Genomic DNA, 56,376 nt, shown 5'->3' with positions numbered 1-56,376 from the left:
CGATCCGCGTACCGGCTAGCCGGTCGTGCAGGAATTGCCGTTGTGCGCCGAACAGCCCGCTCGCCGCCCAGACGACGAACCACACGCCGGCGATCATCAAGGTTTGCGGCAGCTTGAGCCCGAGCAGCGGATGCAGCGCGAGCGGCGGCAGGAACCACAGCCACGCGAGTGCGTAGCGTATGACCGCACGCAATGCGGACAGCTGCGCACCTGTTGCATCGACGACGCGCAGGCGCCAGGTTTTCATCGGTAGCGTCTGGCCGCCGTGGGTCCAGAACCAGACGAAATACGCGCCGACGACAAACCCGATCCATGCAGCGAGCAGGTTGTGATGCGTGAGGCCGTTGCGCTGCTGCGTCAGCGTGCTGAACAGGTAGCCCGCGATAAACACGATGCCGAACAGGATCACACCTTCATAGGCCATCGTGGCGAGCCGGCGCCGCACGGTCGGCGCGATCAGGAGGGTGTCGGGCAAGGCGGAGACAGCGGTGGAAGAGTCGGTCACGAGCGGGAGCGGGGGGAGCAGATCAGGAACCGTTGAAAATGGACGGCGCCTCGGATGGAGAAACCGGAATCGGCGTTGCAGGCACGGCACTTCCCGCATTCGGGATGGCCGCAGCGCCCGGTAGCAGCGCGCCGGCTCCCGACGCGCCGTTAGCCGGCAGCACGCCGCTTGCACCGTGTTGCTTCGCGTTGATCAGACGATCGAGATCCGTGACTTCGCTCTTGCCGGAGGGCGGCGCACTGACGACGCTCGGCCGCCGTTTATGCTCGCTGGCGGCGAGCCGCTCCTTCTGTTCTTCCGGTAATTGCTGGTAAGCCTTCCACGCCTTCTGGCGCGCTTCGCGCGGCAGTTCTTTGGAGACCTGGTAATTTTCGCGGGCGACGCGCCGCTGCTCCGGGGTCATCCGGGCCCATTCCGCCATGCGGTCATGCAGCTCCTTTTGCGCGTCCGGCGACAGCTTCGAATAGCGCGACGCGATTTTCAGCCACTTGCGGCGGCGCGCGTCGCTGAAGGTGTCCCACTGGCCCGCAAACGGCGCGAGCGCGAGGTGTTCGGCATCGCTCAGGCGCGACCACGCGAGCGGGTTGTTGTTGCTCGGTAGACGGGGGAGTTCGACGGATAGTGATGGCGCGCCCGGTTTCACGGGCGGCACGCCTCGCGAGGCCGCTGGCGGCGAGCTTGGGTAGAAGCGCGGAAAGGTGGCGGCGAACGCCACCAGGGCAGCGATTGCGCATCCGAAGACAACGGCGAGGCCGCGCTTGTAACTCACCCGTAGAGTCTCCCGCTCAGCGCGCGCGCGAAAGATACGCGTTGAAACCGTGATCGAGATATGCGTTGAGCGGCAGGTCGTCGCTCAGCATGGCTGCATCGATGTCCGCGAGTTCCGCGGTGCGTTGCTGGTCTTCCCAGTAGCCGATCGCCACGAGGCCGACCACCAGTGCGACGAGCGGCCACGCAAGCGCGAAGCGGCGCAGGCGCGACGGCCGGCGTTGCGGGTCCGATACGGGACCTGCCGATGGGACACCGGCGAAAGCGGGCACGAACACAGGTGCGGCGATCGGTTCCGGTTTTCTGCGAGCGAGTGCGGTGCGACGCGCGAGAGCGAGTCGGTCGACAGTGGCGGGCGAGATGCTGGCGGCGCTTTCGTCAAGCGCACGACGCACCTGCCGCGCAAACTCGAGTTCTTTGGTTTCGAGAGCGGAGCTCATAGCGTAATTCCTTTGGCCTTGAGCGCGTGCGCCAGCGTGTGAGTGGCCCGGGAGCAGTGTGTTTTCACACTGCCTTCGGAGCAGCCCATTGCAGCGGCAGTCTCGGCGACATCCATATCCTCCCAGTAACGCATCAGAAACGCCTCCCGTTGACGTGCCGGTAACTTTTGGATCTCGTCGTCGATCAACTGCAGGATCTGTTCGCGTTCGATTTTCTGCTCGCCGCTCTCGGCGCCAACCGAACCATCCTGGGATTCGAACGTTTCGAGGAGGTCGAATTCGTCATCGTCGGCGCTGCCGAGCGACGAAAACAGACTGACCCACGTGTTGCGCACCTTCTGGCGACGGAAATAGTCATGCGTCGCATTCTGGAGAATACGCTGAAACAGCAGCGGCAACTCGGCGGCAGGGCGATCGGCGTATTTTTCGGCGAGCTTGATCATCGCATCCTGCACGATATCGAGCGCGGCGTCGTCGTCCCGCACGGCGTAGACCGTTTGCTTGAACGCGCGCCTTTCGACGCCCGCCAGAAAGTCGGCGAGTTCCTTGTCTGATGCCATCCGTTGGGGATTAGCGCAGCGATCGTGCGCGTAAACGTTCGAAAAATGTCGTAAAACCCGCGGATGCTAGCAAATTTTCGCGGTGCCGGGTTGGAACACCGCACCAACGGCCTCTGTTGGTGGGCGTAACGAAAGAAAAACGAAAGCGTACGGTAAATCACGCGGTTCCGCTGAGGCCACCTGTAACACGTCGTCCAGTCCGCCAGAGCACGCGCCGAGCGCGCTTCTTACCGGCTTTCGCGCGCTTTACGCCGCGCTGCCGCAAAAAACGGCAACAATGACTTGACCGCGACACGGGCAGCAGATATCGTCGCTGGTTCGCAATATAAGTGACTGTCTCAATTGAGGTGTAGCCCAAGAAGCTCGCCTGTCAACTGGACGCGCCGCTTGAACCCGAGCCACAAGCCCGGCAGAGAGCACCCGATCAATTTTTTGCCGAAAATTCGAAAGGTGAACAATGAATATGCCCAGCGCGGAATTCTCCACGTCGGATACCACTCCCTCCCACGAATCTGAATCCATCGGCGCCACCGTGCTCATGAAGGCACTGGCCGACGAAGGCGTTGAATTCGTCTGGGGTTATCCCGGCGGCTCGGTACTCTACATCTACGACGAGCTGTACAAGCAGGACAAATTCCAGCACATCCTCGTGCGCCACGAGCAGGGTGCCGTCCATGCGGCGGATGCCTATGCGCGCTCGACCGGCAAGGTCGGCGTGTGCCTCGTGACTTCCGGCCCCGGTGTTACCAATGCGGTGACCGGTATCGCCACCGCCTACATGGATTCGATTCCGATTGTCGTGATCAGCGGCCAGGTGCCGACGGCCGCGATCGGTCAGGATGCGTTCCAGGAGTGCGATACGGTTGGTATCACGCGGCCCTGCGTGAAGCACAACTTCCTCGTGAAGGACGTGCGCGATCTCGCGGCAACGGTCAAGAAGGCGTTCTTCATCGCACGTACCGGCCGGCCCGGCCCCGTGCTGATCGACATTCCGAAGGATGTGTCGAAGACGCCGTGCCGCTATGAGCCGCTCAAGACCGTCTCGCTGCGCTCGTACAACCCCGTCACCAAAGGCCACTCCGGCCAGATCCGCAAGGCCGTCGCACTGCTGCTGACGGCAAAGCGTCCGTATATCTATACCGGCGGCGGGATTATCCTGGCCGACGCATCGCGCGAGCTGAACCAGTTCGCCGATCTGCTCGGCTACCCGGTCACGAATACGCTGATGGGACTTGGCGGCTATCGCGCGTCGGACAAGAAGTTTCTCGGCATGCTCGGCATGCACGGTACGTACGAAGCCAACATGGCGATGCAGCACTGCGACGTGCTGATCGCGATCGGTGCGCGCTTCGACGACCGCGTGATCGGCGATCCGGCGCACTTCGCGTCGCGGCCGCGCAAGATCATTCACATCGATATCGATCCCTCGTCGATTTCCAAGCGCGTGAAGGTCGACATTCCGATCGTCGGCGACGTGAAGGAAGTGCTGAAGGAGCTGATCGAACAGTTGCAGGTCGCCGAACATGGACCGGACACCGCGGCGCTCGCCGACTGGTGGAAGGACATCGAAGCCTGGCGTGCCAAAGACTGCCTCAAGTTCGACCGCAAGAGCGAGATCATCAAGCCGCAGTACGTGGTGGAAAAGGCGTGGGAGCTGACTGACGGCAACGCGTTCGTGTGTTCCGACGTCGGCCAGCATCAGATGTGGGCCGCGCAGTTCTATCGCTTCAACAAGCCGCGCCGCTGGATCAACTCCGGTGGTCTCGGCACGATGGGCTTCGGCCTGCCGGCGGCGATGGGCGTGAAGATGGCGCACCCTGACGACGACGTGCTCTGTATCACCGGCGAAGGCTCGATCCAGATGTGCATTCAGGAGCTCTCGACCTGCAAGCAGTACGAGACGCCCGTGAAGATCATTTCGTTGAACAACCGCTACCTGGGCATGGTGCGCCAGTGGCAGCAGATCGAATACAGCAAGCGCTATTCTCATTCGTACATGGATGCGCTGCCCGATTTCGTGAAGCTCGCCGAAGCGTACGGCCACGTCGGCATGCGCATCGAAAAGACGTCCGATGTGGAGCCGGCGCTCAAGGAAGCGCTGCGTCTGAAGGATCGCACAGTGTTTCTCGATTTCCAGACCGATCCAACCGAAAACGTCTGGCCGATGGTTCAGGCCGGCAAGGGCATCACGGAGATGCTGCTCGGTTCGGAAGACCTGTAACGCGGCGTGCCGCGCGAAGCCCCGTGTCCGCGTCTTCATAAAAGACGCGCTCACACGAAGGCGGCGCGGAGCGTGTGCAACAGGTTGCTCATCGACTCTGGATTAATCGGAACATTCGCGAGAACGCACTATGAGACACATTATTTCCGTGCTGCTGGAAAACGAACCGGGCGCGCTGTCGCGCGTGGTCGGTCTTTTTTCCGCACGCGGCTACAACATCGAAACCTTGACGGTGGCCCCGACCGAAGACCATTCGCTGTCGCGCATGACCATCGTTTCCATTGGCTCGGACGACGTGATCGAACAGATCACGAAGCATCTGAACCGCCTGATCGAGGTGGTGAAAGTGGTCGACCTGACTGAGGGCGCCCACATCGAGCGTGAGCTGATGTTGATCAAGGTAAGGGCGGTCGGCAAGGAGCGTGAGGAGATGAAGCGGATGGCGGATATTTTCCGCGGCCGCATCATCGACGTCACCGAAAAGACCTATACGATCGAACTGACGGGCGCGAGCGACAAGCTCGACGCGTTCCTCGAAGGACTCGACGCTACTGCGATTCTCGAAACTGTCCGCACCGGCGGCTCGGGTATCGGGCGCGGCGAGCGCATCCTGAAGGTGTGACGTCGTATCGATCGGGGCCGGGGTGCGTATCTGAAGTATCCGCAGTATCTGCAACCCCGGCCGTGCAGCACCCAACGCAGCATTCCGCAGTATTCGAATTTCACTGATTTTGTATATCGCCAAGGAACAGACATGAAAGTTTTCTACGACAAGGACGCCGACCTCTCCCTCATCAAAGGCAAGCAGGTCACGATCATCGGTTACGGCTCGCAAGGCCACGCGCACGCGCTGAACCTGAAGGACAGCGGCGTCAACGTGACGGTCGGCCTGCGTAAGGGCGGTGCTTCGTGGAGCAAGGCCGAGAACGCCGGCCTCACGGTCAAGGAAGTCGCAGAAGCAGTGAAGGGCGCGGACGTCGTGATGATGCTCCTGCCCGACGAGCAGATCGCCGACGTGTACAGCAAGGAAGTGCACGCCAACGCGAAGCAGGGCGCGGCCCTCGCGTTCGCGCACGGCTTTAACGTCCACTACGGCCAGGTGATCCCGCGTGCTGACCTTGACGTCATCATGATCGCGCCGAAAGCGCCGGGTCATACGGTGCGCGGTACGTACACGCAAGGTGGCGGCGTGCCGCACCTGATCGCGGTGGCACAGGACAAGTCGGGCGCGGCTCGCGACATCGCGCTGTCGTACGCCGTGGCAAACGGTGGCGGCCGTGCCGGCATCATCGAAACCAACTTCCGCGAAGAAACCGAAACCGATCTGTTCGGCGAACAGGCCGTGCTGTGCGGCGGTACCGTCGACCTGATCAAGGCTGGCTTCGAAACGCTGGTGGAAGCGGGCTATGCGCCGGAAATGGCGTACTTCGAGTGCCTGCACGAACTGAAGCTGATCGTCGACCTGATCTACGAAGGCGGCATCGCGAACATGAACTACTCGATCTCGAACAACGCCGAATACGGCGAATACGTGACGGGTCCGCGCATCATCACCGAAGAAACTAAGAAGGTGATGAAGGACGTCCTGAAGGACATCCAGACCGGCGAGTACGCGAAGAGCTTCATCATCGAGAACCGCGCCGGTGCGCCGACGCTGCAATCGCGCCGTCGCCTGACGTCCGAGCACCAGATCGAACAGGTCGGTGCAAAGCTGCGCGCGATGATGCCGTGGATCGCGAAGAACAAGCTGGTCGACCAGTCGAAGAACTAAGGCTGCATGTCGTTCCGGGCCGGTGCGCGAGACGTTTTGCGTACCGGTTCGCGTAAAAAGCCGTCCAGGCGTGCTGAACCCTGGACGGCTTTTGCTATCCTACGGTTTTACAAAAATACAGAAGCCAATCATGAATTACCCTCATCCGATCATTGCGCGCGAAGGCTGGCCGTTTATCGCTATCGCGGCCGTTGCGGCGCTGCTGATCCATGCCGTCGCGGGGTTTGGCTTCGCATGGATCTTCTGGCTGCTGCTGATTTTCGTCGTGCAGTTCTTCCGCGATCCGGCGCGACCCATTCCCACCCAGGCGAATGCGGTGCTGTGCCCGGCCGACGGCCGTATCGTCGCGGTCGAAACCACACGTGACCCGTACGCCAATCGTGACGCGCTGAAGATCAGCGTGTTTATGAACGTGTTCAATGTTCACTCGCAACGCTCGCCGGTAGATGGCGCGATCTCGAAGGTCGAGTATTTTCCGGGCGCCTATCTGAACGCAGCCGTCGACAAAGCCTCGCTCGAAAACGAACGCAATGCGGTCGTCATCAATACGGCCAGCGGCCACACGGTCACGTCGGTGCAGATCGCCGGTCTGATCGCGCGCCGCATCCTCTGCTACGTGCGGGCGGGCGAACCGCTCACGCGTGGCCAGCGTTACGGTTTCATCCGCTTCGGTTCGCGCGTCGACGTGTACCTGCCGGTCGGCAGCCGTCCGCGCGTCTCGATCGGCGAAAAGGTCTCTGCCTCGTCGACGATCCTCGCCGAACTATAAGTCGGCATAAGGAGCTTTCGATGGCCGCATTCAAACCGCGCCGGCCCCGTCGCAGCAGCGCTCCGCTGCCGCGACCGTTCCGCCGCAACAAGCCGGTCGGACAGGAGCCGGTGGTTTCGGAGAGCCGCCGGGCCGCGCGCCAGCAGTTCCTGCGCAAGCGCGGCATCTACCTGCTACCCAATGCGTTCACGACCGCTGCGCTTTTTTGCGGCTTCTTCGCCGTCGTGCAGGCGATGAACGTGCGCTTCGATGTCGCGGCGATCGCGATTTTCGTCGCGATGGTGCTCGACGGTATGGATGGCCGCGTCGCACGCATGACGCACACGCAAAGCGCATTCGGCGAGCAGTTCGACAGCCTGTCGGACATGGTGTCGTTTGGCGTCGCGCCCGCGCTCGTGATGTACGAGTGGATCCTGAAGGACCTTGGGCGCTGGGGCTGGCTGGCGGCGTTCGTCTACTGCGCCGGTGCGGCGCTGCGGCTCGCGCGTTTCAACGCGAACATCGGCGTCGTCGACAAGCGCTTCTTCCAGGGGATGCCGAGCCCGGCTGCAGCGGCCTTGATCGCCGGTTTCGTCTGGCTGGCTACCGACAACCGCGTCCCGCTCCAGCTCTTCTGGTTGCCGTGGGTCGCGTTCGCGCTGACGGTCTACGCCGGTGTGACGATGGTGTCGAATGCGCCGTTCTACAGCGGCAAGGCGCTCGATGTCCGGCATCGCGTGCCGTTCGCGGCCATCCTGCTCGTCGTGGCCGCGTTCGTGCTGGTGTCGTCCGACCCACCGTTGATGCTGTTCGGCCTGTTCGTGCTGTACGGTCTGTCGGGTTATGTGTTCTGGGGTTGGCAGGTCGCGCGCGGCCGCTTGAATCCGGCCCGCTCGTCGCAGCGCGAGCACTGAACGGCGCGCCTGCGGCGGCGTGAACACCCGAATTCCATCTTTTACTATTATTCCTAGACGATCCCCCACGGAGCCGAGACATGGCAGACAAGCTCATCATTTTCGACACGACGTTGCGCGACGGCGAACAGTCGCCCGGTGCGTCGATGACGAAGGAAGAAAAAATCCGTATCGCGAAGCAGCTCGAACGGATGAAGGTCGACGTGATCGAAGCCGGCTTCGCGGCCAGTTCGAACGGCGACTTCGATTCGATCCACACGATCGCATCGATGATCAAGGACAGCACGGTGTGCTCGCTGGCCCGCGCGAACGACAAGGACATCCAGCGCGCGGCCGATGCGTTGCAGCCCGCCGATCACTTCCGCATCCATACGTTTATCGCAACGTCGCCGTTGCATATGGAAAAGAAGCTGCGCATGACACCGGACCAGGTGTTCGAGCAGGCAAAGCTAGCTGTGCGCTTCGCACGCAAATTCACCGACGATGTCGAGTTCTCGCCTGAGGATGGCAGCCGCTCCGATCTCGACTTTCTGTGCCGCGTGCTGGAAGCGGTGATCGCCGAAGGCGCGACGACCATCAATATCGCCGACACGGTCGGCTACGGCGTGCCGGAACTGTACGGCAATCTCGTGAAGACACTGCGCGAACGCATTCCGAATTCGGACAAGGCGGTGTTCTCCGTGCACTGCCATAACGATCTTGGAATGGCGGTGGCGAATTCGCTGGCGGGCGTGCAGATCGGTGGCGCGAGGCAGGTGGAATGCACGATCAACGGGCTGGGCGAGCGCGCGGGCAATACGTCGCTCGAAGAAATCGTCATGGCCGTGCGTACGCGCAAGGACTACTTCGGCCTCGAACTCGGCATCGATACGACGCAGATCGTGCCGGCTTCGAAACTCGTCTCGCAGATCACCGGTTTTGTCGTGCAACCGAACAAGGCCGTGGTCGGGGCCAACGCATTTGCGCACGCGTCCGGGATTCACCAGGACGGCGTGCTGAAGGCGCGCGATACCTACGAAATCATGCGTGCCGAAGACGTGGGCTGGAGTGCGAACAAGATCGTGCTCGGCAAGCTGTCGGGCCGCAATGCATTCAAGCAGCGCTTACAGGAACTGGGTATCTCGCTCGACAGCGAAGGCGAGCTGAATGCGGCGTTCGCGCGCTTCAAGGAACTCGCGGACCGCAAGGCCGAGATCTTCGACGAGGACATCATCGCGATCGTCACCGAAGAGTCCGCCGAAGCGCAGGAAAGAGAGCACTACAAGTTCGTGTCGCTGTCGCAGCATTCGGAAACCGGCGAACAGCCGCAGGCGCGGATCGTGTTTTCGGTCGACGGCAAGGAAGTGGCCGGCGACGCGAAGGGCAACGGTCCGGTCGACGCGACGCTGAATGCGATTGAATCGGAAGTGGGCAGCGGTTCCGAGTTGCTGCTGTACTCGGTGAACGCGATCACGACTGGCACTCAGGCGCAGGGCGAAGTAACGGTGCGGCTGTCGAAGGGCGGCCGTATCGTGAACGGCGTCGGTACCGATCCGGATATTGTTGCGGCATCGGCGAAGGCGTATATCTCCGCGCTCAACAAGCTGTACTCGAACGTGGACAAGCTGAACCCGCAGCGTTCGTAATCGGTGGGGCGGCGATTGCCCCTGACGATTGAATCAACCCCGCGTGTCGTGGAACGACGAACGCGGGGTTTTTCACATCTGCGGTGTGCGCGTGCGTGATTAGCGCGCGTTACTCCGCCGCTTCACGGCGCCACATCCATTCGCGTCCGGTGCGACGCGCAGCACGTACGGGTTGCCGCACATCGACGGCGATCGCGCGACGTGGTGCATCGGCGACAAACCGCTCGATCAACTCGCGCACGTCGTGATCGACGAAATCGGCACGCATTGCATCGACGATTAGCGTTGCGCCGTCGGGAATCTGCTGCAAATAACGCTTGAGCGATACCTTGCCGAGAAACGACACGTCCTTGCGGAACGACAGCAGATAGTGGTCGTCGTGCTGCGCGAGCGTGATCGGTCGCTGCAGGTTCGCGTGGAGCGCGAGCAGGACGCTGCAGAGCATGCCGAGCACGATGCCGATCAGCAGGTCGGTCGCGAACACGCCGACGAGCGTCACGATGAACGGCGCAAACGCCGCGAAGCCCTGTTTGGCGATTGCGGCGAACAGCGACGGCTTCGCAAGCTTGATGCCGGTGAAGATCAGGATCGCGGCAAGACAGGCCAGCGGGATCAGATTGATGACGCTCGTCAGTGCAAACACGCTGACGAGCAGCAATACGCCGTGGATGACCGCCGACAGCCGGCTCTGCGCGCCCGCATGGACGTTCGCGGAACTGCGTACGATCACCGACGTAATCGGCAATCCACCGATTGCGCCTGCTATCAGATTGCCCACACCCTGTGCTTTCAGCTCGCGATCCGGCGGCGCGGCGCGACGCTTCGGATCGATCTGCTCGACGGCTTCGAGACTTAGCAGCGTCTCGAGGCTGGCAACGATGGCGAGCGTCATCGCGACACGCCACACATCGGGATTGGCGAGTTGAGCGAGATTCGGACCGAAATCGGCGAGCGCGAGTGCCGAACGCAACGCCGCGAACGACTCGAGCACCGGCAACGCGACGCGATGCTCGGCCGGTAGTGCGAATGCCGGGGCAACGGCGCCGAGGATGAGCGTTGCGGCAATTCCGAGTAGCACGACAGCGAGCGGCGCGGGCATCGCGCGCACCAGCGCGAAGCGGCGCAGTGCCGGGGTTTCCCAAGCCGCGAGCAATGCAAGCGACAGCACCGCAAGCGCACAGGCCGCGAGCGACAACGCACCGAACGGCGTGGCGATGGCGCCGGCCATCTGCGCGGTTGTCGCGCCGTCGGTTCCCGCCGTGATCCCAAGCGCAAACGGGATCTGTTTGACGATCAGCAGCAGGCCGATCGCCGCGAGCATGCCTTTGATAACCGGCGAGGGCACATAAGCGGCAAGCCGTCCCGCCTTCAGCATGCCGAAACCGAACTGGATCACGCCCGACAGCAACACCGCGAGCAGAAACGCCGGAAAACTGCCGAGCCGCGCAATGCCATCGACGACGATCACAACGAGCCCCGCGGCGGGCCCACTGACGCTGAGCCGTGAGCCGCTCAACGCAGCAACGACCAGACCGCCGACGATCCCGGAGACCAGCCCCGCGAACGGTTCGACGCCGGATGCATTGGCGATGCCGAGACACAACGGCAGCGCGACGAGAAACACGACGGTGCCCGCGAACAGATCGCGCGGGAACGTGGAGAAGCGAAGTCTGGCGTTCATGGTGTCGAGTGGAGTAGGTGGTGTGGGTGGATTGGGTGGTCGGAAATGGATGTCGGCGATAGCAGAGCGAGCGTTCCCACCCGGCTGTTCCTGCAGAGGAACAGCCGGTGCGTTAAACGGATGGGGCTACCGCGGCGGATCAGACGTCGTTGCTTACCGCCTGCGGCAAGGTTGCCTGTGCGCGCGGGGTCGATTCAGCCGGGTTGTCGGAGTAACCATCGACGATGACTTTCAGTCGCCCGTCTTCGAGCGAGAAAACCCAACCGTGGACGAGCGGTGGCTTGTCCATGCCGCGGACGATCGGGCTGGCGCGCAACTGACGCACCTGTTCGAGCACGTTCAGTTCGGCGAGGCGGTTCACGCGGCTGGCTTCGGAAGGCAGTAGGCCGAGTTCGTCGCGATGCGTGTGCGCGAGCGTGCAGAGCGGTGCGATGCGGCGGTTCACATGGGGTAGTTCGGGCGCCAACGGCAACAATGCCGCGCGCACGCCGCCGCAACCGTAGTGACCGCAAACGATCACATGGCCCACCTTCAGCACGCGCACCGCGTACTCGAGCACGCTCGCGCCGTTGTCGTCGTCGGGATCGAACAGGTTGGCAATGTTGCGATGGACGAACAGGTCGCCGGGCTCGCAGTGTGTGATGGTTTCGGCGGGGACCCGGCTGTCGGAGCAGCCGATCCACAGCACGTGAGGATTCTGGCCTTGTGCCAGACCGGTGAAGACCTGCGGGTCGCGGGCGGCGGCTTCCCGCGCCCAGGCGATATTGGCGACCAGCATGCGTTTGGGGCGATCCATCGAGGGCAACTCCATCTGGGAGGCGGTGCGACGAACCTGTCCGGGACAGGTGTGGGGGACGTCGGTACCGCGTCAAACCTTACCAATAGCTTTCTATCGAAAAAATATTGGCGTGTCAGAGAAAAAAATCGCGGCTCATGCGACATAAATAAAAAAAAGCCGCCTCTACATCCCGGTTAACGGTTGTCGCTCCAGCGACCCGGCGATACGCCGCTTGCCTTCTTGAAATGACGATTGAAGTGACTCTGGTCGGTAAAGCCGCTTGTTGCAGCAACTTCGGTTGCCGACATGCCGGCCCGCAGGGCATCGCGTGCGCGGGATAGTCGAACCTGGTTGCGCCAGGCATGGGGCGCCATGCCGACTTCGCGCGTGAAGATTCTCGCCGCATGGAACTTGGACAATCCGACGGTGCTGGCGAGTTCGGAGAGATCGAGCGGTGCACTCAATTCATCGAGCATGCGCGTTTTCATTCGTTCGACGCGCGCGCCGTCGCGGCTCACCGGCCGGGACGGCGGGCGTAGCCTCGCGTGGCGCGTGAGCAGGGTCGAAACGGCGTCGAGCAGCGCATACTCGGCGGCGAGCAGGTCACTGCTCACTTCCAGCGTGCGGTGAGCCAGCAGGGCGCGCCTGACCAGGTCGGCATCCTTAATGATGTCCGTGTTGAACCACGGTGTGGCGTGTCGGGAGAGACCTGTCTCGCTAGCTACGGTCTGTACGAAATCGACCGGTAGGTAGAAGGTGCGACATTGCCACCCGGCGTCGCCCGCGCTCGATCCGGTGTGGATCTCCCCAGGGTTGATGATGGGCAACGAACCCGCATCGGCGACGAACCGCGTGCCGCGATAGTCGTAACGTTCAGCGCCTTGCTCGATGACCGACACGGTGTACGCGTCATGCCAGTGGGGCGAGTAGACGTGATCGGTGAATCGCGCCGTCACCATGTCGCCACCGGGAATCAGCGCGGAGCGCCAGTAGTGAGCGTCGTTTCGAGAGGTCGCGTTCGTCATGTTCGAATCATCCGCCCATCCGGACCGCTGCCGTCAGAACAGACTACGGCGATCCGGATCGTGCAACGGGTCCGGCGTTTTCTGCGTGAGTCGCACGATGCCCTGCTCGTCGAAATAGAAGCTGTACATCATGTACCAGACGTTGTCTTCGAGGTAGCGGTAGGTCCAGACTTCTTTCTTCATCAGCGGGAAATACGAGGTTTCCTCCGGGCGTCCGAAATTGACGAGCACGTCGTTCTTCGTCCACTTGCCGATTTCCGCGCGATAGAACTCGTTGGGCTGCAGCACCTGGCGCACGTTGAGGATCTTGCCGGAGGCATCGATATCGGCGGCGGTCGTGGTTTCGCCCATCGGCTGGGTCGGCCACATCAGCCGTTTGCCGCCGTTCGGCAGGTCGTAGACTTCGCGCGGCGGCCCGAGGCCGGTCACGATCGTCGACTGGTCCTCGCCCGGCTGAAAACGTTGCCACGGTTGTGCGCAGCCGGCCAGCGCCAGTGCGCTCAGGCAGGCTGCTGCGGCGCGCCGCAACCGCGCACGCGGCGCCGATGAAAGACGGGTAGACATGAATTCCTCCGATGACATTCGATAGCAGGCTCGCGATATCGAGATGCAGTATTTTGACACGCGGCCCGACAAAAGACCGGCGCGCCGCGCGTTCGCTTGCCCTCGCGCCCGGCGGTGTCCTATGATCCGCGCTCTGAGGGATCGAGCGGAGCGACAGATGGGATTCGGGTGGCGGGAAAGGACGCAACGCGGAATGCGCGGCGAAGGGCGCGGTGAGGCACGCTGCGGCCGTGCTGCGCTGGCCGCGGTGGCAACTCTGGCGCTATTGGCGGCATCAGCGGCATCAGCGGCATCAGCCGCTCAGGCGGAGGCGGCACAGGCAGTACAGGCAGCGACAGCAAAACAGCCGGCACAGCCCACCGGCAAGCCGGTCCAGCTCGCGCTAATCGAAGGAATGTCCGGCCCCTTCGCCAACGCCGGCGCAGCGGTCGAGCGCAACCTGCGCTTCGGCATCGAGCAGGTGAACGCACGCGGCGGCGTCAAGCTCAACGACGGCGCGCATCCGCTCGAACTCGTCGTGCTCGACAGCAAGGGCAGCACCGAAGAAGCGCTGGTCCAGCTACGCGCTGCCGCGGACCGCCATATCGGCTTCATCCTGCAGGGCAACAGCTCGGCGGTTGCGGCGGCGCTGCTCGGGGCGATCGACCGGCAGAACACCCGCGAGCCCGACAACCGCGAACTGTTCCTCAACTATTCCGCCGACGATCCCGCCCTGACGGACGCGAGCTGCAGTTTCTGGCATTTCCGCTTCGATGCGCACGCGGGCATGCGCATCGACGCACTGGCGGACGTGATCGAGCACGACCCGTCGGTGAAAAAGGTCTATCTGCTGAATCAGGACTACAGCTTCGGCCATGACGTGAGCCGGCTGGCGCGTACGGCGCTGGCGGCCAAACGCCCCGACATCGCGGTGGTCGGCGACGAATTCCACCCGATCGGCCGCGTCAAGGATTTCGCGCCCTACATCGCGAAGATCCGTGCGAGCGGCGCCGATGCGGTCGTGACGGGCAACTGGGGCAACGATCTGACCTTGCTGGTGAAAGCGGCGCGCGAGCAGGGGCTGAACACCCGGTTCTACACGTTCTACGGCAACAGCCTGGGCGCACCGGCGGCGCTTGGCGATGCGGGTGTGAAGCGCGTGCTCGCGGTCGCCGACTGGCACCCGAACGCGGGCGGCACGGCATCGGACGCGTGGTATCGCGCGTACCGCGCCCGCTTCCCGGCGGCCCAGGACGACTACCCGGTGCTGCGCATGGAACTGTTGGTCGAAATGCTCGCCGCGGTGCTGAGCAAGGCCGGCAGCGCTGAGCCGGTGGCGGTGGCGCGGACGCTCGAAGGGATGAAATTCGATAACGGCTTCCACCCGATGTGGATGCGCGCCGACGATCACCAGGTTATCCAGCCCCTTTATGTGATGGAGATGGACAAGGCCGGCACGCCGGGCGTGCACTTTGACAACGAAGGCTCTGGATACGGCTTCCGGACGGTGCTGGCGCTGCCGCCGGAGCGCACCGTACCGCCGACCGTCTGCCGGATGCAGCGGCCGTAACCACAGGGGTTCGCCGTACGATCGTGCTGTGCTACAATGCGCGCTTCGTTGTAAACCCACGGCACGGCCTTTCTTCCGTGACCGCCTGTCTAGTTTCTAAGGAAATCAACATGTCCGTAGCTGAAGTTACCAAGAAGTCCGACGTCGTCGCGCAATTCGCACGCGCTGCTAACGACACCGGCTCCCCTGAAGTTCAGGTCGCGCTGCTCACGACCCGTATCAACGAACTCACCGTTCACTTCAAGGCCCATTCGAAGGATCACCATAGCCGCCGCGGTCTGCTGCGCATGGTGAGCCGCCGTCGCAAGCTGCTCGACTACCTGAAGGGCAAGGACGCTGATCGTTACCGCACGCTGATCGAGAAGCTGGGTCTGCGTAAGTAATCGGATGGTCTTTCAGCAAGATGCCTGTGTCAGTTCCGCTGATGCAGGCATTTTGTTTTTCAACGGTGCGCTTTAACTGAGGTGCATCGACAGGTTGTCCGCCATAGTTCGTCTCACAGATTCGCCGTCGCAGTTGTTGCGGTTCATGGCAGCACGGGACGAAACATCCGGCGGCACAACCAGAAACACGGCCGGGCTGCGGGGCAGAGCTTTGTGTCATTCCAGCGGTTCGCGTGTCGCGCGGTTCTCTGGAATGGCATAACACTCCTCTTCCCGCGTGGCTCCGGTCATGGCGTTGCCGCGCCGCTGCTAGTCCGCGCGGCATAACGAAGCGTAAAGGAGTGACTAATGTTCAATAAGATCGTCAAAGAGTTCAAGTGGGGACAACATAACGTTCGCCTGGAAACCGGTGAGATCGCCCGTCAGGCAAGCGGTGCCGTCCTCGTGGACATCGAAGATACGGTGGTGCTCGCCACGGTCGTCGGTGCCAAGACGGCGAAGCCGGGTCAGGATTTCTTCCCGCTGACCGTCGACTACCTCGAGAAAACCTATTCCGCAGGCAAGATCCCTGGTGGTTTCTTCCGCCGCGAAGGCCGTCCGTCGGAAGGCGAAACGCTGATCTCGCGCCTGATCGACCGTCCGCTGCGTCCGCTGTTCCCGGAAGGCTTCTACAACGAAGTCCAGGTCGTGATCCACGTGATGTCGATCAACCCGGACGTGCCGGCCGACATCCCCGCGCTGATCGGTGCATCGGCTGCACTGGCTATCTCCGGCCTGCCGTTCAACGGCCCGGTGGGCGCTGCACGCGTCGCCTACATCAACAACGAATACGTACTGAACCCGACGCGTTCGCAGATCAAGGAATCGAGCCTTGACCTCGTGGTTGCCGGTACGGAACGCGCGGTGCTGATGGTTGAATCGGAAGCACAGCAACTGTCGGAAGAAGTGATGCTCGGCGCCGTGGTGTTCGGCCACGACCAGATGCAGATCGCGATCGACGCGATCCACGAACTCGTGCGCGAAGGCGGCAAGCCCGAATGGGACTGGAAGCCGGCGCCGAAGAACGAAGCGCTGATCTCGCGCGTGACCGAAGTGGCCGAGGCCAATCTGCTCGCCGCCTATCAGGTCCGCGACAAGCAGGCCCGTTCGGCAAAGCTGAAGGAAATCTACGCCGCTACGTCGGCCACGCTCGAAGCAGACGCTGCTGCGGGCGGTACCGTCGCTGCCGACAAGGCAACCGTCGGCAACGTGCTGTTCGACATCGAAGCGAAGATCGTCCGTTCGCAGATCCTGAACGGCGAGCCGCGTATCGACGGCCGCGACACGCGTACCGTGCGCCCGATCGAAATCCGTACCGGCGTGCTGCCGCGTACCCACGGTTCGGCACTGTTCACGCGCGGCGAAACGCAGGCGCTCGTCGTCGCGACGCTCGGCACGAAGGGTGACGAACAGATCATCGATGCACTCGAAGGCGAATACCGCGAGCGCTTCATGCTTCACTACAACATGCCTCCGTTCGCGACCGGCGAAACGGGTCGCGTCGGTTCGCCGAAGCGCCGTGAAATCGGTCACGGCCGTCTCGCGAAGCGCGCGCTCGTCGCGTGTCTGCCGAGCGCCGAAGAATTCGGCTACTCGATCCGCGTCGTGTCGGAAATCACGGAATCGAACGGTTCGTCGTCGATGGCTTCGGTGTGCGGCGGCTGCCTCGCACTGATGGACGCCGGTGTGCCGATGAAGGCACACGTTGCGGGTATCGCGATGGGCCTGATTCTCGAAGGCAACAAGTTCGCGGTGCTGACCGACATCCTCGGCGACGAAGATCACCTCGGCGACATGGACTTCAAGGTAGCGGGCACGGAACAAGGCGTGACCGCACTGCAGATGGACATCAAGATCCAGGGCATCACGAAGGAAATCATGCAGGTCGCGCTCGCGCAAGCGAAGGAAGGCCGTCTGCATATTCTCGGCAAGATGACCTCGGCTGTGTCGGGTGCGAACACCGAACTGTCCGACTACGCGCCGCGCATGATCACAATCAAGATCAATCCGGAAAAGATCCGCGACGTGATCGGCAAGGGTGGCTCGGTGATCCGCGCGCTGACCGAAGAAACCGGCACGACGATCGATATCTCCGACGACGGCATCGTCACCATCGCGAGCACGAGCAGCGAAGGGATGGCCGAAGCGAAGAAGCGCATCGAGAACATCACGATGGAAGTCGAAGTGGGCCAGGTGTACGAAGGTGCGGTCCTCAAGCTGCTCGACTTCGGCGCGATCGTCAACATCCTGCCGGGCAAGGACGGTCTGCTGCATATTTCCGAAATCGCCAACGAGCGCATCAAGGACATCAACGACTACCTGAAGGAAGGCCAGCAAGTGAAGGTCAAGGTCATCCAGACGGACGAGAAGGGTCGTGTGCGTCTGTCGGCCAAGGCTTTGCTGAACGAAGCGCCGTCGGGTGCGCCGCAGGGCGAGTCGACGCCGCAGCAATAACGCGGTATTGAAGCAACGGCCGGCAGCGTGAATGCGCGCCGGCCGTTTTTCATGCAGGGCGGATTGCAGTGCGAACCGGGTGCGCGACATCGCAGTGCGCGTTTCTGACACGGTTAGCAGCGCAATCCAGACCTTGGGAGTAGCGACAGATGAAAGCGATCGAGATCACCGAATTCGGTGCGCCGGAAGTCTTGAAGCTCGCTGAACGGCCGATGCCGGAGCCGAAGGCGGGTGAAGTGCTGATCAAGGTAGCGGCGTCGGGCATCAACCGGCCCGACGTATTTCAACGCAAGGGCGCCTATGCGCCGCCGCCGGGTGCGTCGGATCTGCCGGGGCTCGAGGTGGCGGGTGAGATCGTTGGTGGGACGCTCGACGCGAAGCACAACCCGTTCGGTCTGAAGCTCGGCGATCGCGTGTGTGCGCTACTCGCGGGCGGGGGTTACGCAGAATATGCAGTGGCGCCGCTTGCCCAGTGTCTGCCGGTACCGCAAGGACTGTCGGACGTCGAGGCAGCGTCGTTGCCGGAGACGTTCTTCACGGTATGGAGCAACGTGTTCGACCGTGCGCAGCTCGGCAACGGCGAGGGCGGTGCGAACGAAACATTCCTGGTGCAGGGCGGTTCGAGCGGCATCGGCGTGACGGCAATCCAGATCGCGCACGCACTCGGATTTCGCGTACTCGCGACGGCGGGCTCGGACGACAAATGTCGTGCGTGCGAAGCGCTAGGCGCGGAACGCGCGATCAACTACAAGACCGAAGATTTCGTCGAAGTCGTGAAGTCGCTGACCAACGACCGCGGTGTCGATGTGATTCTCGATATGGTGGCCGGCAGCTACGTCCCGCGCGAACTCTCGGCGCTTGCGGACGGGGGCCGGCTGGTGGTGATCGCGCTGCTCGGTGGTGCGAAGGCGGAAATCAACCTGAGCGATGTGCTGCGGCGCCGTCTGACGATTACCGGCTCGACGTTGCGTCCGCGGCCGGTCGAATTCAAGGCGAAGATCGCAGCGCGGTTGAAAGAGCATGTGTGGCCGCATCTGGAGAGCGGTCGCATCAAGCCGATCGTGTATCAGGTGTTTCCGGCCGCGCAGGCCGCGGACGCTCACACGCTGATGGAAAGCAGCACGCACGTGGGCAAGATCGTGCTGGACTGGCGCGCCGAGTAATAAGGTGCGGATACACGATGCGCGCGGTTTGACCCGATCAGGCCGAGCACAGTAAAATTGCGCGTTTTGCGCGCCCGCTGTCACCGACCAAACGAGACGATGTCGAAACAACGAACCAAACTGGTAGTCGGTAACTGGAAAATGCATGGCCGGCTGGCCGGCAACACGGTGTTGCTCGACGCAGTCGCGCAAGGTGTTCGCGGTCTGCAGGGCGCGGTGAGGGTTGGCGTGTGTGTGCCACATCCGTATCTCGCACAGACTCAGGCGCTGCTCGCGGGCAGCCCGGTGCAGTGGGGTTCGCAGGACGTGTCGGCGCATGCGCAGGGTGCCTATACCGGCGAAGTCGCGGCGGACATGGTCGCGGAGTTTGGTGCAACGCTGGTCATCGTCGGGCATTCGGAACGACGCGCCTATCATCACGAAAGCGCGGACGTCGTTGGGATCAAGACGGAGCGGGCGCTGGCGGCGGGTCTTACGCCGATCGTCTGTGTCGGCGAAACGCTCGAGCAGCACGAGGCCGGCGCGGCGCAGCAGGTAGTCGGCGGGCAGCTGGACGCCGTGCTCTCTAAACTGTCGCCGGCAGACGTGGCGCGGATCGTAGTCGCTTACGAGCCCGTCTGGGCGATCGGCACGGGCAAAAGCGCGACAGCGGCGCAGGCACAGGACGTTCACGCGTTCCTGCGTGCGCGTCTCGCACAGAAAGGCGCGGCGGCCGGCGCCGTGACGCTGCTGTATGGCGGCAGCGTGAAGCCGGAAAATGCAGAAGAATTGTTTGGCCAGCAGGATATCGATGGCGGCCTGATTGGCGGCGCATCGTTGAAGGCACAGGATTTCCTCGCAATCTGCAGTGCGGCGGCCGCGGCGCTTTGAGCGGGCGACGGGCAGGGCGAGGTGACTCATGACGGCGCGCGCACAGTGCGTCGCCCGATTAAATAAAGACTCAGGTGGGTGTGATGCTGTATTTGAAAACGTTGATTATCGTGGTTCAGTTGCTGTCGGCGCTGGGGGTCATCGGCCTCGTTTTGCTGCAGCACGGCAAGGGTGCCGACATGGGTGCGGCATTCGGTAGCGGCGCCTCGGGCAGTCTGTTCGGTGCGACCGGTTCGGCCAACTTTCTGTCGCGCACAACGGCGGTGCTAGCCGCTGTTTTCTTCGTGACGACACTGGCGCTCACGTACCTTGGCGCCTACAAATCGCGGCCTTCCGCAGGCGTACTGGGCGAAGCCGTGACGGCTCCGGTGGCCGCTTCTGCAGCGTCTGTGCCGGCTGGTGTTTCGACGGCTGCTGCACCTGCTGCTGCATCGAAGCCGGGCCAGGACGTACCGAAATAAAATTTTCGAACGACGCGCTTTTGTGCGTTGAACAAACGGTTTAAACCAGTTACAATTCAAGTCTTGCAGCGATTCGCGGGTTTTATACGCAGTTTTCCCGGATTGCAGACAGTGCCGACGTGGTGAAATTGGTAGACACGCTATCTTGAGGGGGTAGTGGCGAAAGCTGTGCGAGTTCGAGTCTCGCCGTCGGCACCAATGTTATTCTTAATGCCAGCCGCTTGCTTCGCTACGGCTGGCATTTTTACTTCCGCTTCACTGTTTACCGTGAGCTAACAGTATCAAGCAGGCCGAAGTAATTTCGCGCCGGGTTGTTCGGCTCCTGGCGGCACACAGAACCAACCGATTGAGGATAGTCTTGAACCTCGCAGCCTATTTCCCCGTTTTGTTGTTCCTCCTCGTGGGCACCGGTTTAGGCGTAGCACTGGTCGGCATTGGCAAGATCCTTGGTCCCAACAGGCCCGACACCGCGAAGAACGCACCGTACGAGTGCGGCTTCGAGGCATTCGAGGACGCACGCATGAAGTTCGACGTGCGCTACTACCTCGTGGCCATTCTCTTCATCATTTTCGATCTGGAAACGGCATTCCTGTTCCCGTGGGGCGTAGCCCTGCGCGACATCGGCTGGCCGGGCTTCATGGCTATGATGATTTTCCTGCTCGAATTCCTGCTGGGCTTCGCCTATATCTGGAAGAAGGGCGGTCTCGATTGGGAATGACGGGTTAAATGCCGGTTTGCATGGGCGGCCATGGCTAGCCGCCCGTCTGGAGTGGAAAGCAAATGAGTATCGAAGGGGTCTTGAAGGAAGGGTTTGTCACCACCACGGCTGACAAACTGATCAACTGGACGCGCACCGGCTCGCTGTGGCCGATGACGTTCGGTCTCGCGTGTTGCGCGGTCGAGATGATGCATGCGGGCGCTGCCCGCTACGACCTCGACCGTTTCGGCGTCGTGTTTCGTCCAAGTCCGCGGCAGTCGGACGTGATGATCGTCGCGGGCACGCTGTGCAACAAGATGGCGCCGGCTCTGCGCAAGGTCTACGACCAGATGGCCGAGCCGCGCTGGGTCATCTCGATGGGGTCGTGCGCGAATGGCGGCGGCTACTACCATTACTCGTACTCGGTGGTGCGCGGCTGCGACCGTATCGTACCGGTCGACGTCTACGTGCCGGGCTGTCCGCCCACGGCGGAGGCGCTGGTCTACGGTGTGATCCAGCTGCAGGCGAAGATCCGCCGCACCAACACCATCGCCCGACAATAAGGCCAGAGCCCCCCACAATATGGCAAGCAAACTCGAGACCCTGAAAGCGAACCTCGAGGCGGCGTTTGGCGGCCGTCTGGTGAGCGTCACCGAAGCAATCGGCGAGCTGACGATCGTCGTCAAGGCAAGCGAATACCTCGATGTGGTGAAGCGTCTGCGCGACGATCCCACGCTTCGCTTCGAGCAGTTGATGGACCTGTGCGGCGTCGACTATCAGACCTACGGCGACGGTGCCTACGAAGGCCCGCGCTTTGCAGCCGTGCTGCATCTGCTGTCGGTGGCGAACAACTGGCGTCTGCGCGTGCGCGTGTTCGCACCGGACGACGAGGTACCCATCCTGGCTTCGGTCGTCGACATCTGGAGTTCGGCCAACTGGTACGAGCGCGAAGCGTTCGACCTCTTCGGCATCGTCTTCGAAGGCCATCCTGACCTGCGCCGCATCCTGACCGACTACGGTTTCATCGGTCACCCGTTCCGCAAGGATTTCCCTGTTTCCGGCTACGTCGAAATGCGTTACGACCCGGAAGAGAAGCGCGTCGTCTATCAGCCGGTGACGATCGAGCCGCGGGAAATCACGCCGCGCGTGATCCGTGAGGATCACTATGGCGGTCTGAAACACTAAGAGAACGCCATGGCAGAGATCAAGAACTACACGCTCAACTTCGGCCCTCAGCATCCGGCAGCGCACGGTGTGCTGCGCCTCGTGCTCGAACTCGACGGCGAAGTGATCCAGCGCGCCGATCCGCACATCGGCCTGTTGCACCGTGCGACCGAAAAGCTCGCGGAAAGCAAAACCTTCATCCAGTCCGTGCCGTATATGGACCGTCTCGACTACGTGTCGATGATGGTCAACGAACACGGCTACGTGATGGCGATCGAAAAGCTGCTCGGTATCGACGTGCCGATCCGCGCCCAGTACATCCGCGTGATGTTCGACGAAGTAACGCGCGTACTGAACCACCTGATGTGGATCGGCGCCCACGCGCTCGACGTCGGCGCGATGGCGGTGTTCCTCTACGCATTCCGCGAACGCGAAGACCTGATGGACGTGTACGAAGCGGTGTCCGGTGCCCGGATGCACGCGGCCTACTATCGTCCGGGCGGTGTCTATCGCGATCTGCCTGACGCAATGCCGCAATACAAGGCGTCGAAGATTCGCAATGCGAAGGCGCTGGCGCGGATGAACGAAACGCGCCAGGGTTCGTTGCTCGACTTCATCGAAGACTTCTTCAACCGTTTCCCGACCTGCGTCGACGAGTACGAAACGCTCCTCACCGACAACCGGATCTGGAAGCAGCGGCTCGTCGGTATCGGTGTGGTGAGCCCGGAACGTGCGCTGCAACTCGGCATGACGGGTGCGATGTTGCGTGGCTCGGGCATCGAGTGGGATCTGCGCAAGAAGCAGCCGTACGAGGTTTACGACAAGCTCGACTTCGATATCCCGGTTGGCGTGAACGGTGACTGCTACGACCGCTATCTGGTGCGCGTCGAAGAAATGCGCCAGTCCACGCGGATCGTGAAACAGTGTATTGAGTGGCTGCGGAAGAATCCCGGCCCTGTGATGATCGACAATCACAAAGTTGCGCCGCCGTCGCGAGTGGGCATGAAGTCGAACATGGAAGATCTGATTCACCACTTCAAGCTGTTCACCGAAGGTTTCCACGTACCGGAAGGCGAAGCGTACGCGGCGGTCGAACACCCGAAGGGCGAGTTTGGTATCTACCTGATTTCGGATGGCGCGAACAAGCCGTATCGTCTGAAAATCCGCGCACCGGGTTACGCACATTTGTCGGCACTCGACGAAATGGCGCGCGGCCACATGATCGCCGACGCCGTGACGATCATCGGTACGCAGGACATCGTGTTTGGCGAAGTAGATCGCTAGCTGGATCGTTAGGCGATCATCATCAAGGCGCGTGCCGCCGTAGCTTCAAGGCGCGCGTTCAGCAAAGGAACGCCGGGTCTGTCGCAACACGTGGTGCGCGGCAGGTTTTCGTTCGGTAGGAATTGAAAGAGTCGTGTCTGAAAATGATCTCAGCTGAAGGCCTGAAAGAAATCGATCGTGCGCTGACGAAGTATCCCGCCGATCAGAAACAGTCCGCCGTGATGTCGGCGCTCGCCGTCGCTCAGGAAGAGCACGGCTGGCTGTCGCCCGAACTGATGCAGTTCGTCGCGGACTATCTCGGCATGCCGGCGGTCGCCGTGCAGGAGGTCGCGACCTTCTACACGATGTACGAGACCTCGCCGGTCGGTCGTTACAAGATCACGCTCTGCACCAACCTGCCGTGCCAGCTCGGCCCGGACGGCGGCTCCGAAAACGCCGCCAGCTATCTGAAACAGAAGCTCGGCATCGACTTCGGCGAAACCACCGCCGACGGCAAGTTCACGCTGAAAGAAGGCGAGTGCATGGGTTCGTGCGGCGACGCACCGGTGATGCTGGTGAACAACCATCGCATGTGCAGCTTCATGAGCCGCGCGAAGATCGACCAGTTGCTCGAGGAACTTTCGAAATGACGTCTTTACACGATCGTCACATCAAACCGCTGATTCTCGCCAACCTGACCGGCGACAACTGGCATCTCGAAGACTACGTCGCGCGCGGTGGCTACAAGCAGCTGCGCCGTATCCTCGAAGAAAAAATTCCGCCCGAGCAGGTGATCGCCGACGTCAAGGCATCGGGTCTGCGTGGCCGTGGCGGTGCGGGCTTCCCGACCGGCCTGAAGTGGAGCTTCATGCCGCGCCAGTTCCCGGGGCAGAAGTATCTCGTCTGCAATTCGGACGAAGGCGAACCGGGTACGTTCAAGGACCGCGACATCCTGCGCTGGAATCCGCATTCGCTGATCGAAGGTATGGCGATTGGTGCGTACGCGATGGGTATCACGGTCGGCTACAACTATATCCACGGCGAAATCTGGGAAACCTACAAGCGCTTTGAAGAAGCGCTCGACGAAGCGCGCCGCGCGGGTTTTCTCGGCGACAACATCATGGGTTCGGGCTTCAAGTTCGAACTGCATGCGCATCACGGTTACGGCGCCTATATCTGCGGCGAAGAAACCGCGCTGCTCGAATCGCTCGAAGGCAAGAAGGGCCAGCCGCGCTTCAAGCCGCCGTTCCCGGCGAGCTTCGGCGTGTATGGCAAGCCGACCACGATCAACAACACCGAGACTTTCGCTGCTGTGCCGTTCCTGCTCGAGATCGGCCCGCAGGCGTATCTCGAACTCGGCAAGCCGAATAACGGCGGCACGAAGATCTTCTCGATCTCCGGCGACATCGAGCGGCCGGGCAACTACGAAGTGCCGCTTGGCACGCCGTTCGCCACGCTGATGGAACTCGCTGGCGGCATGCGCGGTGGTCGCAAGATCAAGGCAGTGATTCCTGGCGGCTCGTCGGCACCGGTCATCCCGGGCGACCTGATGATGCAGACCGACCTCGATTACGACGCCATCGCGAAGGCCGGCTCGATGCTCGGCTCCGGCGCGGTGATCGTGATGGACGAGACGCGCTGCATGGTGCGCTCGCTGCTGCGTCTGTCCTACTTCTATTACGAAGAATCGTGCGGTCAGTGCACGCCGTGCCGCGAAGGCACGGGCTGGCTGTATCGCGTCGTGCATCGCATCGAGCACGGCTTGGGTCGCAAGGAAGATCTCGACCTGCTGAACTCGGTGGCCGAAAACATCATGGGCCGCACCATCTGCGCGCTCGGCGATGCGGCGGCGATGCCGGTGCGCGGCATGCTGAAGCACTACTGGGACGAATTCGAATATCACGTTGCCAACAAGCGTTGCCTCGTCGGCGGTCACGCCGGGGCAGCAGCGGCACCGGAAACGGTCGCTGCTTGAGCGGCATCACGGCAACCGCGCGCGGGCCGGTATCAGGCTGGTCAGCGAGCGAACGATTGAGCGGTATCAGGTTAAGGAAGATTGACCATCATGGTTGAACTTGAAATAGACGGCAAGAAGGTCGAGGTGGCCGAAGGCAGCATGGTGATCCAGGCTGCGCATAAGGTCGACACCTACATTCCTCACTTCTGCTATCACAAGAAGCTGTCGATTGCGGCCAACTGCCGTATGTGCCTCGTCGAAGTCGAGAAGATGCCGAAGGCCGTGCCCGCATGTGCCACGCCGGTGTCGGCGGGCATGATCGTGCGCACGAAGTCCGACAAGGCCGTGAAGGCCCAGCAGTCCGTGATGGAATTTCTGCTGATCAACCACCCGCTCGACTGCCCGATCTGCGATCAGGGCGGCGAATGTCAGCTGCAGGATCTGGCGGTCGGTTACGGCAAGTCGTCGTCGCGCTACAGCGAAGAGAAGCGCGTCGTGTTCCACAAGAACGTCGGCCCGCTGATCTCGATGGAAGAGATGACGCGCTGCATCCACTGCACGCGCTGCGTGCGCTTCGGCCAGGAAGTGGCCGGTGTGATGGAACTCGGTATGCTGGGTCGCGGCGAGCATTCGGAAATCACGTCGTTCGTCGGCAAGACGGTCGACTCCGAACTGTCGGGCAACATGATCGACCTGTGCCCGGTCGGTGCGCTCACGAGCAAGCCGTTCCGCTACAGCGCCCGTACGTGGGAACTGTCGCGTCGCAAGTCGGTGAGCCCGCATGATTCCGTCGGTGCGAACCTCGTCGTCCAGGTCAAGAACAACCGCGTGATGCGCGTGCTGCCATTCGAGAACGAAGCGATCAACGAATGCTGGATCTCGGACAAGGACCGCTTCTCGTACGAAGGGCTAAACAGCCCCGAGCGCCTGACGCAACCGATGTTGAAGCAGGGCGGCAAGTGGGTCGAAACCGACTGGCAGACGGCGCTTGAATACGTCGCGAAGGGATTGAACGGCATCAAGGGCGACCACGGCGCGAATGCGCTCGCCGCGCTCGCCAGCCCGCACAGCACCGTCGAAGAACTGTTCCTGCTGAAGCAACTCGCGCAGGCAGTCGGTACCCCGAACATCGATTTCCGTCTGCGTCAGTCGGACTTCTCGGCAGCCGCTACCGGCACGCCGTGGCTCGGCACGAAGATCGCCGAACTGTCGAACGTCGATGCGGTACTCGTGATCGGCTCGTTCCTGCGCCGCGATCATCCGCTGCTGGCCGCGCGTCTGCGCCAGGCGGCGAAGTCGGGCGCGAAGCTGACGTTCTTGCAGGCCACGAAAGACGACGCGCTGATTCCGCAAGCGCAGCGTATCGCTGCAGCGCCGTCGGCATGGCTCAACGAACTCGCGGGCATCGCTGCCGCAGTGTCGGAAGCGCGCAGCGTCGCGCTGCCCGAAGCGTTTGCCGGCGTGCAGGCAAGCGCGGCTGCGAAGCAGGTGGCTGCGTCGCTGGCTAGCGCTAGCGGTGAGCATCGCTTCGTGCTGCTCGGCAACAGTGCAGTCCAGCATCCGGAATTCGCCCGTATCCACGCCGCTGCGCAGTGGATTGCGGAACAGACCGGCGCCACGCTCGGCTTCCTGCCGGAAGCAGCGAACACGGTCGGTGCGCATCTGGTCAACGCATTGCCGGGCGCAGGCGGCCTGAACGCACGTGAAGCGTTCGAGCAACCGCGCAAGGGCTATCTGCTGCTGAACCTCGAACCCGAATTCGATACGGCGAACCCGGCTCAAGCGCTCGCAGCGCTGAACCAGGCTGAAATGGTCGTCGTGATGTCGCCGTTCCAGACGGGCGCCGACTATGCCGACGTACTGCTGCCGGTTGCACCGTTCACGGAAACCTCCGGCACCTTCGTCAACGCGGAAGGCTCGGTACAGACCTTCAACGGCGTCGTGCGCCCGCTCGGCGAAACGCGTCCGGCGTGGAAGGTGCTGCGCGTACTGGGCAATCTGCTCGGCGCGTCGGGCTTTGACTTCGATACCGCGGAAGAAGTACGCGCAGCGGCACTCGACGGCGACTTCACGGCGCGTCTGTCGAACCGCACGGACGCTGCGCTCACACGCGGCACGGCAGCGGCGGTTTCAGCGACAAACGGCGCGTTCGAGCGCATCGCCGACGTACCGATCTATCACGCGGATGCACTCGTGCGTCGCGCCGAGTCGCTGCATCTGACCGCCGCGGCACGCGCCGCGAACACGGTCGGTCTGCCGGCGGCACTGTTCGACAAGCTGGGTTTGAAGGATGGCGACGCAGTGCGCGTTCGCCAGGGTGAGCGCTCGGTGCAGTTGCCGGCCGTGCGCGATGCGAATCTTGCGGAGACGGTCGTCCGCGTATCGGCGGCTACGCCTGCCGGTGCAGCGCTGGGCAGCCTGTTCGGTGAACTGGTGGTGGAGAAGGCGTAAATGAGCTTGTTCGATACGATCAACTCGGGCGGCACCCAGCTTCTCGGCGTGGCATGGCCCACGGTGTGGGCGCTGGTCCGCATCCTCGTGGTGTCCGTCGTGATCCTGCTGTGCGTGGCGTACCTGATTCTCTGGGAGCGCAAGCTGATCGGCTGGATGCACGTGCGGCTCGGCCCGAATCGCGTAGGCCCCGCCGGCTTGCTGCAACCTATCGCCGACGTGCTGAAGCTGCTGCTGAAAGAAGTCATTCAGCCGACCCAGGCAAGCCGCTGGATCTACCTGATCGCGCCGATCATGGTGGTGGTGCCGGCGTTCGCGGTGTGGGCGGTGATTCCGTTCCAGGCGGGCGCGGTGCTCGGCAACATCAACGCCGGTCTGCTGTACGCGATGGCGATTTCGTCGGTCGGTGTGTACGGCGTGATTCTCGCCGGCTGGGCGTCGAACTCGAAGTACGCGTTCCTCGGCGCGATGCGCGCGGCGGCCCAGATGGTGTCGTACGAAATCTCGATGGGCTTCGCGCTCGTCGTCGTGCTGATGACCGCCGGTACGCTGAACCTGTCGGACATCGTCGGTTCGCAGGAACGCGGCTTCTTCGCGGCGCACGGTGTGAACTTCCTGTCGTGGAACTGGCTGCCGCTGCTGCCGATGTTCGTCGTCTATTTCGTGTCAGGCATTGCCGAAACGAACCGCCACCCGTTCGACGTGGTGGAAGGGGAGTCGGAAATCGTCGCCGGTCACATGATCGATTACTCGGGGATGGCGTTCGCGCTGTTCTTCCTCGCCGAGTACATCAACATGATCGTGATCTCGGCGCTCGCTGCGACGCTGTTCCTCGGTGGCTGGAGCGCGCCGTTCGGGTTCCTGTCCTTCGTTCCGGGCATCGTCTGGCTCGTCGCGAAGATTTTCTTCCTGCTGTCGGTGTTCATCTGGGTACGTGCAACGTTCCCGCGCTATCGCTATGACCAGATCATGCGTCTCGGCTGGAAGATTTTCATTCCGGTGTGCGTGGTGTGGCTGGTGGTGGTCGGCTTCTGGATCATGTCGCCGTGGAACATCTGGAAATAATGGACGGATCCCGCAATGACTAACGCAATCCAGAACTTCTTCAAGACATTCTTCCTGACCGAGCTGTTGCAGGGTCTTGCACTGACCGGACGTTACACGTTCAAGCGCAAGGTGACCGTGCAGTTCCCGGAAGAGAAAACGCCGATTTCGCCGCGTTTTCGCGGCCTGCATGCACTGCGCCGCTATGAGAACGGCGAAGAGCGCTGCATCGCCTGCAAGCTGTGCGAAGCGGTGTGCCCGGCACTCGCCATCACGATCGAATCGGAAACGCGCGCGGACAACACGCGCCGGACGACGCGCTACGACATCGATCTGACCAAATGCATTTTCTGTGGTTTCTGCGAAGAAAGCTGCCCCGTCGATTCGATCGTCGAGACGCACATTCTCGAATATCACGGCGAAAAGCGCGGCGATCTGTATTTCACGAAGGACATGCTGCTGGCCGTTGGCGACCGCTACGAAGCGGAAATCGCGGCGAACAAGGCAGCCGACGCACAGTACCGCTGATGCACGCTGTACCGGCCCGCAGCTGGGCCGGCGCCGCGGCCTGCCGCCGCGACACGGCGCGCCTGTGCCCGACGCTTGTGCCCAGGAGGGCGCGCGCTGGAGCACAACGCCCACGAACAACGCCTGACGATGGCCTAACGATGAACCGGTAATCATGGAATTCACGACCGTACTGTTCTACATCTTCGCGCTGCTACTGACTGTGTCAGGGCTGAAGGTGATCACTTCGCGCAACCCGGTGGCCGCAGCACTGTTCCTCGTGCTCGCGTTCTTCAACGCGGCCGCGATCTGGATGCTGCTGGAGGCGGAATTCCTCGCCATCCTGCTGGTGCTCGTCTACGTCGGCGCGGTGATGGTGCTGTTCCTGTTCGTCGTGATGATGCTGGACATCAACCTCGACGTGCTGCGACGCGACTTCAAGCGCTTCGTGCCGACGGCGACGGTGGTCGGCGCGATCATCGTGGTCGAAACCGCGCTGATCCTGCTGCACGGCTACGGCAACACGCTGACGCCGGTGCGCGATGTATCGGCGGGGGTTGCCGGTACGGCCGCCGACTGGTCGAACACACGCCTGATCGGCAAGCTGATCTACACCGACTACATCTTCGCGTTCGAAATTGCCGGTCTCGTGCTGCTCGTCGCGATCATCGCGGCCATCGCACTGACCACGCGCCACGCGAAGGACAGCAAGCGCCAGAAGATTTCCGACCAGGTCAAGGTACGCAGCCAGGACCGCGTGCGGATCGTGAAGATGGCATCCGAAAAGAGCGAGCCGGAAGCTGCACCAGCCCCGGCTGCGGATGCTGCCCCCGGCGCGGCTCCGGCCAGCAAAGCCTGAGCGCACAGGAGAAAAACATGTTGACCCTCGCCCATTACCTCGTCCTCGGTGCGATCCTGTTTGCGATCAGCATCGTCGGCATCTTTCTGAACCGCCGCAACGTGATCATCATCCTGATGGCGATCGAACTGATGCTGCTCGCGGTGAACACCAATTTCGTCGCGTTCTCGCATTACCTCGGCGACCTGCACGGCCAGATCTTCGTGTTCTTCGTGCTGACCGTCGCCGCCGCTGAAGCGGCGATCGGCCTCGCCATTCTGGTGACTCTGTTCCGCAGCCTCGACACGATCAATGTCGAGGATCTCGATCAGCTCAAAGGTTAAATTCAGGCAAAGCTGTTATGTCAACGACACTCAACGAAAACCTGCTGCTCGCGATACCGCTGGCACCGCTGGCCGGCTCGCTGATTGCGGGGCTGTTCGGGAACGCAGTGGGGCGCAAGGGCGCTCACTCGGTCACCATACTCGGCGTCGCGATCTCCTTCATCCTGTCGGCGATGGTGCTGCTCGACGTGATGAACGGCGCGAGCTTCAACGCGACCGTCTACGAATGGATGTCGGTCGGCAAGCTGAAGTTCGAAGTCGGCTTCCTGGTCGACTCGCTGACCGCGATGATGATGTGCGTGGTGACCTTCGTGTCGCTGATGGTGCACATCTACACGATCGGCTACATGGCCGACGAACCCATCGGCTACCAGCGCTTCTTCTCGTACATCTCGCTGTTCACGTTCTCGATGCTGATGCTCGTGATGAGCAACAACTTCCTGCAGCTGTTCTTCGGCTGGGAAGCGGTGGGCCTCGTGTCGTACCTGCTGATCGGCTTCTACTACACCCGTGAAAGCGCGATCTACGCGAACATGAAAGCGTTCGTCGTGAACCGCGTCGGCGACTTCGGCTTCCTGCTCGGCATCGGTTTGCTGCTCGCGTTTGCCGGGTCGATGAACTATGGCGATGTGTTTGCGAAGAGCCACGAACTCGCGGCGCTGAATTTTCCGGGTACGAGCTGGGGCCTGCTGACGGTTGCCTGTATTTGCCTCTTCATCGGCGCGATGGGTAAGTCGGCGCAGTTCCCGCTGCACGTGTGGCTGCCCGATTCGATGGAAGGTCCGACGCCGATCTCCGCGCTGATTCACGCGGCGACCATGGTGACGGCCGGTATTTTCATGGTGACGCGCATGTCGCCGCTGTTCGAACTGTCGGATAGCGCACTGTCGTTCATCACGGTGATCGGCGCGATTACCGCGCTCTTCATGGGCTTTCTCGGCATCGTGCAGAACGACATCAAGCGTGTCGTTGCCTATTCGACGCTGTCGCAGCTCGGCTACATGACGGTCGCACTCGGCGTGTCCGCGTATCCGGTCGCTGTGTTCCATCTGACCACGCACGCGTTCTTCAAGGCGTTGCTGTTCCTTGGCGCAGGCTCGGTGATCATCGGTATGCACCACGACCAGGACATGCGCAACATGGGCGGCCTGCGCAAGTACATGCCGATCACGTGGATCACGTCGCTGATCGGTTCGCTTGCGCTGATCGGTACGCCGTTCTTCTCGGGCTTCTACTCGAAAGATTCGATCATCGATGCAGTGAAGCTCTCGCATCTGCCGGGTTCGGGCTTTGCGTACTTCGCGGTGGTGGCGAGCGTGTTCGTCACGGCGCTGTACTCGTTCCGGATGTACTTCCTCGTGTTCCACGGCGAAGAGCGTTTCCGCAAGCCGAAGCATCCTGAATCGCCGATGGGCATCGCAGCTGCTGCTGCGCACGACCACGATCACGGACATGACGATCATGGTCACGGGCACGACGATCACGGTCATGCGCACGAACCGCACGAAACGCCTTGGGTGGTGTGGCTGCCGCTGGTGCTGCTGGCGATTCCGTCGGTGATCATCGGTGCGCTTGCGATCGGCCCGATGCTGTACGGCGGCTTCTTCTCGCACGGCGTTGTGTTCGACAAGGTCATTTTCATCGGCGAGAACCATCCGGCACTGCGCGAGATGGCCGAAGAATTCCACGGCTGGGCCGAGATGGGTGTGCATTCGGTGCAGGGGCTGCCGGTCTGGCTGGCACTCGCGGGCGTCGTTGTGGCCTGGTTCCTGTACCTGAAGCGGCCTGACCTGCCGGCTGTCGTCAAGCGCGCGTTCGGTCCGATCTACACGCTGCTCGACAACAAGTACTACATGGACAAGATCAACGAAGTCGTCTTCGCGAAGGGCGCGGTCGCAATTGGCCGTGGCCTCTGGAAAGAGGGCGACGTCGTGGTCATCGACGGTCTCGTCAACGGAAGCGCGCGCTTCGTCGGGTGGTTTGCCGGCGTGATCCGCTTCCTCCAATCCGGTTACATCTACCACTACGCGTTTGCCATGATCATCGGTATGCTGGGGCTCCTGACCCTGTTTGTAACGCTCGGCGGCAAATAAGGCGAGGGACACGAATGCACACTTATCCGATTCTCAGTATTGCGATCTGGATGCCGATCGTCTTCGGTATCCTGGTCCTCGCCATCGGCTCAGACAAGAACCCGGCGCCTGCGCGCTGGCTTGCGCTGATCGGCTCGATCCTCAGCCTGCTCGTCACGATTCCGCTGTTCACGCAGTTCGACAACAGCAGCGCGGCATTGCAGTTCGTCGAACAGGCGAACTGGATCGAGCGCTTCAACATCACGTATCACCTTGGTGTCGACGGCATCTCGATGTGGTTCGTCGTGTTGACTGCGCTGATCACGGTGATCGTCGTGATCGCCGCGTGGGAAGTCATCACGAAGAACGTCGCACAGTACCTGGCCGCGTTCCTGATCCTCTCGGGGATCATGGCCGGCGTGTTCAGCTCCGCTGACGGCCTGCTGTTCTACGTGTTCTTCGAAGCGACGCTGATTCCGATGTACATCATCATCGGCGTGTGGGGCGGACCGAACCGCGTGTACGCGGCGTTCAAGTTCTTCCTGTACACGCTGATGGGCTCGCTGCTGATGCTGATCGCGCTGCTGTATCTGTACACGCAGACCGGCACGTTCGATCTCGCCACGTGGCACGCCGCGAAGATTGCGATGACGCCGCAGATCCTGCTGTTCATTGCGTTCTTCCTCGCGTTCGCGGTCAAGGTGCCGATGTGGCCGGTCCACACGTGGTTGCCAGATGCCCACGTGGAAGCGCCGACGGGCGGCTCGGTCGTGCTGGCCGCGATCATGCTGAAGCTCGGGGCGTACGGTTTCCTGCGCTTCTCGCTGCCGATCGCACCGGACGCCAGCCACTATCTCGCGCCGGTCGTCATTACGCTGTCGCTGATCGCGGTGATCTACATCGGTCTCGTCGCGCTGGTGCAGGAAGACATGAAGAAGCTGGTCGCGTATTCGTCGATCGCGCACATGGGCTTCGTCACACTCGGCTTCTTCATCTTCAACCAGCTCGGTGTTGAAGGCGCGATCGTCCAGATGATTTCGCACGGCTTCGTGTCGGGCGCGATGTTCCTGTGTATCGGTGTGCTGTACGACCGTATGCACTCACGCCAGATCGCCGACTACGGTGGTGTCGTGAACGTGATGCCGAAGTTCGCGGCGTTCGTGATGCTGTTTGCGATGGCGAACTGCGGCTTGCCGGGTACTTCGGGTTTCGTCGGTGAATTCATGGTGATCCTCGCCTCCGTCCAGTTCAACTTCTGGATCGGTTTCGGCGCGGCGTTCACGCTGATTCTCGGCGCGGCCTACACGCTGTGGATGTACAAGCGCGTCTACTTCGGTGCAGTGGCTAACGACCATGTGAAGAACCTGCTCGACATCAACCGCCGCGAGTTCTTCATGCTGGCCGTGCTGGCTGTCCTGACGCTGTTCATGGGTCTTTATCCGAAGCCCTTTACCGATGTGATGCACGTATCCGTGGAAAACCTCCTCTCCCACGTCGCGCAGTCGAAGCTGCCGTTGCCACAGTAATGCCGAGCGGAGGAATCTAAAGATCATGCAAAACGCCCCTATGAGTGCCCTGTTGCCCGACGCGCTGGTGATGTTTGCCGTCATCGTCGCGTGGATCAACGACACCTTCGTCGGCCAGGCCGGCCGCCGCACCACGTACTTCATTGCGCTGCTCGGCTCGGTGGTTGCCGGCGTGTGGTTCGCCGTGAACGCGTTCGATCCGAACCAGTACTACTTCTTCTCGCGCATGGTGGTGGTCGATTCGTTCGCCAGTGCGATGAAGGCGGTGGTGTCGCTGGGCTACGCGGTGTCGATCGTGTACTCGCGCAAGTACCTCGAGGACCGCGACCTGTTCCGCGGCGATTTCTTCCTGCTCGGCATGTTCTCGCTGCTCGGGCAACTGGTGATGATCTCGGGCAACAACTTCCTGACCCTGTACCTCGGTCTCGAACTGATGTCGCTGTCGCTGTACGCAGTGATCGCACTGCGCCGCGATGCGCCGCAGTCGAACGAAGCGGCCATGAAGTACTACGTGCTGGGTGCGCTCGCATCGGGTTTCCTGCTGTACGGCATCTCGATGCTGTACGGCGCGACCGGCTCGCTCGAACTCGGTGAAGTGTGGAAGGTGTTGAGCACGCAACCGTTCGACAAGGGCGTGCTGCTGTTTGGTGTGATCTTCATCGTGGCAGGGATTGCATTCAAGATGGGCGCGGTGCCGTTCCATATGTGGGTGCCGGACGTCTACCAGGGCGCGCCGACTGCGATGACACTGCTCACCGGCGGTGGCCCGAAGGTCGCTGCGTTCGCGTGGGGGCTGCGCTTCCTCGTGATGGGGCTGCTGCCGCTCGCAGTCGACTGGCAGCAGATGCTCGTCATTCTCGCGGCGCTGTCGATGATCGTCGGCAATATCACCGGTATCGTCCAGCGCAACATCAAGCGGATGCTCGCTTACTCCGCGATCTCGAACATGGGCTTTGTACTGCTCGGCCTGCTTTCGGGTGTGGTCGACGGCAAGTCGGGCGGGGCGGCGAGCGCGTATGGCTCGGCGATGTTCTACAGCATCGTCTACCTGGTGACGACGCTCGGTTCGTTCGGCGTGGTGATGCTGCTGGCCCGCCGCGATTTCGAAGCGGAAACCATCGACGACTTCAAGGGCCTCAACCAGCGCAGCCCGGTGTTTGCGTTCGTGATGCTGGTGCTGATGTTCTCGCTCGCGGGCATTCCGCCGACCGTCGGCTTCTACGCCAAGCTCTCGGTGCTCGAAGCGACGATGAGCGCCGGCTTGACGTGGCTTGCGGTGCTGGCGGTGATCACGTCGCTGTTCGGCGCGTTCTACTACCTGCGCATCGTCAAGGTGATGTATTTCGACGCACCGCAGGATACGGCGCCGATCTCCGCGGATACCTGCAAGAGGGCGCTGCTGACGCTCAACGGCCTCGCGGTTCTCGCGCTGGGCATCGTGCCGGGCCCGCTGATGGCGATCTGCCTGCAGGCCATCTCGCACTCGCTGCCGCACTAATCGATGTCCGCGGCGGGCTGGTTTATCGTGTTGTTGGCGCTGGTCGGCGCCAACCTGCCGTTCCTGAATCAACGCATCTTCGCTTGTGTGCCTTTCGGGGTCGTGAAGAAGAGCGCGTGGATCCGGATCGGCGAACTGATCGTGCTGTATTTCGCGGTCGGCGCGCTGGGCTTCATGCTTGAGGCCCGCGCCGGCAACCGCTTCGAGCAAGGCTGGCAGTTCTATGCCATCACCTTCAGCCTGTTCATCGTGTTCGCGTTCCCCGGTTTCACTTTCCAGTATCTCCTCAAACGCCGCTGACGGCTCACGCCGTCGCGCACCACGCTGTTCCGAGGTCGCATATGGCTGAAGTTCCCGATCACACCGCCGCGCTCACCGAAAAGTGCGTGGAGAGCAAGACGCTGCATCAGGGCCACTTCCTGACGCTCAAGTGCGATACCGTCGAATTGCCCGACGGCAAGCACGCGACGCGTGAGTATGTGAAGCATCCGGGCGCAGTGATGGTGATTCCGTTGCTCGACGACGGTCACGTACTGCTCGAAAGCCAGTTCCGCTATCCGATCGGCAAGGTGATGGTCGAGTATCCGGCGGGCAAGCTCGATCCGAGCGAAGGGTCGCTCGCCTGCGCGAAGCGCGAACTGCTCGAGGAAACGGGCTACACCGCCCGCGAATATCTGTTCCTCACGCGGATTCATCCGATCATCTCGTACTCAACCGAGTTCATCGACATCTACCTCGCGCGTGGGTTGACCGCAGGCGAACGCAAGCTCGACGAAGGCGAGTTTCTCGAACTGTTCACGGCAACGCCCGAAGACATGTCCGAGTGGGTTCGCACCGGCAAGGTCACCGACGTGAAGACGATCATCGGGACGTTCTGGCTGGAGAAGGTGTTGTCGGGTGCGTGGTCGACGCCGGAGCCTGCGCGCGGTTAACCGATCAACCGGATCGCATAACGGTGATCGCGAACCACGACGGCAGCCATGCAGGCTGCCGTTGGCGCTTCTACCGGGCCGCCAGCTTATACGGCACGACACACGACACGCAGCCGAGCCAGCCCCCACCGGCACGCTTCGTTCTGACGCGCTAGAATCCGGCAACCCGTTCCGGCGATCGTGCGCAGAATCGATACCACCGGATCGCGCCAATATTTACGAACGATCGTTCACAAAATTCCATTTTGCGCTAAACTCACACGCAAGCCCTGATTCCACATGAAGGTCCTCGATTTACAGTGCCCGCACGGCCATCGGTTCGAAGGCTGGTTTGCTTCCACCGACGATTTCGAATCGCAGTTGTCCCGCAAGCTCGTCGAATGTCCGATTTGCGGTGCGACTGAGGTGAGCCGTCTGCCGTCGGCGCCCCGGCTGAATCTGTCGGGGACGAGCGCCACGCAGCAGGTCGCGGCGGACACCGGTGAACAGCAGGCGCGCGTCATGCGTGCCTTGCGCGAGGTGCTGGAAAAAACCGAGAACGTGGGCGATCGCTTCGCCGAGGAAGCGCGGCGCATTCATTACGATGAAGCGCCCGCACGCAGTATTCGGGGTGTCACCACGCCCGAAGATGCGAAAGCCCTGGTCGAAGAAGGCATCGAAATCATGTCGCTGCCGATCCCGGCCGCATTGAAAGAACCGCTGCAATAGCGCGCGGTTCGTTCGCGGCGGAGACCGGTGCGCTCAGGAGACACTGCGCATGGATCTGGATTACTCCCCCGCCGACGACGCGTTCCGCGCCGACATCCGCACCTGGCTCGAAGCCAACCTCCCTCACGAGGTGCGCGAGAAGGTACTCAATCACAAACGTCTCGCCCGCGAAGACTTCGCGCACTGGCATCGTGTGCTCGGCCAGCGCGGCTGGTCGGCGCCCGCGTGGCCCGTCGAATTCGGTGGGCCGGGCTGGAATGCGACCCAGCGTCATATCTGGGACGAGGAATGTGCACGGATCGGCGCGCCGCCCGTGTTGCCGTTCGGTGTGTCGATGGTGGCGCCGGTATTGATGAAGTACGGCAACGAGGCGCAGCAGCGCCATTATCTGCCGCGCATTCTCGATGGGACCGACTGGTGGTGCCAGGGTTATTCGGAGCCGGGCTCGGGCTCGGATCTGGCGTCACTGCGTACGCGCGCAGAGCGGGCCGGCGATCACTACATCGTGAACGGACAGAAGACGTGGACCACGCTCGGTCAGTTCGCGGACATGATGTTCTGTCTCGTGCGCACCGACAGCGGTGCGAAGAAGCAGGAGGGCATCTCGTTCCTGCTGATCGACATGAAGACACCCGGCATCACGGTGCGCCCGATCATCATGCTCGACGAAGAGCATGAGGTTAACGAGGTTTTCTTCGAAGACGTGAAGGTGCCGCTGGAAAATCTGGTCGGCGAAGAAAATCGCGGCTGGACCTACGCGAAATATCTGCTCGGTCATGAGCGCACCGGTATCGCGCGTGTCGGCGGTTCGAAACGCGAGCTGGCGTTCCTCAAGCGCGTCGCGCTCGATCAACAGAAGAACGGCAAGCCGCTGCTGCACGATCCGGTGTTCGCCGCAAAAGTCGCCAGCCTCGAAATCGAACTGATGGCACTCGAAGTTACGGTGCAGCGCGTCGTCGCGAGCGAGACGGGCGGTCGTGGGCCCGGTCCGGAAGCGTCGATGCTGAAGATCAAGGGAACCGAGGTTCAGCAGGCGCTGACCGAGCTGATGGTCGAAGCGGTCGGCCCGCTCGCCGCGCCATTCGATGTGCCGTTCCTCGAAGGCGAGCATGCGCATAGCGCAGCCGGCGACGACGACGCGGCACCGCTGGCCGCGTACTACTTCAATTTCCGCAAGACATCGATCTACGGCGGCTCGAACGAAATTCAAAAGAACATCATCGCGCAGATGATTCTGGGACTCTGAGGAGCGGCGCATGAACTTCACTTTCACCGACGAACAGCAGCAATTCGCCGACGCACTGCGCCGTTATCTGGACAAGAGTTACGGCTTCGAAGCGCGTCAGACTATCGTGCGTTCGGAAGCGGGCGTGTCGGCTCCGCAATGGCAGGCGCTGAGCGAACTGGGCATCACCGCGTTGCCGGTGCCTGAGGCACAGGGCGGCTTCAACGGCAGTGCCGTCGATATGCTGGTCGTGATGCAGGAACTGGGCCGCGCGCTCGTCATCGAGCCTTACTGGGCAACCGCCGTTGGCATTGAAGCGCTGCGTCTGGCAGGGACGGCGCAAGGCGAAGACGCTGCGTTGCTCGAACGCGCCGCGCAGGGCGAGGTCAAGCTCGCGACAGCGTTCCACGAGCCGCGCGCACGCTACGACCTGTTTGCCGTCGACACCGTTGCAACCCGCGATGGCGATCGAACGCTGCTGAGCGGCACGAAGTCCGTCGTGCAACACGGCGCTCAGGCCGACTACTGGATCGTGCCCGCGCGCCTTAACGGTGAGATTGCGTTGTTCGTCGTCGCACGCGATGCAGCAGGCGTGCAGATCGCCGATTACCGTACCATCGACGGTCAGCGCGCCGCGACATTGACGTTCTCGAACACGCCGGCACGTTCGTTGACCGGCGCCCACGCAGGAGCGGCCGCGCTCGAACACATCGCCGATTACGGCACGGTGTTGTTGTGCGCGGAAGCCGTCGGCGCACTCGATGCGCTGAATCACGCCACCGTCGACTACACGAAGACACGCCAGCAGTTCGGCACGCCGATCGCGCGTTTCCAGGCGCTGCAACACCGGATGGTCGAGATGCTGATTCACGCGGAGCAGGCGCGCTCGATCACGTATCTGGCGGCAGTGCGCTACGCGAGCCAGAACGCCGACGAACGTCGACGTGCCGTGTCAGCGGCGAAAGTGCGGGTCGGACAGGCCGCGCGCTTCGTCGGTCAGCAGGCGGTGCAGTTGCATGGCGGGATGGGTGTGACGAACGAAGTCGCCGCCGCGCATCTGTTCAAACGTCTCGCGATCATCGAAACCACGCTCGGCGACGTCGATCATCATCTCGCGCGCTTTGCCGCGTTGCCCGATTTCGCCGTCGCCACGGTTTGACGCTGGCGACATCACTTGCGAGGACATGCTATGACGACAGTGACTAGGCATCTCAGCTACGAAGACATGGAAGTGGGGACGACGACCGTGGTCGGTTCGCATACGTTTGAACGCGACGAAATCCTGCGTTTTGCCAGCGAGTTCGATCCGCAGCCGTTTCACCTCGACGACGCGGCCGCGGCAGCGTCGCCGTTCGGCACGCTGATCGCAAGCGGCTGGCATACGTGTTCGGTGATGATGGGGCTGATGGTGCGCAACCTGCTGGCCGATTCGACGTCGATGGGCTCGCCCGGTATCGACGAGATCCGCTGGATCAAACCCGTGCGCGTCGGCGACACGATCACGCTGAAGAATTCGGTTCTCGACAAGCGTGTATTGGAGAGTCGCCCGGACCGTGGCCTTGTCTCGACGATGTGGGAAGGCTTCAACCAGGACGGCGAGAAAGTGGTCGTTGTGCGCTCGAAGGGGATCTTCGGGTTGCGCAATCCGCAGGCGGCGACATGACGACCGAAACGCCGCTGGCCGACGCCGCGGCGGTGCACGCGCTGGTCGGCGCGGCGCCGCGTGTCAGCGCGTGGATCGAAATCGATCAGGCGAGCGTCGACCGTTTTGCGGAAGCGACCGGCGATCGCCAGTGGATTCACATCGATCCTGAGCGTGCGCGTCGCGAGTCGCCGTTCGGTGGGCCGGTCGCGCATGGTTTTATGACGTTGTCGCTGATTCCGGCGTTGCTCGAACGCACGCTGGCGCTGCAACAGCGCATGGGCGTCAACTACGGTTTGAACAGGGTGCGTTTTACTTCACCGGTACCGGTTGGATCGCAGGTGCGTGCGAGCTTTGCCGTGCAGGGCGTGACCGATATCGAGGACGACGGTGTGCAGGTGGTGTGGAACGTGACACTCGAGCGGCAGGGCAGCGAACGTCCGGTGTGCGTGGCCGAATTCATCTCGCGGCATTACTTCTAGTTTTCTGAGTGCAATAGACGCACGGCTCCGGTATCGAACCTGCAACCGGAGCCGGGTTTCGTGTCAGTTCTTCGCACTAGTGCTTCGCGTACTGCGTCGCACCGAACAACACTTCCTTCGCCTTATCGTCCATCACCGGTTTGCGCACCGAGGCCAGCACCTCGACACCGCGCTGCACGGCAGGGCGTGCGGAAATCTCCGCCTGCCAGCGCTTCACGTTCGGGAACTGCTCGATATCGATGCCCTGGTTCTGCCATGAGCGCGTCCACGGGAACGTGGCGATATCGGCGATCGTGTAATCGTTGCCCGCGAGATATTGACTCTTGCCGAGCTGCGTTTCCATCACGCCGTACAGGCGTCGTGTCTCGTTCGTATAGCGATTGACCGCGTACTCGATCTGCTGCGGCGCGTAGACGCGGAAGTGGTGTGTCTGGCCGAGCATCGGACCGATCCCGCCCATCTGGAACATCAGCCATTGCAGCGTCGCGTAGCGGGCGGCAGGTTCGGAGGGAAGAAACTGTCCAGTCTTTTCGGCGAGATAAATCAGGATCGCGCCCGATTCGAACAGCGAAAACGGCTTGCCGTCCGCACCGCGCGGACCGTCGGGATCGACGATGGCGGGGATCTTGTTGTTCGGGCTGATCGCGAGGAATTCGGGCTTGAACTGGTCGCCGGCACCGATGTCGACCGCATGCGCAGTGTAGGCGAGGCCCGTTTCCTCGAGCATGATGTGAACCTTGTGGCCGTTCGGCGTGGCCCAGCTATAGACGTCGATCATCGTGGCTCCTTCGTTTCCGTAAGTGCGGCGTTAGCCGACCATGCGGCGGCATGGCCGGGCAGCGCCGGGCTGGCGGAAATTAGAGCATAGTTCGATCGATGGTGCAGGGCGCCGCGCAGCCCTGCCGCGCTGCTGCCTTGGTGCTGTTATGAACGCGTGACCGGCATATCGACGCGCGCCGCTGCGTCGCGACCCAGATGACGCGCGAGTTCGAGCTTCGCGATCGCGTTGCGATGCACTTCGTCGGGACCGTCGGCGAAACGCAGCGTGCGCGCGAGCGCATAGGCATACGCGAGCGGAAAATCGTCGCACAGGCCCGCTGCGCCATGCGCCTGGATCGCCCAGTCGATTATCTGACAGGCCATGTTCGGCGCGACGACCTTGATCATCGCGATCTCGCCGCGCGCGCCCTTGTTGCCGACGGTGTCCATCATGTACGCGGTCTTGAGCGTCAGCAGGCGGGCCTGTTCGATCATGCAGCGTGCTTCGGCGATCCGTTCCTGCGTAACGGTCTGTTCGGCGATCGGCTTGCCGAATGCCACGCGCTTCAGTGTGCGCTTCGCCATCAATTCGATGGCGCGTTCCGCAAGCCCGATGAGACGCATGCAATGGTGAATCCGTCCCGGTCCGAGGCGCCCCTGAGCGATCTCGAAGCCACGTCCTTCGCCGAGTAGCAGGTTCGACGCAGGCACACGCACGTTGTCGAGCGAGATATCCATATGGCCATGCGGCGCGTCGTCGTAGCCGTACAGCGTGAGCGGGCGGTGCACGGTGATACCGGCTGAATCGGCGGGCACGAGGATCATCGATTGCTGTTGGTGGCGCGGCGCATCGGGATCGGTCTTGCCCATCACGATGTACACCTTGCAGCGCGGGTCGCCCGCACCGGACGACCACCACTTGCGTCCGTTGATCACGTAGTGATCGCCGTCGCGTGTGATGCGCGTCTGGATGTTCGTCGCATCCGACGAAGCGACGTCGGGCTCCGTCATCAGAAACGCCGAACGGATATGTCCTTGCAGCAGCGGCTCAAGCCATTCGCGCTTGTTGTCATCGCTGCCGTAGCGCTCGATCGTTTCCATGTTGCCGGTATCGGGCGCATTGCAGTTGAACACTTCCGGTGCCCATGGCACGCGGCCCATGATCTCGCACAGCGGCGCGTACTCGAGGTTCGTCAAACCGGCGCCACGTTCGGAGTCGGGCAGGAAGAGATTCCACAGGCCGGCGGTGCGTGCCTCCTGCTTCAGTGTCTCGATCAGTTCGGTCGGCAGCCACGCATTGCCGTTCTGGCGATTGCGTTCAACCTCGGCGGTGAAGACCGCTTCGTTCGGGTAGATATGCGCGTCGAAGAACGCGAGCAGTTTCTCGCGCAGCGCGTCGACCTTGGGGGTGTAATCGAAATTCATGGATGGCCTCGGAAAGAGAAGCTGCGAACGAAAAGGCTGGCGCTCAGGACGGCTAGCGGACTTTCTGCGCGTAGTGCCACGCGAGTTCGGCCATCGGCCGCGCGCGCTTGCCGGCATCGAGTGCCTGCGCGCTCGATGCCGTACCGTCGACGACGCGCTTCATGATCCCCTGCAGGATCGCCGCGATACGGAACATGTTGTAGGCGAGATAGAAATTCCAGTCGCCGCGGATCTCGAAGCCCGTGCGCTTGCAGTACTGCGCGACGTAATGCGCTTCGTCGGGAATGCCGAGCGCGGCCCAGTCGAGCCCCGCGATGCCGCGAAACTGCGCCGGATCGACGTGCCACGCCATGCAGTGATACGCGAAGTCGGCGAGCGGGTCGCCGAGCGTCGACAGTTCCCAGTCGAGCACGGCAAGCACACGCGGTTCGTGCGGATGGAAGATCAGGTTGTCGAGCCGGTAGTCGCCATGCACGATCGATACGCGTGCATCGGTATCGTCGGGCATATGCTGCGGCAGCCATTCGATCAAACGCTGCATCGCGTCGATCGGTTCGGTCTCGGACGCCTGGTACTGCTTGCTCCAGCGACCGATCTGCCGCGCGAAATAATTGCCCGGCTTGCCGTAATCCGCGAGCCCGACGGCCGCGACATCGACCGAATGCAGCGCGGCGATCACGCGGTTCATCTCGTCGTAGACGGCGCCGCGTTCATCGCTGGTGAGACCTGGCAGCGACTGATCCCACAGCACGCGACCTTCGACGAACTCCATCACATAGAACGCACGGCCAATCACGCTTTCGTCCTCGCACAACGCGAGCATCTTCGCTACCGGCACATCGGTGTCTGCGAGCGCGTGCATCACGCGGTATTCACGTTCGACCGCATGCGCGGACGGCAGCAGCTTCGCCGCGGGGCCGGGCTTCGCGCGCATCACGTAGCTGCGTTGCGGCGTGATCAGCTTGAAGGTGGGATTCGACTGACCGCCTGCAAACTGCTCGAGCGTGAGCGGTCCGGCAAAACCGTCGACGTGCTGAGCGAGCCACGCGCCCAGTACGTTGGTGTCGAAACGCTGCCGCTCGTTGACCGCGCGGGTGCCTTCGAAGGCCGAGTAATCCGGCTGGCTGGGTGTGCCACCATTGGGGGCCGCTTGAACCATGTCTCCTCCAGATCGTTTTTCAGCTACGCCGGTATTGAATGAACTGTGCGTAGAGCATTTCCATCGTCGTGTTGCGGACGTCGCGATGCAGCGGCGACGGCGGTGCGTAATTGATCGTGCGCAGCACCCAGTCGCGCGGTGCCGCGCCGACGTCGAGTGCATTGATACAGCCCGTGGCCTGCGCGAGATGACCGAAGAACATACGGCCGCCCGCGGTCAGCGCATGCGACAGGATTGCGCGGTTGACGCCGCCGTGCAGTACCAGCAGCACCGTATCCCACGACGTATCTTCACGCAGCGCGGCAAGTGCCGGCAGCACGCGGTCGAACAGTTCACCAATCGTCTCGCCACCGAGAAAGCGCGTGCGCTCGTCGACGATACCGTCGAACGCGCCGAGAAACGCGCTTTCCAGGTCGCCGGCGGGAATGCTGCTGAGCTTGCCGCCGCGAATCTCCTGCCACGCGGGTTCAACGACGAGTTCGATTTTCTGGCCGGTTTCGGCGAGTACACGCTGCGCGGTTTCGACGGTGCGCGGCAAGCCGCTCACGATCACTTTGTCGAAACGGATCTGCTGCTCCGCGAACACGCGGCCCGCGGCAGTCGCCTGCGTGCGGCCGTGGTCGTTGAGCGGCACGGTGTCGGGATCGATAGCGCGGCCCGACGCGTCGAAATACGTGACGTCGCCATGCCGCATCAGGAAAATACGGCGTCGCTTCGGGAGTTCGAAAGCGGGCGTGTCGGGTTCGTTCATTTGTATACCGGCGGCCGTTTTTCGAGGAATGCGGTGATGCCCTCGAGTGCATCGCCGTGATGCAGCGACTCGACGAAGCTATCGCGTTCGGCGATGAGATGCGCGTCGAGCGGTTGTGCACCGGCTGCGCCGATCAGCGTCTTGATACGCGCGATTGCATGCGGCGACACGCCGCTCAGTTCGTCGGCCCATGCAATTGCCGCATCGAGCGCTGCACCCGGTTTCGTTAGCCGGTTGACGACGCCTAGCGCGTTAAGTCGCGTGGCAACGATCGGCTTACCTTCGATCAGTACTTCGGTCGCAAGCTGACGCGGCAGCGCGCGCGAGAGAAACCACGAGCCGCCACCGTCCGGTGTCAGGCCGACGCGGGCGTACGACATCACGAATTTTGCGTCGTCGTCGGCGACGATCAGGTCGCACGCGAGCGCAAGCGAGAAACCCGCGCCCGCTGCCGCGCCTTCCACCGCTGCGATCACCGGCTTGGACGAGGCGCGCAATGCCGCGATCCATTCGCCGAGCAGATCGATGCTTTGCGCCTGCACCGATGGATCTTTCGCGCGGTTTTCGAGCAACCGGTTCAGGTTGCCGCCCGCGCAGAAGAAGCGATCGGCACCGGTGAGCACGATCGCACGGACAGATGGGTCGCGCTCCGCCGAATCGAGCGCCTCGATACCGGCCGCGTACATGTCGGGATGCAGCGCATTGCGTGCGCCCGGGTTCGACAGCGTGAGCACGAGCGTCGATGCGCTGTCGTCGTTACCGGCGAGCGTTGGTCGGGAGGTGAGGAGTTCGGCGCTCATTGCGGATGCTCCGTAGCGGCATCGCCCTGAGTCAGCGACAGACCGAGTTGCGCGCGTCTTGCGAGCCACGGTGACGGGCGATAGCGCGGATCGCCGAGCACCTTCGAGATGTTGCGCAGGATCGTCAGGATCGTGCTTGCGCCGAGCGCGTCGCCGAGTGCCAGCGGGCCGCGCGGATAGCCGAGGCCGAGCGTGACCGCGAGATCGATATCTTGCGGCGAGGCGATCTGGCGTTGCGCGATGTCGCAGCCGATGTTGACGATAGTGGCGACGACGCGTTGTGCGACGAAGCCAGTCGAATCGCGAATTACGGTGACCGGTACACCGTCGGCGGCGAAGAGCGCGTGTGCTGCATCGCGTGTTTCGCGGCTGGTGGCGGGCGTGGTCATCAGCGTGCGGCGTTTGGCGCCGACGAGCGGGAATAGCGCATCGATTGCTACCACGCGGCGTGCATCGAGTCCTTCTTCGACCGCGGCGGTGGTCGCATCGAGACCGAATGGTGTGACGATCAGCAGCGAATCGGGCGCGGGCGTGTCGCCTTCGTCGAGTGCGACACCGGCCTTCGCGACGAGTTGCAGTACCGCGTCGCGTGCGCATGCGTGCTGACCGCTGACCCACACGCGCTGCGGCAGCGCGGTCGGTGCGGGCGCCTCAAGCGGCACTTGCTGCTGGCCATCGACATAGCGATAAAAACCTTCACCGGTCTTGCGGCCGATCAACCCGCCCGCGAGCCGCGTGCCGGTAATCGGCGATGGCGTGAAGCGCGGTTCTTCATAGAACTGGTGATAGATCGACTCCATCACCGGATGCGACACGTCGAGTGCAGTCAGGTCGAGCAACTCGAACGGGCCGAGACGAAAGCCCGCCTGCTCGCGCATGATGCGATCGATGTCGACGAATTCCGCCACACCTTCGCCCGCGATACGCAGTCCCTCGGTGTTCATGCCGCGCCCGGCGTGATTGACGATGAAGCCCGGCATATCCTTCGCGCGCACCGGTGTATGGCCGACGCGTCGCGCGAGTTGCATCAGCGCGTCGCCGGCGGCCGGATCGCCGCGCAGACCGTCGATCACTTCGACGACCTTCATCAGCGGTACCGGATTGAAGAAGTGAAAGCCGACCACGCGTGATGGATCGGAACACGCGGCGGCGATCGCGGTGATCGACAGCGACGACGTGTTGGAGGCCAGCACGCACTGCTCACCGACGATCGCTTCGAGTTCGCGAAAGAGCGCTTGCTTCACATCGAGCTTCTCGACGATCGCTTCGATCACGAGATCGCAGTCGGCGAGTTCACCGGGCGCGGCCGCACCGCTCACGCAGGCAAGCGCAGCCAGCGAGCGCGCCTGATCGAGCTTGCCTTTGGCCGTGAGTTTCGCGAAGGTGTCGGCCAGGTAGTCACGCGCGGCGCCGACAGCGGCGGGGTTCGTATCGTAAAGCCGGACTTTCAGACCCGCGAGTGCGGCGATCTGTGCGATGCCGCGGCCCATTGCGCCGGTTCCGACGATGCCGATAGTCTCGATGTTGTATTGGCGAGAAGTCATTGTGATGCTGGGCTCCATGATTACTTTAGAATAGCACGGTCGTACATTTTCACTGCAGAGGTCGAACCCGAAGTACCGCCGTCGTTTGACAACGAGCGGTACCGGCAACCTGTCGAAGGAGATATCGAATGATCAAGCTGTGTGGCTTTGCGCTGTCGAACTACTACAACAAGGTAAAACTCGCGTTGCTCGAACACGATATTCCGTTCGAGGAAGTGCTTGTCAAGCCGGCTCAGGACGAGGCCGTGCTCCTGCATTCGCCGCTCGGCAAGGTGCCGTACATCCAGACCGAAGACGGCGATCTGTGCGAATCGCAGGCGATCCTCGAGTATCTGGCCGCGCGCTATCCGGACAAGGCGATCTTTTCGCGCGACCCGTGGGAGGCCGCCAAGGAGCGCGAACTGATCACGTTCATCGATCTGCATCTCGAACTCGTGGCGCGCGACCTGTACAAAGAGGCGTACTTCGGTGGCACGGTCACCGATGCGACGAAAGGGCGGGTCGAAAAACTGCTGACGCGTCATGTCGCCGGTTTCAGGCGGATCGCGCAGTTCGGACCGTTCCTGCGCGGCGAGAGGTTCAGCGTCGCCGACATTGCGGGCTATGTGAGCTTGCCGCTCGTCGGCGGTACGACGCAGATCATCTACGGTCGCGATTTTCTGAACGAGGTGGGGATCGACTGGAAAGCGTATGTGAAGGAGGTCAACAACCGGCCGGCGGCACGGCGCGTAGCCGACGATCGCAAGGCGTATATCGCGTCGACGACGCAATCTTGAACCCACGGAGGCGTACGTAGACGTCGGCACGCTGATCGAGGAAGCGCGGGATGGCGAACAACGTGGGTTCGTTCGCATCGCCGCGCGCACCATGATGTCAGAGCTGCGCCAACCGCTCGAGCGCGGTGGCAAGCGTGCTTTCTTTCTTCGCGAAGCAGAAGCGCACGACGCCCGACTCATGCGGCGCGTGATAGAACGCCGATACCGGAATCGCGGCGACACCGATTTCCGCGGTTAGCCACTGTGCGAAGTCGGCCTCCGGCAGATCGCTGATCGCCGAGTAATCGACACACTGAAAGTACGTGCCTGTGCACGGCAGCAGCTTGAAGCGTGTGTTCTCGAGCCCAGCGCGGAAGAAATCGCGCTTGCGCTGATAGAACGCCGGCAGTTCCAGGTACGGTGTGGGATCGCGCAGATAGTCCGCGAGCCCGACCTGCATCGGGGTATTGACCGTAAATACATTGAACTGGTGCACCTTGCGGAATTCGGCGGTCAGCGCGGCAGGCGCCGCGACATAGCCGACCTTCCAGCCCGTCACGTGATACGTCTTGCCGAAGCTCGACACCACGAAGCTGCGTTGCGCCAGCTCCGGATAGCGGATGACGCTTTCGTGCGGCGCACCGTCGTACACCATGTGCTCGTACACCTCGTCAGAAAGAATCAGCACGTTGGTGCCGCGTACGATCGCTTCGAGCTTGCGCATGTCTTCCGCGCGCCACACGGTGCCGGTCGGATTGTGCGGCGTGTTGATCAGTAATAACCGCGTTTTCGGCGTGATTGCAGCGGCGAGCCGGTCGAACGGAATCCGGTAGTCCGGTGCTTCAAGTGTGACGAATACGGGGACGCCGCCCGCGAGTTCGATCGACGGCACGTAGCTGTCGTAGGTCGGCTCGACGACGATCACTTCGTCACCGGGATGCACCGTGCAGAGAATCGCCGTGAGCAGCGCCTGGGTCGCGCCCGCGGTGACGGTGATCTCGGTCGCGGCGTCGTAGCGGCGGCCGTACAGGTTCGCGATCTTGTCTGCGATCGCCTCGCGTAGCGGCGCGACGCCGGCCATCGGCGGGTACTGGTTGTGGCCGCTGCGCATGGCGTTTGCGACCGCGTCGACGATGCGTGGGTCGCAATCGAAGTCAGGGAAGCCCTGGCCCAGATTGACCGCGCCCTTTTCTGCGGCGAGCGCGCTCATGACAGTGAAGATCGTCGTGCCGACATTCGGCAGGCGGGACGGAAACGAGGGGATCGCGGGCGTGTCGTGCGGTGCATTCATGGCGCTGTTCCGGAGCGTAGGCTGGAGCGTGACTGGAGTGGCGAAAACCCGATTGTAGGGAAACCCGCGGCAACGTGTGTGTCAGGCGGGCGCGGGCTCGCCGGTTGTCGGTTCGTCGTGTGCGCCCACCGGCAATGCACACGCAGCGACGAACGCCGCGGGCTGCGCAATCTGGAAGCCGAAATCGCGCGCGATGCGGCGCGCGAGCTTCAATACCGCGCGATCCTTCGATACCAGCCAGTTCGCACCGGCCGCGTGTGCCAGTTCGAGAAACTTCTGGTCGTCGCGATCCTTGCACTTTGGCAGCGGCCGGGCTTCTTCGGTGGGAGCAGGCGGATCGACTAGCTGCGTGAGCCGCGCGACTGTAGCGAGCGCGGCCATCTTGTCGACCGAACGCTGCACGAACTGCGGATAGTCGAGCACATACGTCAGTTCTGCGAGGCAACGCGCATCGATCAGCGCGACCAGCGTGCCGCGTTCGAGTGCGGCACGAACCGGCCGCGTATGCGGATCGTCGAATACGAGGATATCGATCCATACATTCGAATCGAGGACGACGCGGAGCGCGTCGCGCGAGGCATGGGAACCGGGCATTCGTTACAATCTGGCTTTCGTCTTTGACCGCCAGGCACGGCGTGCCTGCAAGCCTCTATGATAATCGTTCTGTCGCCGGCGAAATCGCTGGACTACGAAACGCCCCCGCACGTCAAAAAGCACACGCTCCCCGATTTCATCGATGATGCCGCCGAACTGATCGGTGGCTTGCGCCGTTTGTCGCCGCAGCAGATCGCGACGCTCATGGACATCTCCGATCCGCTCGCGCGGCTCAACTTCCAGCGTTATGCCGACTGGTCGCCGGTCTTCGACACGCGAAATGCCAAGCAGGCGGTGCTTGCGTTCAACGGCGACGTGTACGAGGGATTCGATGCGCGCTCGCTGTCGGCGGCGGATCTCGACTATGCGCAAAAGCACGTGCGCGTGCTGTCCGGCCTGTACGGGCTGCTGCGCCCGCTCGACCTGCTGCAACCGTACCGGCTCGAAATGGGCACGCGCCTCGCCAATGCGCGCGGCAAGGACCTGTATGCGTTCTGGGGTGCGCGCATCACCGAGGCGCTGAACGCGCAGCTGAAAAAGAACGCGCGCGCCGCACAGGTGCTGGTTAACTGCGCATCGGGTGAGTACTTCAGGTCCGTGAAGCCGAAGCTGCTCGATGTACCGGTCATCACGCCGGTGTTCGAGGACTGGAAGGGCGGTCGCTATAAGGTCATCAGTTTTCACGCGAAGCGTGCGCGCGGTTTGATGGCGCGCTACGCGGTCGAGCAGCGGCTCGATGCGCCTGAACAGCTGAAGAATTTTTCGTCGGAAGGCTACGCGTTCGATGCGGATGCGTCGAACGACGCCACCTATGTATTTCGCCGCCACGTCGCCGAGTGAGTGGCGCGATCACACCGAAGCAGGGAATTGATATGACGCTTTCCATTACGAGCAATTTCGATGCGGGCGCAATCGATGTCGTGTCGTGCACACAGGCCGACGACATCCGTCTGCGCGTGCGGCCCGACAGTCACGCGGATTTTGCGCAGTGGTTCTATTTCCGCTTGACGGGTGCGCGCGGCGAGCGCTGCGTGATGACCTTCGAAAATGCCGCCGACTGTGCGTTCGCCGCGGGCTGGCGCGACTATCATGCCGCGGCGAGCTACGACCGGGTGAACTGGTTCCGCGTGCCGACCACCTACGACGGCCGCGTGCTGACCATCGATCACACACCCGACTTCGACAGCATCTATTACGCGTACTTCGAGCCGTACAGCGAGGAGCGCCACTCGGAGTTTCTCGGCGCGGTCCAGCAGATGCCGCACGCGTCGTTGACCGAACTGGGCAGAACCGTCGAGGGACGCCCGATGTCGTTGCTGACGCTCGGTGCGCCGGATACTGACGATGCGTCTTCTAAGCCGAAGAAAAAAGTCTGGATCATCGCGCGCCAGCATCCGGGTGAGACGATGGCGGAGTGGTTTGTCGAAGGGTTTGTGAAACGGCTGGCCGGCTGGGGAGACTGGGCGGGAGACCCGGTCGCGCGCAAACTCTACGACCACGCGACGTTCTACATCGTACCCAACATGAATCCCGACGGTAGCGTGCGGGGCAACCTGCGGACCAACGCGACCGGCGCGAATCTGAATCGCGAATGGCTGGAGCCGGATGCGGCGCGCAGTCCCGAAGTGCTGGTCGTGCGCGATGCGATTCACGCGACGGGCTGCGATCTGTTCTTCGATGTTCACGGCGACGAGGCGTTGCCGTATGTATTCGTCGCGGGCTCGGAGATGCTGCCCAGCTTCACCGAGCAGCAGGGCATCGAGCAGAAGGCGTTTGTCGAAGCATTCAAGCAAGCCAGTCCTGACTTCCAGGACAAGTACGGCTACGAAGCGGGCAAGTACCGGCAGGATGCGTTGAAGCTCGCGTCGAAGTACATCGGCCATACGTTCGGCTGCCTGTCGCTCACGCTCGAGATGCCCTTCAGGGACAACGCGAACCTGCCCGACGAACGGGTCGGCTGGAATGGCGAGCGCAGCGCGTCGCTCGGCGCGGCGATGCTGCAGGCGATCTTGCGGCACGTCGAAACGTTCGACTGACTACGGGCGACACGCGCGAGCAGGGCGAAGTGAAACGGGGAGCACGCGGCTGGCGTGCTCCCCGTTTCTATTGCGTGTCGGGACGGCGTGTTTTCATTGCGACGTGAGCTACGCAGATGACCGGCATGCGACGCATGTCGCATAGATTCATTGCGTTTTCTTCGCTTTCGATGGTGCCTTTTTCGCACCATGTTTTGCGGGAGTCTTCGAGCCCTTCGACACATTGCCCGTCGATTTCTTCGTCGTGTGCCGGCCTCTCAGGGCTTTCTTCTTGCCGGACGACGAGCTGTTATGTGCTGCGCGCGCGGGCGGCACCGGATCGTTCCAGCTGAACGCGAGCATCTGGCTGCCGACATAGCCGCAGCGGAACTTCAGATCCATCGGATCGCCGCCGCTCGCTTGCGGAATGCCAAGCCCTTCGACTGTTACGACGCTGTCGACCTTGACGCGCTGTTTGCCGTCATCGAACGAATCGTTCCAGGGCGTGACCGACGCATGGGAACTGTCGAACGAGCTGGGTGGAAAGTCGACGTGATCGAATGCGGACGAAGTACTGACGACGAAATTGGCATGCGCGGCGCAGTCGGCGACGAGCGGATCGGCGTGCATGTCATTGACGAATCGGGTGACGAGTTCGTTGTGCTGTTCGAGTTGATCGGCGAAGGCGGGTGCGGTGCAGACGAGCGAAACGCTTGCCATGAATACCGCTAGCCGGCCGATCCAGCGCAGCAACGGGCGCGGAGTGTTGGTGCAATCCATCTAGTTAAAGGCTATGAAGACGTCAGGCACATAAGATGCCGAGGCGCGAAGAGGAGTTCAATCCTGACGCAAATATTGTGTGGCGCGCATGGCGGCATGCCTTGCCGCCGCGCGACCTGCCGCAGCATTGTAGTGGATCGGCGGACCGTCACGTGCGAGGACCGCCCAGGCGATAACGACGGACGTCGTAAGTGGTGACCCAGGCAGGGCGATAAACCGCGATCAACGCAGTGGACATACCGGTGAACCATGCTTCGCCGCTGGCCAGCAAAAAGACGCTGAACAGGTAGCCAACCGGTATGACAGCGGTCGATCCATCGGAGAGCGCAATGTGCAATCCGAGCGCCAACGCGGAGGTCGCAGTTACAGCGATGGCCGGCGAAACGAACCCCAGCCCGAAGATGAACATGAAGAGATTGCGCGGCAGCCACGCGATGCTCGCTCGCTGCACCAATGCCGAAATGCCGACCGGCAATGCGCCGAAAACCAGGAACGTGAGTGCGATGCCTTGCCACGGCGCATCGAAGATAACGGCAGCGAGACCGGTGACCACGGCCATCGCGACCAGCGCGAGCGCCCAGTCGAACAGCGTGACGACGAGCGTCGCACCGAGCAGATGCACCACGGTACCGTCGTCGAGCCATGCATTGCTGGCCCACAGTACCGATACGGCGACGATGATGGCGAGCCAGACGTGTTGCAGGGTTCCGTCCTGCAGCCGCTTGAACGGATTTTTCCACAACGCGAGCGCAAGCAGTCCCGCAGCGGCGATCCAGCCACCGACAGCGACCCAGAGCGGAAGCGGTGTGTAGAGGAAACCCATGTATCTCATATTACTCGTTGGGCGCGGAAAGGTGTAAGCGGATTCCGCGCCAGCTACGCGAAACGCCACGGGTGCGGGCGTTGGCGCAGGTCGTGGCGCGGGTGTCGGCAGGGTCTCAGGCTGAGTTGTGCGTGCCTGGATCACCAAATGGAACCGTGGGTTCGGCGGCCATCGGGAGGGCTTCTGTGTTGTCTTCGGTAGGTCGCGCGTACATGAAGGGCGAGCGTGCACGGCTTCGTAGCGGAACGGCGCCAGCCTGTCCGAGCACGGGCCGCGGTGCGCGGTCGAGTTCGGCATAGAGCACTTCCAGTTGCGCGGCAAGCCAGCCGTTGTAGATCGCAACCGCGGCGGCGCGGTTGGGCGCACCGAGTTGCTGGAATATGCTGCCCAGGTGAATCTTGACGGTGCCCTCGCTGATGCCGAGCGTGCGCGCGATCATCTTGTTCGTGCTGCCCATGTGCACGCAACGCATGATCTGCTCCTGACGAGGCGACAGGCCATTGATGAAGCGTGGGCGTCGGGGTGGTGCGTGCCGGTCGTCGAGCGGGCGAGCGGGGACCTCGGCCGGCGTCGGCGACTCGGATGAGAGTGCGCCGGCGGGGACATAGTGACCGCCCAGCAGCACCATTTCGAACGCGCGGATGATGAGACGTGGATCGGTCGAGCGCGGGATCACGCCGAGTACGCCTTCGTCAAGCAATGCGCGTACACCGGCAAGCGATGCGTGATCGGTTAGTACGGCGACCGGCAACCCGGGATGTTCGGCGAGCAGTTCGCGGATGTCGGTGGTCTGCATCCATGCCTGCCAGTCGACAACCAGTAGGTCCGAGCGATGCCTGCGTAGCATCCGGTCGGTCTGGCGCCAGTCAGGCGCTTCGCTGAAGCGCGCCTGCCGATCGATTTGCCGCAGCAGTGCCTTGAGCCCGTCGCGCCGCTCAGCGTCGGAGTTGAGAACTGAAAATCGCATGCCTTGCCTCCCATAGATCGCTCGAAACGGCTCGATGCATGCAAGCGCGGCGCGGGCCGGCTGCATGGCGATGTGCCGCTGGACCCATGATGACAAATTCCTTGCGATAAGAACCCTATCCAGAAGTCATAGGCAAAGCGCCAAATGAAAAACCCTGTGAACGGAATCCGCTCACAGGGTTTGGCGTTGTCTGTCCTGTCGTCTTATCTCATTGAAACGATGAGGGACGACGGTGTAAAAGCGAGTGGCTAGTGGAAATGCGGTTGAGCCGGCTCGGCGTCTTCGGGCATTTCTGCGTGGACGATTTCACCGAGCGGATCCGCATAAAGCGGCACGCCGCAGTCGTCGCAATATTCGGGTTCGAAGCGGCCCGCATGGCGGCGGATATCGGTGATGCCGGTGTCCTTCAGCAGCGCGACGATTTCTTCGATCGGGCCATTGTCGGGCGTGGCTTCCTGCGGTTCTTCGTCGATACCCGGTTCGCCGTTCTCCCGGCCGTACAGCGGCCACACGACGCCATAGATGACTTCGTTGCTGCCGCGTCGCGTGAAACCCACGCGATACTCGTCAATGCGACGTTCACCAAAGCCGGCGACAACCGCGCGCAATTCCTGCGGTGCTGCGCCGATCGTGTCGAACAGATAGCGGACGGCCGTGCGCACGGTGTGTGGACGCACCTGCTCGTCGGCGTCGCGACAGGCGGAGTAGTAGGCATCCGGCAGCAGGCATTCGAATTCGCAGCCCGGCAGCACCAGCGAAAGATTGGCGCCGCCTTGCGTCGCCCATTGCTCGAGACACTGGCCACGCTCGATCCGCGTTCCATGCTCTTCTTCCTGCCAGCGGAACACCGGTGCGCCGACTGGTGCGGCGACTACGGCCAGCAGGAAGCGCGGGTCGGCAAGAATCGGCGAGGTCTCCGGCAGCTCGCCGAAGTTGATGCGTGCAGCAGTACCACCGAGCGCTGTCTGCGCCAGTTGTTGGGCGATGCGCCAGGTTTCGACGTGATGGCGCGGCAACTGATCGATGCTGTACAGGAACGGCGCCATCGCGACGCGCGTATCCGTAGCGAGAACATGTGCTTGCAGATGGGCGCGCAGCGCATCGGCGGCGTCGGTCTTGAGCGAGCCGGAGGGGATCGCGTAGCGGGTCCACGCGAGCACGGGCGCGGCTATCAGCAGGGCTTCGTACGGCGTGCCGTCGTGCTCGACGATAAACGACTCGCTGTGGGTTTCCGCCATGTCGGCGAGGGCACCGTAGGCGTCCGGATGATTTTGTTGCAGATGGTCGAGTGCAGCATCCAGCGTTGTCTGGTTGCCGTTGCGGACGATCTTTGCCAGCAGCGCATCGAGCTTCGCTTCCCAGAAGCGGTCTTCGGTGCGGCTGCCCGACGCGAACAATGCAAGCGACAGTCCGACAAGCTTGTCGGCGTCAGGGGGAAGGCGTTTGGCGATTCGCGAGCGCATAAATCCGGAATGAGGGGCAAAGAACCCCACATTCTAGTCGGTTCTGAGTGTGGACATCATCTGCCCGGCATTCAGGACACCGTTCCTCTATATGTGGGAGAGGAGGTCGCGATGGTTTGGCCACAGGAGTGTGAGGTATTGCGGATTTCGGCGTGACTCATGCGGCCTCTCAGGCAGCAGATGAGGCGCCCCTCTTCGTGTCGACAAAGAGGAGATTGAATTGCGCAGTCGGCGTGCTGAAAAAATCTTGGAATAACGCTTGCGCGGCGGTGATGGTGTCGCTAGAATCTCGGTCTTTCGCGCTCCGGAGAAGGGGGGTGCGGGAGGCGGGAGAGCCAGTACTGGCGGGGATTTGCGGCGGGGCAGGCGGGTGAGGAAGTT

The 56,376-nt window shown here is 62.3% G+C and carries 56 protein-coding genes and 1 tRNA gene (1 of these 57 only partly in view); 37 read left to right on the top strand and 20 right to left on the bottom strand.

The window, feature by feature from the left end; translation table 11 throughout:
• The 4 genes in view from BWP39_RS10480 to BWP39_RS10465 are tightly spaced (at most 22 nt apart) and all read right to left on the bottom strand, a layout consistent with a single transcriptional unit that may run on beyond the window.
• On the bottom strand, positions 1 to 505 hold the 5' portion of the coding sequence (locus BWP39_RS10480; RefSeq protein ID WP_207556739.1) for an RDD family protein. The gene continues 17 nt to the left of window position 1, outside the view; 505 of the gene's 522 nt are visible here — the first part of the coding sequence; it begins with the start codon at positions 503 to 505; its stop codon lies beyond the left edge, outside the window.
• A 22-nt stretch (positions 506 to 527) separates the two neighbouring features.
• Positions 528 to 1,274: a DUF3106 domain-containing protein gene (locus tag BWP39_RS10475; protein ID WP_096719839.1), complete on the bottom strand. Its 747-nt coding sequence runs from the start codon at positions 1,272 to 1,274 to the stop codon at positions 528 to 530.
• Between the two features lie 16 nt (positions 1,275 to 1,290).
• Entirely contained in the window at positions 1,291 to 1,713 is a 423-nt protein-coding gene (locus BWP39_RS10470; RefSeq protein ID WP_096719836.1) for a DUF3619 family protein, read from the bottom strand.
• Positions 1,710 to 2,273 (bottom strand): RNA polymerase sigma factor, encoded by a 564-nt coding sequence (locus BWP39_RS10465; protein ID WP_091018345.1) that lies wholly within the window; start codon positions 2,271 to 2,273, stop codon positions 1,710 to 1,712. The genes BWP39_RS10470 and BWP39_RS10465 overlap by 4 nt, the downstream gene beginning before the upstream one ends.
• Positions 2,274 to 2,730: 457 nt before the next feature.
• Here BWP39_RS10465 and BWP39_RS10460 point away from each other — a divergent pair, with 457 nt between their 5' ends.
• From BWP39_RS10460 to BWP39_RS10435, 6 genes are all read left to right on the top strand, one after another.
• On the top strand, positions 2,731 to 4,494 hold the full coding sequence (locus BWP39_RS10460; RefSeq protein WP_096719834.1) for an acetolactate synthase 3 catalytic subunit: 1,764 nt from the start codon (positions 2,731 to 2,733) through the stop codon (positions 4,492 to 4,494).
• 130 nt (positions 4,495 to 4,624) lie between these two features.
• On the top strand, positions 4,625 to 5,116 hold the full coding sequence (ilvN, locus tag BWP39_RS10455) for an acetolactate synthase small subunit (RefSeq protein ID WP_091018340.1): 492 nt from the start codon (positions 4,625 to 4,627) through the stop codon (positions 5,114 to 5,116).
• A gap of 132 nt (positions 5,117 to 5,248) precedes the next feature.
• Positions 5,249 to 6,265: a ketol-acid reductoisomerase gene (gene ilvC / locus BWP39_RS10450; RefSeq protein WP_096719832.1), complete on the top strand. Its 1,017-nt coding sequence runs from the start codon at positions 5,249 to 5,251 to the stop codon at positions 6,263 to 6,265.
• A 130-nt stretch (positions 6,266 to 6,395) separates the two neighbouring features.
• Positions 6,396 to 7,034 carry a phosphatidylserine decarboxylase gene (locus BWP39_RS10445; RefSeq protein WP_091018336.1) on the top strand — a complete coding sequence of 213 codons (639 nt, stop codon included), beginning with the start codon at positions 6,396 to 6,398 and terminating at the stop codon, positions 7,032 to 7,034.
• A gap of 20 nt (positions 7,035 to 7,054) precedes the next feature.
• Positions 7,055 to 7,927 carry a CDP-diacylglycerol--serine O-phosphatidyltransferase gene (pssA, locus tag BWP39_RS10440; RefSeq protein ID WP_096719830.1) on the top strand — a complete coding sequence of 291 codons (873 nt, stop codon included), beginning with the start codon at positions 7,055 to 7,057 and terminating at the stop codon, positions 7,925 to 7,927.
• Positions 7,928 to 8,007: 80 nt separating this feature from the next.
• Positions 8,008 to 9,552, top strand: a complete 1,545-nt coding sequence (locus tag BWP39_RS10435) for a 2-isopropylmalate synthase (RefSeq protein WP_096719828.1) — start codon at positions 8,008 to 8,010, stop codon at positions 9,550 to 9,552.
• 109 nt (positions 9,553 to 9,661) lie between these two features.
• Here BWP39_RS10435 and BWP39_RS10430 read toward each other — a convergent pair whose 3' ends face one another.
• The 4 genes from BWP39_RS10430 to BWP39_RS10415 all read right to left on the bottom strand — a co-directional run bounded on the left by BWP39_RS10430 (position 9,662) and on the right by BWP39_RS10415 (position 13,600).
• The gene (locus BWP39_RS10430; RefSeq protein WP_096719826.1) at positions 9,662 to 11,233 is read right to left on the bottom strand and encodes a SulP family inorganic anion transporter; all 1,572 of its coding nucleotides are present in this window, start codon (positions 11,231 to 11,233) and stop codon (positions 9,662 to 9,664) included.
• A gap of 139 nt (positions 11,234 to 11,372) precedes the next feature.
• Complete coding sequence (locus BWP39_RS10425; RefSeq protein WP_096719824.1) at positions 11,373 to 12,029, bottom strand: carbonic anhydrase; 657 nt, start codon at positions 12,027 to 12,029, stop codon at positions 11,373 to 11,375.
• Between the two features lie 176 nt (positions 12,030 to 12,205).
• Positions 12,206 to 13,036 carry an AraC family transcriptional regulator gene (locus BWP39_RS10420; protein ID WP_096719822.1) on the bottom strand — a complete coding sequence of 277 codons (831 nt, stop codon included), beginning with the start codon at positions 13,034 to 13,036 and terminating at the stop codon, positions 12,206 to 12,208.
• Positions 13,037 to 13,069: 33 nt separating this feature from the next.
• Complete coding sequence (locus BWP39_RS10415; protein ID WP_096722404.1) at positions 13,070 to 13,600, bottom strand: hypothetical protein; 531 nt, start codon at positions 13,598 to 13,600, stop codon at positions 13,070 to 13,072.
• A gap of 193 nt (positions 13,601 to 13,793) precedes the next feature.
• Between BWP39_RS10415 and BWP39_RS10410 the strand changes: the two genes are divergently transcribed.
• From BWP39_RS10410 to BWP39_RS10275, 28 genes are all read left to right on the top strand, one after another.
• Complete coding sequence (locus BWP39_RS10410; protein ID WP_096719820.1) at positions 13,794 to 15,149, top strand: branched-chain amino acid ABC transporter substrate-binding protein; 1,356 nt, start codon at positions 13,794 to 13,796, stop codon at positions 15,147 to 15,149.
• Between the two features lie 110 nt (positions 15,150 to 15,259).
• A complete protein-coding gene (gene rpsO / locus BWP39_RS10405) occupies positions 15,260 to 15,532 on the top strand; it encodes a 30S ribosomal protein S15 (protein ID WP_091018322.1) in 273 nt (90 codons plus the stop codon).
• A 348-nt stretch (positions 15,533 to 15,880) separates the two neighbouring features.
• Positions 15,881 to 18,025: a polyribonucleotide nucleotidyltransferase gene (gene pnp / locus BWP39_RS10400; RefSeq protein WP_096719819.1), complete on the top strand. Its 2,145-nt coding sequence runs from the start codon at positions 15,881 to 15,883 to the stop codon at positions 18,023 to 18,025.
• Positions 18,026 to 18,174: 149 nt separating this feature from the next.
• Positions 18,175 to 19,188 (top strand): NAD(P)H-quinone oxidoreductase, encoded by a 1,014-nt coding sequence (locus tag BWP39_RS10395; RefSeq protein WP_096719817.1) that lies wholly within the window; start codon positions 18,175 to 18,177, stop codon positions 19,186 to 19,188.
• Between the two features lie 99 nt (positions 19,189 to 19,287).
• A complete protein-coding gene (tpiA, locus tag BWP39_RS10390; RefSeq protein ID WP_096719815.1) occupies positions 19,288 to 20,058 on the top strand; it encodes a triose-phosphate isomerase in 771 nt (256 codons plus the stop codon).
• 83 nt (positions 20,059 to 20,141) lie between these two features.
• On the top strand, positions 20,142 to 20,519 hold the full coding sequence (gene secG / locus BWP39_RS10385) for a preprotein translocase subunit SecG (RefSeq protein ID WP_096719813.1): 378 nt from the start codon (positions 20,142 to 20,144) through the stop codon (positions 20,517 to 20,519).
• Between the two features lie 113 nt (positions 20,520 to 20,632).
• A tRNA-Leu gene (locus BWP39_RS10380) sits at positions 20,633 to 20,717 on the top strand.
• A gap of 160 nt (positions 20,718 to 20,877) precedes the next feature.
• Positions 20,878 to 21,237 carry an NADH-quinone oxidoreductase subunit A gene (locus BWP39_RS10375; protein ID WP_091018311.1) on the top strand — a complete coding sequence of 120 codons (360 nt, stop codon included), beginning with the start codon at positions 20,878 to 20,880 and terminating at the stop codon, positions 21,235 to 21,237.
• Positions 21,238 to 21,299: 62 nt separating this feature from the next.
• On the top strand, positions 21,300 to 21,779 hold the full coding sequence (locus tag BWP39_RS10370) for a NuoB/complex I 20 kDa subunit family protein (RefSeq protein ID WP_006052903.1): 480 nt from the start codon (positions 21,300 to 21,302) through the stop codon (positions 21,777 to 21,779).
• Between the two features lie 19 nt (positions 21,780 to 21,798).
• Positions 21,799 to 22,401 (top strand): NADH-quinone oxidoreductase subunit C, encoded by a 603-nt coding sequence (locus tag BWP39_RS10365; protein WP_096719811.1) that lies wholly within the window; start codon positions 21,799 to 21,801, stop codon positions 22,399 to 22,401.
• 9 nt (positions 22,402 to 22,410) lie between these two features.
• Positions 22,411 to 23,664: an NADH-quinone oxidoreductase subunit D gene (locus tag BWP39_RS10360; protein WP_091018306.1), complete on the top strand. Its 1,254-nt coding sequence runs from the start codon at positions 22,411 to 22,413 to the stop codon at positions 23,662 to 23,664.
• A 143-nt stretch (positions 23,665 to 23,807) separates the two neighbouring features.
• Positions 23,808 to 24,293 (top strand): NADH-quinone oxidoreductase subunit NuoE, encoded by a 486-nt coding sequence (gene nuoE / locus BWP39_RS10355; RefSeq protein WP_091018304.1) that lies wholly within the window; start codon positions 23,808 to 23,810, stop codon positions 24,291 to 24,293.
• Positions 24,290 to 25,618 (top strand): NADH-quinone oxidoreductase subunit NuoF, encoded by a 1,329-nt coding sequence (gene nuoF, locus BWP39_RS10350; protein ID WP_091018302.1) that lies wholly within the window; start codon positions 24,290 to 24,292, stop codon positions 25,616 to 25,618. The genes nuoE and nuoF overlap by 4 nt, the downstream gene beginning before the upstream one ends.
• 90 nt (positions 25,619 to 25,708) lie before the next feature.
• Complete coding sequence (gene nuoG, locus BWP39_RS10345) at positions 25,709 to 28,051, top strand: NADH-quinone oxidoreductase subunit NuoG (protein ID WP_096719809.1); 2,343 nt, start codon at positions 25,709 to 25,711, stop codon at positions 28,049 to 28,051.
• A complete protein-coding gene (gene nuoH, locus BWP39_RS10340) occupies positions 28,052 to 29,116 on the top strand; it encodes an NADH-quinone oxidoreductase subunit NuoH (protein ID WP_096719807.1) in 1,065 nt (354 codons plus the stop codon).
• Between the two features lie 15 nt (positions 29,117 to 29,131).
• Positions 29,132 to 29,623, top strand: coding sequence for an NADH-quinone oxidoreductase subunit NuoI (nuoI, locus tag BWP39_RS10335; protein WP_096719805.1), 492 nt, complete (start codon positions 29,132 to 29,134; stop codon positions 29,621 to 29,623).
• A gap of 154 nt (positions 29,624 to 29,777) precedes the next feature.
• Positions 29,778 to 30,461, top strand: coding sequence for an NADH-quinone oxidoreductase subunit J (locus tag BWP39_RS10330; protein ID WP_096719803.1), 684 nt, complete (start codon positions 29,778 to 29,780; stop codon positions 30,459 to 30,461).
• Positions 30,462 to 30,478: 17 nt separating this feature from the next.
• A complete protein-coding gene (nuoK, locus tag BWP39_RS10325) occupies positions 30,479 to 30,784 on the top strand; it encodes an NADH-quinone oxidoreductase subunit NuoK (RefSeq protein WP_091018293.1) in 306 nt (101 codons plus the stop codon).
• A gap of 17 nt (positions 30,785 to 30,801) precedes the next feature.
• A complete protein-coding gene (nuoL, locus tag BWP39_RS10320; protein ID WP_096719801.1) occupies positions 30,802 to 32,877 on the top strand; it encodes an NADH-quinone oxidoreductase subunit L in 2,076 nt (691 codons plus the stop codon).
• Between the two features lie 14 nt (positions 32,878 to 32,891).
• Positions 32,892 to 34,382, top strand: coding sequence for an NADH-quinone oxidoreductase subunit M (locus tag BWP39_RS10315; RefSeq protein WP_096719799.1), 1,491 nt, complete (start codon positions 32,892 to 32,894; stop codon positions 34,380 to 34,382).
• Between the two features lie 25 nt (positions 34,383 to 34,407).
• A complete protein-coding gene (gene nuoN, locus BWP39_RS10310; RefSeq protein WP_096719797.1) occupies positions 34,408 to 35,880 on the top strand; it encodes an NADH-quinone oxidoreductase subunit NuoN in 1,473 nt (490 codons plus the stop codon).
• Between the two features lie 3 nt (positions 35,881 to 35,883).
• A complete protein-coding gene (locus tag BWP39_RS10305; protein WP_096719795.1) occupies positions 35,884 to 36,180 on the top strand; it encodes a DUF2818 family protein in 297 nt (98 codons plus the stop codon).
• Positions 36,181 to 36,221: 41 nt separating this feature from the next.
• Positions 36,222 to 36,812 (top strand): NUDIX domain-containing protein, encoded by a 591-nt coding sequence (locus BWP39_RS10300; protein ID WP_096719793.1) that lies wholly within the window; start codon positions 36,222 to 36,224, stop codon positions 36,810 to 36,812.
• Positions 36,813 to 37,091: 279 nt separating this feature from the next.
• Positions 37,092 to 37,520, top strand: a complete 429-nt coding sequence (locus BWP39_RS10295; RefSeq protein WP_096719791.1) for a DUF1178 family protein — start codon at positions 37,092 to 37,094, stop codon at positions 37,518 to 37,520.
• A gap of 49 nt (positions 37,521 to 37,569) precedes the next feature.
• Positions 37,570 to 38,766 carry an acyl-CoA dehydrogenase family protein gene (locus BWP39_RS10290; RefSeq protein WP_096719789.1) on the top strand — a complete coding sequence of 399 codons (1,197 nt, stop codon included), beginning with the start codon at positions 37,570 to 37,572 and terminating at the stop codon, positions 38,764 to 38,766.
• Between the two features lie 10 nt (positions 38,767 to 38,776).
• Positions 38,777 to 39,904, top strand: a complete 1,128-nt coding sequence (locus BWP39_RS10285; protein WP_096719787.1) for an acyl-CoA dehydrogenase family protein — start codon at positions 38,777 to 38,779, stop codon at positions 39,902 to 39,904.
• 30 nt (positions 39,905 to 39,934) lie between these two features.
• The gene (locus BWP39_RS10280) at positions 39,935 to 40,408 is read left to right on the top strand and encodes a MaoC family dehydratase (RefSeq protein ID WP_096719785.1); all 474 of its coding nucleotides are present in this window, start codon (positions 39,935 to 39,937) and stop codon (positions 40,406 to 40,408) included.
• Positions 40,405 to 40,869 (top strand): MaoC family dehydratase, encoded by a 465-nt coding sequence (locus BWP39_RS10275; RefSeq protein WP_096719783.1) that lies wholly within the window; start codon positions 40,405 to 40,407, stop codon positions 40,867 to 40,869. The genes BWP39_RS10280 and BWP39_RS10275 overlap by 4 nt, the downstream gene beginning before the upstream one ends.
• Before the next feature lie 76 nt (positions 40,870 to 40,945).
• Here BWP39_RS10275 and BWP39_RS10270 read toward each other — a convergent pair whose 3' ends face one another.
• The 6 genes from BWP39_RS10270 to BWP39_RS10245 all read right to left on the bottom strand — a co-directional run bounded on the left by BWP39_RS10270 (position 40,946) and on the right by BWP39_RS10245 (position 47,307).
• Positions 40,946 to 41,647: a glutathione binding-like protein gene (locus tag BWP39_RS10270; RefSeq protein ID WP_096719781.1), complete on the bottom strand. Its 702-nt coding sequence runs from the start codon at positions 41,645 to 41,647 to the stop codon at positions 40,946 to 40,948.
• Positions 41,648 to 41,793: 146 nt separating this feature from the next.
• Positions 41,794 to 43,053 (bottom strand): acyl-CoA dehydrogenase family protein, encoded by a 1,260-nt coding sequence (locus BWP39_RS10265; RefSeq protein ID WP_096719779.1) that lies wholly within the window; start codon positions 43,051 to 43,053, stop codon positions 41,794 to 41,796.
• A 52-nt stretch (positions 43,054 to 43,105) separates the two neighbouring features.
• A complete protein-coding gene (locus BWP39_RS10260) occupies positions 43,106 to 44,212 on the bottom strand; it encodes a phosphotransferase (RefSeq protein ID WP_096719777.1) in 1,107 nt (368 codons plus the stop codon).
• 19 nt (positions 44,213 to 44,231) lie between these two features.
• Positions 44,232 to 44,963 (bottom strand): histidine phosphatase family protein, encoded by a 732-nt coding sequence (locus tag BWP39_RS10255; protein ID WP_096719775.1) that lies wholly within the window; start codon positions 44,961 to 44,963, stop codon positions 44,232 to 44,234.
• Positions 44,960 to 45,763, bottom strand: coding sequence for an oxepin-CoA hydrolase, alternative type (locus BWP39_RS10250; protein ID WP_096719773.1), 804 nt, complete (start codon positions 45,761 to 45,763; stop codon positions 44,960 to 44,962). Before BWP39_RS10250 ends, BWP39_RS10255 begins: the two co-directional genes overlap by 4 nt.
• Positions 45,760 to 47,307 carry a 3-hydroxyacyl-CoA dehydrogenase gene (locus BWP39_RS10245; RefSeq protein WP_207556737.1) on the bottom strand — a complete coding sequence of 516 codons (1,548 nt, stop codon included), beginning with the start codon at positions 47,305 to 47,307 and terminating at the stop codon, positions 45,760 to 45,762. Before BWP39_RS10245 ends, BWP39_RS10250 begins: the two co-directional genes overlap by 4 nt.
• Before the next feature lie 128 nt (positions 47,308 to 47,435).
• Here BWP39_RS10245 and BWP39_RS10240 point away from each other — a divergent pair, with 128 nt between their 5' ends.
• Positions 47,436 to 48,083, top strand: a complete 648-nt coding sequence (locus tag BWP39_RS10240) for a glutathione S-transferase family protein (protein WP_096719768.1) — start codon at positions 47,436 to 47,438, stop codon at positions 48,081 to 48,083.
• 97 nt (positions 48,084 to 48,180) lie between these two features.
• Here the strand turns inward: BWP39_RS10240 and BWP39_RS10235 are convergent, their stop codons facing one another.
• Both BWP39_RS10235 and BWP39_RS10230 read right to left on the bottom strand, forming a co-directional pair.
• Entirely contained in the window at positions 48,181 to 49,353 is a 1,173-nt protein-coding gene (locus BWP39_RS10235) for a pyridoxal phosphate-dependent aminotransferase (protein ID WP_096719766.1), read from the bottom strand.
• 81 nt (positions 49,354 to 49,434) lie between these two features.
• Positions 49,435 to 49,947 carry a putative toxin-antitoxin system toxin component, PIN family gene (locus BWP39_RS10230; RefSeq protein ID WP_096719764.1) on the bottom strand — a complete coding sequence of 171 codons (513 nt, stop codon included), beginning with the start codon at positions 49,945 to 49,947 and terminating at the stop codon, positions 49,435 to 49,437.
• A 57-nt stretch (positions 49,948 to 50,004) separates the two neighbouring features.
• Between BWP39_RS10230 and yaaA the strand changes: the two genes are divergently transcribed.
• Positions 50,005 to 50,787 (top strand): peroxide stress protein YaaA, encoded by a 783-nt coding sequence (gene yaaA, locus BWP39_RS10225; RefSeq protein ID WP_096719762.1) that lies wholly within the window; start codon positions 50,005 to 50,007, stop codon positions 50,785 to 50,787.
• A gap of 32 nt (positions 50,788 to 50,819) precedes the next feature.
• Entirely contained in the window at positions 50,820 to 51,983 is a 1,164-nt protein-coding gene (locus BWP39_RS10220; protein WP_096722402.1) for a M14 family metallopeptidase, read from the top strand.
• A 147-nt stretch (positions 51,984 to 52,130) separates the two neighbouring features.
• On the opposite strand, the gene BWP39_RS10215 is transcribed toward BWP39_RS10220, so the two are convergent.
• From BWP39_RS10215 to BWP39_RS10200, 4 genes are all read right to left on the bottom strand, one after another.
• Positions 52,131 to 52,742 (bottom strand): BspC domain-containing protein, encoded by a 612-nt coding sequence (locus BWP39_RS10215; RefSeq protein ID WP_096719760.1) that lies wholly within the window; start codon positions 52,740 to 52,742, stop codon positions 52,131 to 52,133.
• Positions 52,743 to 52,890: 148 nt separating this feature from the next.
• Entirely contained in the window at positions 52,891 to 53,565 is a 675-nt protein-coding gene (locus tag BWP39_RS10210; RefSeq protein WP_096719758.1) for an energy-coupling factor ABC transporter permease, read from the bottom strand.
• Positions 53,566 to 53,680: 115 nt separating this feature from the next.
• Complete coding sequence (locus tag BWP39_RS10205) at positions 53,681 to 54,532, bottom strand: LuxR family transcriptional regulator (RefSeq protein ID WP_096722400.1); 852 nt, start codon at positions 54,530 to 54,532, stop codon at positions 53,681 to 53,683.
• Positions 54,533 to 54,780: 248 nt separating this feature from the next.
• Positions 54,781 to 55,995: a DUF2863 family protein gene (locus BWP39_RS10200; protein ID WP_096719756.1), complete on the bottom strand. Its 1,215-nt coding sequence runs from the start codon at positions 55,993 to 55,995 to the stop codon at positions 54,781 to 54,783.
• Positions 55,996 to 56,376 lie beyond the last annotated feature (381 nt).

Source organism: Paraburkholderia acidicola (assembly GCF_002362315.1).
Classification (GTDB): domain Bacteria; phylum Pseudomonadota; class Gammaproteobacteria; order Burkholderiales; family Burkholderiaceae; genus Paraburkholderia; species Paraburkholderia acidicola.
This window is presented reverse-complemented; position numbering and strand designations above follow the sequence as displayed.

Coding starts and splice junctions, on each gene's coding strand:
- BWP39_RS10470 (WP_096719836.1), bottom strand. CDS start 1,713: ATGAGCTCCGCTCTCGAAACCAAAGAACTCGAGTTTGCGCGGCAGGTG.
- BWP39_RS10465 (WP_091018345.1), bottom strand. CDS start 2,273: ATGGCATCAGACAAGGAACTCGCCGACTTTCTGGCGGGCGTCGAAAGG.
- BWP39_RS10460 (WP_096719834.1), top strand. CDS start 2,731: ATGAATATGCCCAGCGCGGAATTCTCCACGTCGGATACCACTCCCTCC.
- ilvN (WP_091018340.1), top strand. CDS start 4,625: ATGAGACACATTATTTCCGTGCTGCTGGAAAACGAACCGGGCGCGCTG.
- ilvC (WP_096719832.1), top strand. CDS start 5,249: ATGAAAGTTTTCTACGACAAGGACGCCGACCTCTCCCTCATCAAAGGC.
- BWP39_RS10445 (WP_091018336.1), top strand. CDS start 6,396: ATGAATTACCCTCATCCGATCATTGCGCGCGAAGGCTGGCCGTTTATC.
- pssA (WP_096719830.1), top strand. CDS start 7,055: ATGGCCGCATTCAAACCGCGCCGGCCCCGTCGCAGCAGCGCTCCGCTG.
- BWP39_RS10435 (WP_096719828.1), top strand. CDS start 8,008: ATGGCAGACAAGCTCATCATTTTCGACACGACGTTGCGCGACGGCGAA.
- BWP39_RS10430 (WP_096719826.1), bottom strand. CDS start 11,233: ATGAACGCCAGACTTCGCTTCTCCACGTTCCCGCGCGATCTGTTCGCG.
- BWP39_RS10425 (WP_096719824.1), bottom strand. CDS start 12,029: ATGGATCGCCCCAAACGCATGCTGGTCGCCAATATCGCCTGGGCGCGG.
- BWP39_RS10420 (WP_096719822.1), bottom strand. CDS start 13,036: ATGACGAACGCGACCTCTCGAAACGACGCTCACTACTGGCGCTCCGCG.
- BWP39_RS10415 (WP_096722404.1), bottom strand. CDS start 13,600: ATGTCTACCCGTCTTTCATCGGCGCCGCGTGCGCGGTTGCGGCGCGCC.
- BWP39_RS10410 (WP_096719820.1), top strand. CDS start 13,794: ATGCGCGGCGAAGGGCGCGGTGAGGCACGCTGCGGCCGTGCTGCGCTG.
- rpsO (WP_091018322.1), top strand. CDS start 15,260: ATGTCCGTAGCTGAAGTTACCAAGAAGTCCGACGTCGTCGCGCAATTC.
- pnp (WP_096719819.1), top strand. CDS start 15,881: ATGTTCAATAAGATCGTCAAAGAGTTCAAGTGGGGACAACATAACGTT.
- BWP39_RS10395 (WP_096719817.1), top strand. CDS start 18,175: ATGAAAGCGATCGAGATCACCGAATTCGGTGCGCCGGAAGTCTTGAAG.
- tpiA (WP_096719815.1), top strand. CDS start 19,288: ATGTCGAAACAACGAACCAAACTGGTAGTCGGTAACTGGAAAATGCAT.
- secG (WP_096719813.1), top strand. CDS start 20,142: ATGCTGTATTTGAAAACGTTGATTATCGTGGTTCAGTTGCTGTCGGCG.
- BWP39_RS10370 (WP_006052903.1), top strand. CDS start 21,300: ATGAGTATCGAAGGGGTCTTGAAGGAAGGGTTTGTCACCACCACGGCT.
- BWP39_RS10365 (WP_096719811.1), top strand. CDS start 21,799: ATGGCAAGCAAACTCGAGACCCTGAAAGCGAACCTCGAGGCGGCGTTT.
- BWP39_RS10360 (WP_091018306.1), top strand. CDS start 22,411: ATGGCAGAGATCAAGAACTACACGCTCAACTTCGGCCCTCAGCATCCG.
- nuoE (WP_091018304.1), top strand. CDS start 23,808: ATGATCTCAGCTGAAGGCCTGAAAGAAATCGATCGTGCGCTGACGAAG.
- nuoF (WP_091018302.1), top strand. CDS start 24,290: ATGACGTCTTTACACGATCGTCACATCAAACCGCTGATTCTCGCCAAC.
- nuoG (WP_096719809.1), top strand. CDS start 25,709: ATGGTTGAACTTGAAATAGACGGCAAGAAGGTCGAGGTGGCCGAAGGC.
- nuoH (WP_096719807.1), top strand. CDS start 28,052: ATGAGCTTGTTCGATACGATCAACTCGGGCGGCACCCAGCTTCTCGGC.
- nuoI (WP_096719805.1), top strand. CDS start 29,132: ATGACTAACGCAATCCAGAACTTCTTCAAGACATTCTTCCTGACCGAG.
- BWP39_RS10330 (WP_096719803.1), top strand. CDS start 29,778: ATGGAATTCACGACCGTACTGTTCTACATCTTCGCGCTGCTACTGACT.
- nuoK (WP_091018293.1), top strand. CDS start 30,479: ATGTTGACCCTCGCCCATTACCTCGTCCTCGGTGCGATCCTGTTTGCG.
- nuoL (WP_096719801.1), top strand. CDS start 30,802: ATGTCAACGACACTCAACGAAAACCTGCTGCTCGCGATACCGCTGGCA.
- BWP39_RS10315 (WP_096719799.1), top strand. CDS start 32,892: ATGCACACTTATCCGATTCTCAGTATTGCGATCTGGATGCCGATCGTC.
- nuoN (WP_096719797.1), top strand. CDS start 34,408: ATGCAAAACGCCCCTATGAGTGCCCTGTTGCCCGACGCGCTGGTGATG.
- BWP39_RS10305 (WP_096719795.1), top strand. CDS start 35,884: ATGTCCGCGGCGGGCTGGTTTATCGTGTTGTTGGCGCTGGTCGGCGCC.
- BWP39_RS10300 (WP_096719793.1), top strand. CDS start 36,222: ATGGCTGAAGTTCCCGATCACACCGCCGCGCTCACCGAAAAGTGCGTG.
- BWP39_RS10295 (WP_096719791.1), top strand. CDS start 37,092: ATGAAGGTCCTCGATTTACAGTGCCCGCACGGCCATCGGTTCGAAGGC.
- BWP39_RS10290 (WP_096719789.1), top strand. CDS start 37,570: ATGGATCTGGATTACTCCCCCGCCGACGACGCGTTCCGCGCCGACATC.
- BWP39_RS10285 (WP_096719787.1), top strand. CDS start 38,777: ATGAACTTCACTTTCACCGACGAACAGCAGCAATTCGCCGACGCACTG.
- BWP39_RS10280 (WP_096719785.1), top strand. CDS start 39,935: ATGACGACAGTGACTAGGCATCTCAGCTACGAAGACATGGAAGTGGGG.
- BWP39_RS10275 (WP_096719783.1), top strand. CDS start 40,405: ATGACGACCGAAACGCCGCTGGCCGACGCCGCGGCGGTGCACGCGCTG.
- BWP39_RS10270 (WP_096719781.1), bottom strand. CDS start 41,647: ATGATCGACGTCTATAGCTGGGCCACGCCGAACGGCCACAAGGTTCAC.
- BWP39_RS10265 (WP_096719779.1), bottom strand. CDS start 43,053: ATGAATTTCGATTACACCCCCAAGGTCGACGCGCTGCGCGAGAAACTG.
- BWP39_RS10260 (WP_096719777.1), bottom strand. CDS start 44,212: ATGGTTCAAGCGGCCCCCAATGGTGGCACACCCAGCCAGCCGGATTAC.
- BWP39_RS10255 (WP_096719775.1), bottom strand. CDS start 44,963: ATGAACGAACCCGACACGCCCGCTTTCGAACTCCCGAAGCGACGCCGT.
- BWP39_RS10250 (WP_096719773.1), bottom strand. CDS start 45,763: ATGAGCGCCGAACTCCTCACCTCCCGACCAACGCTCGCCGGTAACGAC.
- BWP39_RS10245 (WP_207556737.1), bottom strand. CDS start 47,307: ATGACTTCTCGCCAATACAACATCGAGACTATCGGCATCGTCGGAACC.
- BWP39_RS10240 (WP_096719768.1), top strand. CDS start 47,436: ATGATCAAGCTGTGTGGCTTTGCGCTGTCGAACTACTACAACAAGGTA.
- BWP39_RS10235 (WP_096719766.1), bottom strand. CDS start 49,353: ATGAATGCACCGCACGACACGCCCGCGATCCCCTCGTTTCCGTCCCGC.
- BWP39_RS10230 (WP_096719764.1), bottom strand. CDS start 49,947: ATGCCCGGTTCCCATGCCTCGCGCGACGCGCTCCGCGTCGTCCTCGAT.
- yaaA (WP_096719762.1), top strand. CDS start 50,005: ATGATAATCGTTCTGTCGCCGGCGAAATCGCTGGACTACGAAACGCCC.
- BWP39_RS10220 (WP_096722402.1), top strand. CDS start 50,820: ATGACGCTTTCCATTACGAGCAATTTCGATGCGGGCGCAATCGATGTC.
- BWP39_RS10215 (WP_096719760.1), bottom strand. CDS start 52,742: ATGGATTGCACCAACACTCCGCGCCCGTTGCTGCGCTGGATCGGCCGG.
- BWP39_RS10210 (WP_096719758.1), bottom strand. CDS start 53,565: ATGGGTTTCCTCTACACACCGCTTCCGCTCTGGGTCGCTGTCGGTGGC.
- BWP39_RS10205 (WP_096722400.1), bottom strand. CDS start 54,532: ATGCGATTTTCAGTTCTCAACTCCGACGCTGAGCGGCGCGACGGGCTC.
- BWP39_RS10200 (WP_096719756.1), bottom strand. CDS start 55,995: ATGCGCTCGCGAATCGCCAAACGCCTTCCCCCTGACGCCGACAAGCTT.